Here is a 40,957-nt window from a genome sequence, read left to right as displayed (position 1 = left end):
GGCCGCGGCGGCGGTCCGGAAGGACGGCGCCGCGGCCGGTGGTACCGGTCCTCTCCGCCACGGCCGCCGGGGTCTGCCCGCCACCCGGGCGGACGCACGACGCGCCGCCGTACGCCACGGCCGCTAGTCCGGTCGGCGCACTCCGATCTGCACGCTCCGCGCCTCCTTCTTACGGTGGCTGAATGATCGTCACGTCAGCTGTCCGTCAAGCTGCCGCCGGTACCGCGGCGCTGCTGTTCGTGCTGCCCGTTCCGGCGGCCACGGCCTCCCCCGTCACCCTCGTCTCGCGCGTCGCGGCTTCGGTCGAGGAACCCACGCCCCCCGCGCGCCGGTTCGTCGACCCGGCCCGGCTCGACCGGAAGGGCGTACAGGTGCAGAGGTCACCGGGCGCCCCTGCCGTGCCCTCCGTCTCCGCCCTGTCCTGGGTGGTGGCGGACGCCTCCTCGGGCGATGTGCTCGCCGCGCGGAACGCCCATCGGAAGCTGCCGCCGGCCAGCACCCTGAAGGCACTGTTCGCCTTGACCGCGCTGCCCCACCACAAGCCCTCCGAGCAGCACACCGTGGCCGATTCCGAGCTGACCGGAATCGGTGCGGGCAGCAGCCTGGTCGGAGTGAAGGAGGGGTACACGTACAAGGTCTCGGACCTGTGGAACGGCGTCTTCCTCAGCTCGGGGAACGACGCCGTGCACGTGCTGGCCGCGATGAACGGCGGTTGGGATTCCATGGCCCGGCAGATGCAGGAGAAGGCCCGCGCGCTGGGCGCCGAGGACACCCACGTGGTCTCCCCGGACGGCTACGACGCCCCCGGCCAGGTGTCCTCGGCGTACGACCTGGCGGTCTTCGGACGTGCCGGGCTCCAGGACCCCGCGTTCGCGCGGTACTGCTCGACGCGGTACGCGGACTTCCCGGCGGGTTCCTGGTCGTACGGCATCGCCAACACCAACCGGCTCCTGACGGGAGAGAACGGCGTGACCCGTTACCCGGGGCTGCTCGGGATCAAGAACGGCTACACGAGCAACGCGGGCAACACCTTGATCTCAGCGGCCCGCCGGGGCGACCGGACCCTGGTCGTCTCGGTGATGAATCCCCAGGCGGGCGGTGGGTTCGCCGTGTACGAGGAGGCGCGGGCGCTGCTCGACTGGGGTTTCGAGGCGTCCGGGCAGGTGCAGCCGGTGGGCACGCTGGCTCCGGCACGGGCGAAGGCCGCGGCCGAATCGGAGGCCCGGGCCGTGGCGGTGGCGCGTGACGACCACGGGGTCCGGGCCGCGGGGCCGGTGCCCCGGGCCGGGGCGGAGCCGATGGCGGTCGTTTCTCCCCGGAAGACCTCCGGGGAGGCGGAGGAGCCCGGTCCGTCGGCCGGGCTTCCCCTGGCCCTGGTGGGCTCGGCCTGCGGGGCCGCGCTCGCCCTGTGGGGGTGGCGGCGCTGGGCGGGCCACCGGGCCTGACCCCTGTGCCATCGAGGACCGCCGGTCGTGCGGCGCCACTGGAGACATCGAACCGGGGTCGTGCCGGCGACGGTTCGGTGGGCGCCGCACGGTCCGGCTGCTGGCCCGCGGGAGGACCGATCGGGAACGGTGCGGTGACGGACACCGCACCCGTCGACGGGGCGGGGGGCGGGGCCCGGGGCCAGGAGGAGCGGGCGGTGCACACGAGCGTGCGGTGCGTCTGCCCGCGCTCCGTCACGCCGGCGAACGGCGGACGCCCGAGCCCCGGACGGCAGGCACGGTTCCGCTCAGGCGCCGACGTACTCCGCGAGGTGCTCTCCGGTGAGGGTGGACCGGGCTGCGACGAGGTCCGCGGGCGTGCCTTCGAACACGATCCGACCGCCGTCGTGGCCGGCGCCGGGGCCGAGGTCGATGATCCAGTCGGCATGGGCCATGACCGCCTGGTGGTGCTCCACGACGATGACGGACTTGCCGGAGTCGACGAGGCGGTCGAGCAGACCGAGGAGTTGTTCGACGTCCGCGAGGTGGAGGCCGGTGGTCGGCTCGTCGAGGACGTAGACCCCTCCCCCGTCGCCCAGGTGCGTGGCCAGCTTGAGCCGCTGCCGCTCGCCGCCGGAGAGCGTGGTGAGCGGCTGTCCGAGGCTCAGGTAGCCGAGGCCGACGTCGGCCAGCCGGGCGAGGATCCGCTGCGCGGCCGGGATGCGTGCCCCGCCGGGGCCGAAGAACTCCACGGCTTCGGTCACGGACATGGCGAGCACCTCGCTGATGTCCCGGCCGCCGAGGAGGTACCCGAGCACCGAGGGCTGGAACCGCTTGCCCTCGCAGTCCTCACAGGGCGAGGAGACGCCCGCCACCATGCCGAGGTCGGTGTAGATGACGCCCACGCCGTTGCACGTGGGACAGGCGCCCTCGGAGTTGGCGCTGAACAGCGCCGGCTTCACGCCGTTGGCCTTGGCGAAGGCCTTGCGGATCGGGTCCAGCAGCCCGGTGTAGGTGGCGGGGTTGCTCCGCCGGGAGCCGCGGATCGCCCCCTGGTCGACGGAGATCACGTCCTCGCCCGCGGGGAGGGAGCCCGTGGACGAGCGAGCTCTTGCCGGAACCGGCGACCCCGGTGACGACGGTGAGCACCCCGAGCGGGACGTCGACGTCGACGTCCCGGAGGTTGTGCGTCGAAGCGCCCCGGATCTCCAGGGCTCCGGTGGGCTTGCGCACCGTCTCCTTCAGGGCCGCCCGGTCGTCGAAGTGGCGGCCGGTGACGGTGTCGGCGGCGCGCAGTTCTTCCACGGTGCCCTCAAAGCAGACGGTGCCGCCGTCCGTGCCGGCACCGGGACCGAGGTCCACGACGTGGTCGGCGATCGCGATCGCCTCCGGTTTGTGCTCCACGACGAGCACCGTGTTGCCCTTGTCGCGGAGTTGGCGGAGGAGGCCGTTCATCCGTCGGATGTCGTGCGGGTGCAGTCCGATGGTGGGCTCGTCGAAGACGTAGGTGACGTCGGTGAGCGCGGAGCCGAGGTGGCGGATCATCTTGACGCGCTGGGCCTCGCCGCCCGACAGCGTGCCCGAGGGCCGGTCCAGGGAGAGGTAGCCGAGGCCGATCTCCACGAACGAGTCGAGGGTCGACTGGAGTGCGGTGAGCAGTGGCGCCACGGAGGGTTCGTCGAGCTCGCGGACCCAGGCGGCGAGGTCGTTGATCTGCAGGGCGCAGGCATCGGCGATGCTGGTCCCCTTGATCTTGGAGGCCCGGGCGCCCTCGCTGAGGCGGGTGCCGTCGCAGTCGGGGCAGGTGGTGAAGGTGACCGCCCGCTCGACGAACGCCCGGACGTGGGGCTGCATTCCTTCCTTCTCCTTGGCCAGGAAGGACTTCCGGATGCGCGGGATCAGACCCTCGTAGGTCATGTTGATGCCGGCGATCTTCATCCGGACCGGCTCGTGGTGGAGGAAGTCGCGGAGTTCCTCCGCGGTGTACTCGCGGATCGGCTTGTCCCGGTCCACGAGGCCCGACTCGCTGTAGAGCCGGTGGTTCCAGCCGCCCGCGGTGTAGCCGGGAACGGTGAGCGCTCCCCCGGCGAGCGACTTGGCGTCGTCGTAGAGTCGGGAGGGGTCGATGTCCGAGACCGTGCCCCGCCCCTCGCACCCCGGGCACATGCCGCCGGTCCGCTCGAAGGTCGCCCGCTCCGTCCTCTGGTTGCCGCGCTCGACGGTGATCGCACCGCTGGCCCGGACCGAGGGGACGTTGAAGGCGTACGCGCTGGGCGGGCCGATGTGCGGCTCCCCGAGGCGGCTGAAGAGGATGCGGAGCATGGCGTGGGCATCGGTGGCGGTGCCGACCGTGGAACGGGGGTCGGCACCGAGGCGCTGTTGGTCGACGACGATCGCGGTCGTCAGGCCTTCGAGCACGTCGACCTCGGGGCGGGCGAGGCTCGGCATGAAGCCCTGGACGAAGGCGCTGTAGGTCTCGTTGATCAGACGCTGCGACTCGGCGGCGATCGTGTCGAACACGAGGGAGCTCTTGCCCGATCCGGAGACGCCGGTGAACACCGTGAGGCGGCGCTTCGGGATCTCGATGCTGACGTCCTTGAGGTTGTTCTCCCGGGCTCCGTGCACACGGATCAGGTCGTGCCGGTCGGCAGCACGGGGAACGGACGTGGGCACGTCCGTCCGCAAGGCCTTGCTCATTCGTGGTCTCCAGCTCTCGCGCGGTCCCTGGCAGCGGGTCCCCCGCGTCGGCCCGTGGACCCGTCGTGCACCGGGGCGGAGGCCCTGCGGTCACGCTAGTGGCGGCACCGGGGCCACGCTTCTCGATTTCTGATCTCCGCCCGCCGTCACATAGCGCTCGGCAGCGAGGACGGCCTGGCGGGCGGTGCGTTCTCCCATGAGGACGCACAGGGTGTACGCCGTGTCCTCGAAGCGCCGACGGGCCGACGGGTCGCACGGCCTGCTCAACACCGTCCGCTCCTGGTCGCGGAAGTGCCGCAGCAACCGGTCGACCGCGTTCCTGTCGGGCAGCAGCATGGGGGCCTCCTGTCTCCTGGTGCGATCCATCGTCGCGGTCGGCGGCCACGCCCGCGACCCATGCGAACACGCTGGGTGACCGAAGTCCCGTCACGGGCCGCCGGCGTGCGCTCCGGCTGCTCATGGCGGAGGGTCGGAACCATGAACCCGAGCACGATTTCGCGCGTGGTCGTCACGGGCGCCACCGGCAACGTGGGGACGAGCCTGGTCCGGCTCTTGGCGCGCGAGCCGGCCGTCGACTCGGTCCTCGGAATCGCCCGACGCCGCCCGGACCTGACCCTCCCGGGCGTGGAGTGGGCCGAACTGGACCTCTCCCGCGAGGGGGACGAGCCCCGGCTCGCCCAGTACGTGGCGGACGCGGATGCGGTCGTACACCTGGCCTGGCGGTTCGGTCCGACCCACGATCCGGTGGAGACCTGGCGGACCAACGTCCTGGGCTCGGTCCGCCTCTTCGAGGCGGTGGCGGCGGCACGGGTGCCCGTCCTGGTGCACGCCTCGTCGGTGGGCGCCTACTCCCCCGGCCCCGAGGGCGGCGCCCCGGTGTCCGAGGCCTGGCCGACGCACGGTTGGCCGGGGGCCGCGTACACCCGGGAGAAGGCCTATCTGGAACGGGTGCTCGACACGTTCGAGCGGGACCACCCGTTGACCCGGGTGGTCCGGATGCGCCCGGCGTTCCTGTTCAAGGAAGAGGCGGCGAGCGGACAGCGGCGGATCTTCGCGGGCCGGTTCTTCCCCGGACAGCTGGTGCGCCCCGATCTGTTGCCGCTGCTCCCGGAGTTCACGGGCCTCCGCTTCCAGGTCCTGCACACCGAGGATGCGGCCGACGCCTATCTCAGGGCGCTCCTCCGGGACGTCCGGGGGGCGTTCAACCTCGCCGCGGAACCGGTGGTCGACGCGGCGGTGCTGGGGGACCTCCTCCACGCCCGAACGGTCAAGGTGCCCGCAGCGGCGGTACGGGGGGCCCTGTCCGCGGCCTGGCGGCTGCGGCTGGCCCCGGCCTCACCGGGCCTCTTCGACGCGCTGCGCCACCTCCCGCTGCTCGCCACCGAGCGGGCCCGGCGGGAACTGGAGTGGGAACCCTCGACCAGCTCCCTGGAAGCCCTGGAGGCGTTCCTGCGCGGGGTGCGTGCGGGCACGGGCGACGAAACGGCCCCTCTGACGGGCCACCGCATCGGTTGACGGCCGTGGTCTCCCCCGACGGGGGACGGTCCCGGTCGAGCGCCCCCGGGAAGGTCCCCGCGCGGTGCCCGCGGGCCCGGCACACCGCACGGGCGGGATCCCGGTACGCCGCTCTCCACCCGAACCACCGGCCCCTCCACTACGGGGACGGGGCCGGACGGACCGGTGGATCGGGACGTCCGGCCCTCTCCCCACACCGCCGTTGGACCCAGAATGGGGTGCAGGAGGGCCAGCCGGTGGGCGGGCCCGTCATCGCACCGACGGAGGCAGCCCGATGAGTCGTGAGATCGTCGCAGGAGTCGACGGTTCCCCGGAGAGCCTGGCCGCGGCGGACTGGGCCGCCCGCGAGGCCGAGCACCGGGGGCTCGCGCTGCGACTCGCGCACGCGTGGCGCTGGGAGCCCCTCGACCTGCCCCTCGTCCAGGACCCCGAGACCCAGCAGCGTGCGGCCCGCGCCGTCCTGCACGAGGCCGAGGCCACGATCGCGCAGCGCCACCCGGGTCTCACCCTCACCGCGGAACTGCTCCCCGACGTCCCGGTCTCCGCGCTGCTCGGCATCGAAGAGCGGGCCGAGATGCTGGTCATCGGCTCGCGCGGGCACGGAGCCGTCGCCGGCTTCCTGCTGGGCTCGTACGGGCAGCAGATCATCGCCGCCGCCTCCCGTCCCGTCGTCGCCGTCCGGTCCCGCGACGGCGAGCCGGCCGAGCCTCCCTCGGGGTACGTGCTCGTCGGCCAGCTCGGCAGCCCGGAGGACAGTGCTGCAGCGCTCGGCTTCGCCTTCGAGGCCGCCGCTGCGCGCGGGGCGTCGGTGCGGGCCGTGCGCGCGTGGAGCCTGCCGCCGCTGTACGCGTACAGCCCGGCGTCGATGCGGCTCGCGGACGAGGCCGGCGGGCTCGTCCCGTACGAGGAGAAGGAACTGCGCGAGGCGCTGGCACCCTGGCGGGAGCGGTTCCCCGACGTGCCGGTGATCGAGCACGTCGAGCTGGGCAGCGCCGGCCAGGTCCTGCTCTCCGCCTCGGGCGGTGCCCAACTGCTGGTGGTCGGTCGGCGGGCTCGCCGAGGAGCCATCGGCCCCCGGATCGGTTCCGTGGCGCACGCGGCGCTCCACCTCGCGCCCTGCCCGGTGGCGGTCGTCCCGCAGGGCTGACGGCCTCGGGAGGTCGTTGACGCGCCGCGTTGACGAGGAGTGTCGGACCGGTCGGGGACGGAAAGTGTTACCGCCGTCGCCCCGGTGGCTGCCCCAGCACCGGTCCGTCCGGCGACCTCGGCGAGAGAGCGGAGCTCCATGCAGCACCACGACCGGCCCGACCGTCCCGAACGCCCCGAGAACCGCGTGCGCCCCGAGCCCCCCGACCGGATCCGAGCGGTGGGGCGCTCCGGCGGCCGGCACCGCAGGGGCGGTGGGGTGCGACGGCAGGCGCCGCACCGCCCGTCGTTCCGCACTGCGGTCCTGGCCGTCGGCAGTGCGGCCGCGGTGCTCACCGTGGCGACCGGGATGTACGTGGCCGCCCCGGCGACCGGCACGACGGCGGTCGCCGCTTCCGCCCCGGAACGACCGACGGCGGTCGGGACCACCGCCCGGTACGTCCAGGACGTCGTCGCCCTGGCCAATGCCGAGCGGAAGAAGGCCGGTTGCAGCCCGCTCCGGTCCGAAGGACGGCTCCGGAGGGCCGCCCAGGAGCACTCCGACGACATGTCCGCCCGCGGATACTACGAGCACCACAGCCCGGAGGGCCGGGACGCGGGTGACCGGATGAGCAGCGCCGGTTACGCCTGGTCGTCCTGGGGGGAGAACATCCATCGCGGGCCGAAGACCCCGGCCCGGGCCATGAAGGACTGGATGGACAGTCCCGGCCACCGGGCGAACATCCTCAACTGTGCGTTCAAGGACATCGGCGTCGGGGTGACCCTCAGCGCCAACGGGCCCTGGTGGGTACAGGACTTCGGCACCAGACGCTGAGCCCGCGCCCCGGTTCGGCCGGGTCCCCGACCCGGCTCAGGAGGCGGGGGCGGCCAGCTTCTGCACCCAGATCGTGCCGCCGGGACCGGGCACCGACGCCACACCGGTGTCCCGGTAGCGGCAGTTCAGCATGTTCTCCTCGTGCATCGCACCGTCCCGCCAGTCCTCGACCACGGTCGACGGGTCCTTCGCCCCCCGTGCCAGGTTCTCGGCCCAGGCGCTCCACTCGTACCCGACCGCAGTGATCCGGGCGTCCGCGAAGTCGCCCTCGGGGCTGCTGTGGCCGTAGTAGCCGCGCACGACCATGTCACGGGCGTAGTCACGGGCGGCCCGGACCAACCGGGGGTCGGTTCGCAGCGACGGGCAACCGGCCTTCGCGCGCAACTGGTTGACCAGCGCGGTCACCTGCTCCCCCGGTCCGGGTGCGGGCGGGGGCGGCGTGGTGGTCCGGGGGGCCGGAGGGGTGGTCGTCGGTGCGGGAGGGGTGGTGGTGGCCACCGGGCTCGGCGGGACCGGGGCCGGGGTGGTCGTGGGCGGAGGGGCTGCGACCGGCCGCTCGGGCTCGAGGCGCGCCTCCGGTTCTGGCGGTGCGAGGAGGACGACCGCTCCGAGGACGGCGACGGCCGCGGCCCCGGCCGCGGTCGCGCGCCGCATCGGGGTCCACCGGCCGTCCCGGGCGGGGGCGCGGTGGGTGGGGCCGGTCTGCCCGGAGGGTCCGTGCGGGGAGGAGGGGGCCGCGGGTCCGCCGTCCGGGGAGACGGCGGGTGCGGAGTGGTCCGGAGGGGGAACCTGCATGTGCGCCGCGTACTCCGTCACCGGCCCGTGCGTGGATGCGGCAGCCGCCAGCGGCGGCACCAGGCCGATCCCGACGAGCAGGCCCTCGACGGGAGCGAGGCCCCGGCGGCCGGTCGCGCGGGAGGTGCAGGCCGTGCAGGCCCGCAGATGGCGGGCGATCCTCTTGCGCCAGAGCGGCGAGGGGCTGCCGTCCCAGGGCTCCAGGATCGTCGCCAGCTCCGGGCACTGCGGGACGGCGTCCAGGGCCCGCACCACGGCGCGTCCGGTGTCGAGGCGCTCCTTCATCCGCTGCACGCGGACGGCAGCGTGTCGCGGGGGGACGCCGAGGCCCTCGGCGAGCTCGGCACGGGTGAGTTCACCGGCGGCCTCCAACCACCACAGGGCGAGGAGTTCGGTGTCGTCCCCGTCGAGCCAGCGGGTGGCGCGGGCCACGTCGCGGCGCTGCCCGGAGAGGCCGAGGCGGAGGATCGTGAGCTCGGTGAAGTCACCGGCCGGATCGGCGAGGTCCGCGGCCCGGTCGAGACCGGGCACGGGCGCCTGTCGCTTCTCCCGCCAGCGGCGCCGTATGCCGTTCATGGCGATGGCGACCAGCCAGGACCGGAAGCGGGAGGGATCGCGGAGACCGCCGAGGCCGTCAAGGGCACGGACCATCGTCTCCTGGACGATGTCGTCCGTGTCGGCGTGGCCGTCGAGGGCGCGGCCGACGATGTTGTGGACGAGCGGGAAGTGGGCACGCACCAGCTCGTCCCTGGCGCGCGCGTCACCGGCCCTGGCCGCCTCCACGAGCACGGTGGTGCGTCGCTCGTCGCTGTGCATGGCTCTGCTCCCTCATCCCTGGGTCCGAGTCCCCCTTCCTGTGGAGACCCGTGGGCTCGGGAGGAATAACACTTTCTTCCGGTGCGTCTCGCGTCCGGTGCTCCAGTGCTCCGGTGCCCGGCGCGGGACCCTACACCGGTGGTGCGGCGGGCAGGGTCGGGACGGTGGCCCGGTTCCCCTCCCGAACGGCTGCCACGACGGCGTCGTGCAGGTCGCGGCTCTCCTCCTCCGATGCGCACGGAACGGGACTGCCCGACATGGTGAACCAGTCGGACGCGCCGCTGTACTGCACGGCCACGCGTGCTTCGCGCTCGGCCCACGTCGTGTGCACGGTCAAATCGCCCGTGACGACGCCGGCCTCGTCGGTCAGCACCCCACCTCGCCCGGTGTAAACACCGGCGGTCGTCCAAGATGCCCAACTCATCCATCCAGGTTCACACCCGGAATCCATCTGCGCCACTGACGGGACCGCCCCGGCCGGAGGAGTTCCGGCCGGGGCGGTGCGGGTCTCGCGCCGGATCAGGCGAGGGATCCGAGGGCCTCGTTGAAGGTGGTGGACGGGCGCATCACGGCCGCGGCCTTGGCCGGGTCGGGCTGGTAGTAGCCACCGATCTCGGCCGGGGAGCCCTGGACGGCGATCAGCTCGTCGACGATCTTCTGCTCGTTCGCGGTCAGGGTCTCCGCGAGCGGACCGAAGGCCTTGGCCAGCTCGGCGTCGTCGGTCTGCTTGGCCAGCTCCTGGGCCCAGTAGAGGGCCAGGTAGAAGTGGCTGCCGCGGTTGTCGATGCCGCCGAGGCGACGGGTCGGCGACTTGTCCTCGTTGAGGAAGGTGCCGGTGGCGCGGTCGAGGGTGTCGGCCAGGACCTGGGCGCGGGTGTTGCCCGTGCTCGTCGCGAGGTGCTCGAAGGAGGCGGCCAGGGCGAAGAACTCACCGAGGCTGTCCCAGCGGAGGTAGTTCTCCTTGACGAGCTGCTGGACGTGCTTGGGGGCGGAACCACCGGCGCCGGTCTCGAAGAGGCCGCCACCAGCCATCAGCGGGACGACCGACAGCATCTTGGCGCTGGTGCCCAGCTCCAGGATCGGGAAGAGGTCGGTCAGGTAGTCGCGGAGGACGTTTCCGGTGACGGAGATGGCGTCCTCACCGCGACGGATGCGCTCCAGGGAGAACGCGGTGGCCTCGACCGGGGAGAGGATCTTGATGTCCAGGCCCTCGGTGTCGTGCTCCGGCAGGTACTGCTTCACCTTGGCGATGAGCTGCGCGTCGTGGGCGCGGTTCTCGTCCAGCCAGAAGACGGCCGGGGCGCCGGTGGCGCGGGCGCGGGTGACGGCGAGCTTGACCCAGTCCTGGATGGGCAGGTCCTTGGTCTGGCAGGCGCGGAAGATGTCGCCCTCGGCGACCTCCTGCTCCAGGACGGCGTTGCCCTCGGAGTCGACCAGGCGGACGGTGCCGGCCTGCGCCACCTCGAAGGTCTTGTCGTGGGAGCCGTACTCCTCGGCCTTCTGCGCCATGAGGCCGACGTTCGGGACGGAACCCATGGTCGCCGGGTCGAAGGCGCCGTGGGCACGGCAGTCCTCGATGACGGCCTGGTAGACGCCGGAGTAGCTGTGGTCCGGGAGGACCGCGAGGGTGTCGGCCTCCTGGCCGTCGGGGCCCCACATGTGGCCGGAGGTGCGGATCATGGCCGGCATCGAGGCGTCGACGATGACGTCGGACGGCACGTGCAGGTTGGTGATGCCCTTGTCGGAGTCGACCATCGCGAGGGCGGGGCCCTCTGCGAGCTCGGCCTCGAAGGAGGCCTTGATCTCGGCGCCCAGGCCGTTCGGGAGGGCGTCCAGGCCGCCCAGGACGGTGCCGAGGCCGTCGTTCGGGGAGAGGCCCGCGGCAGCGAGCGCCTCGCCGTACTTGGCGAAGGTGTTCGGGAAGAAGGCGCGCACCACGTGGCCGAAGACGATCGGGTCGGAGACCTTCATCATCGTGGCCTTGAGGTGCACGGAGAAGAGCACGTCCTCGGCCTTGGCGCGGGCGACCTGCTCGCCGAGGAAGGTGCGCAGGGCGGCGACGCGCATGACGGCGGCGTCGACGACCTCGCCGGCGATGACCTTCAGCGGCGCGCGGAGCTCGCTGACGGTGCCGTCGGCGGCGGCGAACTCGAAGCGGAGGGTGTCGTCCTTCTCCATGACGACCGACTTCTCCGTGGAGGCGAAGTCGTTCTCGCTCATCGTGGCGACGTTGGTCTTGGACTCGGGGGTCCAGGCGCCCATGCGGTGCGGGTGGGCCTTGGCGTAGTTCTTGACCGAGCCCGGAGCGCGGCGGTCGGAGTTGCCCTCGCGCAGGACCGGGTTGACGGCCGAGCCCTTGATCTTGTCGTAACGGGCGCGGACGTCCTTGTCCTGGTCCGTCTGCGGGTCGTCCGGGTAGTCCGGGAGGGCGTAGCCCTGGGCCTGGAGCTCGGCGATCGCGGCCTTGAGCTGCGGGATGGACGCCGAGACGTTCGGCAGCTTGATGATGTTGGCGCCGGGCGTCTTGGCCAGGTCACCGAGCTCCGAGAGGGCGTCGGCGATGCGCTGGCCCTCCTCCAGGAACTCGGGGAAGACGGCGATGATGCGGCCCGCGAGGGAGATGTCACGCGTCTCGACCGTGACGCCGGCCTGCGAGGCATACGCCTGGATCACGGGCAGGAACGAGTACGTCGCCAGGGCAGGCGCCTCGTCAGTGTGGGTGTAGATGATGGTCGAGTCAGTCACCAGGTGCTCCGCTCCACGTCTGCGTATGCGAGATTGCTCGACATCAAGATATCTCGTGATCGCGGTCCTCGGTAAAGGGCCCCACGAGCTCCGCGTCGTGCGGGACTCCCGCGGCCTCCACGAAGGGACCGCCGAGCCGGTACGGGGCGGGGGCGCCGTCCACGTCGACGCGCCGCAGCACCATGAGCAGGGTCAGCCCGGCGGCGGCGACCACCCCCGCGGCGAGGGCCTGGCCGCAGCGGTGGGCGAGACGGAGCTCGACCGGGTCGTACGGGGCGGTGGCGGGAAGTGCGAGGGCGTCGCCGAGCAGCCAGAACCCGGCGCCGAGGCCGACCAGCGTGAGGAGGACGAGCGGGACGGTCACGGGAAGGCCGGGCAGGGCGGGGCCGCGCCGCGGGCCGGGGCGGACCCTGCCCTTCCGGGCGAGGAGGGCGAGGAGCCCGGAGGTGACGGCGAGGGCCACCAGGGCGGCGGCGATGACGTCCCCGGGCCGGTGCTGTCCGGCGGCGATGGTGTAGGCGCCGACTCCGACGGCCCAGAGCGTGGCCGCGCCGACGGCGAGCGTGCGCAGCCGGTACGGGACGACGAGGACCAGCGCGAGGGCGACGCCGAGGGCGAGGGTGGTCTGGATGCTGGGGAAGCCGCTCGGATCGAGGCCGCCGACGGTGTCGACGGGGCGGGGCCTGGGCGCGTACCGCTGGAGCAGCCCGGTGACGGCGAGGGCGGTGACGACCGCGCCGGTGGCGGCGGCGGTGAGGGCGTACCGCTTGCGCACGAGGCCGACGGCGAGCAGGAGGACGCAGCCGAGGACCAGGGACAGGGTGGTGAGGCCGGCGAGCGAGGGGTGGTCGCGGAGCACGGTGGCGGCGGTCCCGTCCGCGCGCCGGCCGGTGACGGCGGCGTCACCCCAGCGGCGGCCGGTCGCGGTGAGCACGAGTCCCGCGTAGACGATCGTGAGGAGGAGGACGGCCCCGAGGCAGGCACGGCGGGTCCGGGTGCGGACCCGCGTGCTGAACGAGCCGGCGGCCTCGCCGGCCACGGCGGCGTACCACCAGGTGTCACCGGTCTCCAGCGGTCTCGGGGAGCCGCCCGCACGGAGCCTGTCATAGGAAGCCATGCCCCGATTCGACCCCAGGCCCGCCCGCTGCGCCCGCTGGAGTCACCCGAACGACACGCCGAGGGGTCGTGGGGACCGCACCCGGCGGCGGCCGTACCGGGCCCGCGCGGTGCCGTCGGGTCGGAACGGCTCCGGAGCGCGGAGACCCTGACGCACTGGCCGTCGGACACCCCGCAGGCTCCGTGCCGGCGGGGGCGCGTTCACGCCACGGCGAGGGGGCGGGAGCGGTCACGATCGCGGCGGCGCGTGCCGTACAGGGTGAAAGCCGTGTTCACCAGGGCGACGTGGCTGAGCGCCTGGGGGGTGTTGCCGAGCTGCCGACCGGCCACCGGGTCCCATTCCTCGGCGAGGAGACCGACGTCGTTGCGGACCGCGAGGACCCGCTCGAAGACGACCCGCGCCTCGTCGGTGCGCCCGGTCATGGCGAGGGCGTCGGCGTACCAGAGGGTGCAGGCGACGAAGCTCCCCTCCGTGCCGCCGAGGCCGTCGAGGTCGTGCCTGCCCCCGTCGCGGACGTCGCCGTACCTGCGCAGGAACCCGTGGTCGTCGAGCCGTTCCATCGCCCGGACGGTGCCGAGGACGCGCGGGTCGCCGGCGGGGAGGAACCCGAGCCGGGGGATCAGCAGGGCGGTGGCATCGACCTGGCTGCTCCCGTAGGACTGGGTGAAGGAGTGCTGTTCCCCGCTCCAGCCGCGGGCGCAGACCTCGGCGTGCAGTTCGGCGCGCAGCGCCTGCCAGTGCGGGAGGGAACCGCGCAGTCCGGCGACGCGCGCCAGACGGACGGCCCGGTCGGCGGCGACCCAGGCCATGACCTTGGAGTGGACGAAGTGGCGTCGTGGCCCCCGGACCTCCCAGATGCCCTCGTCGGGTTCCCGCCAGCGCTGCCCGAGGTACTCCAGGAGCGAGGCGATCAGGGCCCAGGTCGGGCGGTCGAGGACGACACCGGCCCGGACCGCGGAGTAGACGGTGCTGAGCACCTCTCCGTAGACGTCGAGCTGGAACTGGTCGACGGCGGCGTTGCCGAACCTGACGGGCTGTGAACCCTCGTAGCCGGGAAGCCAGTCGGCGTGCGTCTCGGGGAGTCTGCGCTGTCCCTCGACCCCGTACAGCGGCTGGAGGTCGGCGGGATCTCCGGCGACGGCGCGCAGCAGCCACTCCGTCCAGGCCAGCGCCTCCCTCCGGTATCCGCTGCGGAGCAGGCAGGACAGGGTGAAGGTGGAGTCCCGCAACCAGCAGAAGCGGTAGTCCCAGTTGCGCCGGCCTCCGATGGATTCGGGGAGGGAGGTGGTGGCGGCGGCGACGATGCCGCCGCTGGGGGCGTAGGTGAGGGCCTTGAGGGTGAGCAGCGAGCGGATCACGACCTCGCGTGCGGGGCCCTCGTAGCGCAGGACGGAGGCCCAGTCTCCCCAGAAGGCGAGGGTGTGGGCGAGGGCTGCCGCGACGTCAGCGGGCGAGTAGGCCGGGGGCGCGGGGGCGTGTGAGGGGCGCCAACCGAGGACGAAGGCAACCCGTTGGCCGGCCGTGACGGTGAACTCGCAGGTCGTGCGGTCGGGGGTGACGGTGAGTTCGACGCCCGGCCCGCAGGAGAGGTGGGTGGCGTCGGGCCCGGCGACGGAGATGACGGTGCGTCGGTCCGTCGACCGGGTCCAGGGGACGATGCTGCCGTGGTGGAAGCGGACCCTCAACTCGCCGTGCACCGCGACCCGTCCGGCGATCCCCTCGACGATCCGGACGATCCTCGGACCCCCGCCGGACGGGAAGCAGGGCGCGCGGGGCGGCATGAAGTCGGTGATCCTCAGGGTGCCGGAGAGGGTCTCCCAGACGGTGTCGAGCACGAGCGTGTCACCGCGGTAACTCCGCCGCGTGCACAGGGGCGTTCCGACCGGGGCGAGGATCCAACGGCCGTGGTCCGGTGCCCCGAGGAGGGCTGCGAGACAGGCGGGCGAGTCGAAGCGGGGTGCGCACCACCAGTCGACGGACCCGTCGGTTCCGATGAGCGCGGCCGTCTCCAGGTCACCGACGAGGGCATAGTCTTCAATTCGCCCTGCCATGACGGGATTGTATTCCTTTAGGAGGTCATGTGCAGGTGTCCGGCAGTGAGCAGGGCACCGTCCGGCCCCGTGCCCGGGAGGAGCATCCCGTCCCGCGGCCTGGTGCACGACGGCGCGGACACCGTCCCCCACCGCCCCGCCGGGAAGCACACGGCGACCCCGCACCGTCCCCTCGGGGAGAGGCGCGGAGAGCCCTCGGGAGCGGGCTCGGGGCTGCCGCCCATCCCTTCCCGGGCTCCCGCATACCCTTGCACCCGCCTTGACGGCCTCGGTGCGCCCGCAGGACGCTGAAGAGCGCGGGCCGGCGTCCAGGGCCGGGCCGCCGAACAGGGCCGAAGGGCGGGGCCGTGCCGATGACTGGCGATCCCCGATGAGCAGCGACGGGCATCCGCTGCGCCGCCCGACCGCCCCCACGCCCCGTTCCGGCACCCGGACCGTGAGCCTCGTCCTCACCGTCCGCCCCGGCGACGGAGACCCGGGAGCAGCGCTCGACCGACTCCTGGAGCAGGTGCCGACGGGCGTGCAGGAGGTGGTCCTGATCGGGGCCCCCGCACCTCGGGGCGGGAAGCGCGAAGGGAACGGGAGGATGGACGTGCGCCGACTCGGCCCCTGGGACGCCACCCGGGGCGACATTCCACACGCCGCCCTGCTCGCGGCGACCGGGGACCTGATCGTCCTGATGAACGCCGACGGCAGCATGTCACCGCACGAGATCCCGCACTACCTGCACTGCCTGGACAGCGGTTACGACTTCGTGAAGGGTTCGCGCTTCATCGCGGGCGGGGACTGCGCCGACCATCCGCTGTCGCGGCGCCTCGGGCACCGTGCGCTGCTGCGCGTCGCCCGCCGCCTGTACGGCCAGCACCTCACGGACCTCTGGTACGGATTCTGCGCGTTCCGGCGCCCCTTCGTCGAACTCCTCGACCTGCACGAGGACGGCGTCGAGCTCGGTGCCGAACTCGTCGCGCACGCGCTGCACTACGGTCTGCGCGTCGCGGAGGTGCCGAGCCTCGAACTGCCCCGCCGTCACGGCCCGTCGCACATGCGCACGATCCGCGACGGCACCCGGATCCTCGGCACCCTGGTGGACGAGCGGCCGCACAACGCCCTGTCGCGACTGGCACACGGACCGTTCCGCGGCCCCCGCGGCCCCCGTGCCTCCCGCGGTTGACGAAAGCATCAGAAGGATGCTAACGCTGAGAGGAGCAACATTTCAGCACAGATCGGACCCTGAGCACACACCAGCGGCAGGGTCGGTTGCAGAAAGAGGCTCGTCGTGACCTCCGTTCCCCTCCGTCGAACGCAGGTGGCACCCGCGCCGCACCCCCTGCGGCGGATGACCGACTGGCCCCTCTCCGACGCCCGCCGCCGTGCCCCCGGCCGTCCCCCGAACCCCCACCCTGCGCGCCGGGCATCCGACCGGATCGCCCGCGCCGCCCCCACGCCCCGAAGCCGAGCGTGCAGGCCGCGCGGCACCGCACGGCGGCGCCGCTCCCGCACCACCCACACCCGCACCGCGCGACGCGGTCGCCGCTCGGGCCGGTCGGCCGGACCGGCCGGGGGTCACGGCTCGGCCGGGTCCTGCCCCGCACCCGGGCCGGCGTCACCGTGCGGCCCTGACCGCTCCGTCCGCCACGGGTCCTCCCACGCCCCGACCCCCGCGCGACCGCGCGCCCCGCGCCCCGCGCCTTCCTCCCGAGGAGGCGAGGCGTGATGGCCCTCGCGCGCACCCACGCACCGCTCCCCCGCCGGCTCGTCCGCCCGCCGGTGGAACTGGAACTGCTGATCCCCGCGTTCAACGAGCAGCGACGACTGCCCTCGACCGTGGCCGCCACCATCGACTACCTGGCCTCGCGGCCCTGGTCCTCGGCGGTCGTCGTCGTCGACAACAACAGCGCCGACGGCACCCTCGACGTCCTCCGACGCTTCACCGGCTCCCCCGTCCCGGTGCACGCCATCGGTTGCAGCGACCAGGGCAAGGGCGCGGCGGTCCGACGCGGGATCGCGACCTCTTCGGCCCGGTACGTCGGCTTCGCCGACGCCGACAACGCGACACCGGTGGAGACCCTGGACCGGGTCATGCGACTGCTGCGGGCGGGCCACGGCGCCGTGATCGCCTCGCGCCACGCGCCCGGTGCGCGCCTCGACGTGGAGCAGCCGCTGCTGCGACGGGGCGGCGGTCTGCTCTTCCGTACGCTCGCCCACCTGTCGCTGCCCGGCGTGGCCGACACCCAGTGCGGCTTCAAGTTCTTCTCCGGCCCGCTGGCCCGGTCGGTCGTGCGGGACTGCCGCGTCGACGGCTTCGCCTTCGACGTGGAACTGCTGGCCCGGGTCGTACGGGCCGGGCAGGACGTCGTGGAGGTGCCGGTGGTCTGGCACGACGTCCCCGGTTCGACCTTCTCGGCCCGGCGCGACGGACTGCGCTCGATGGCCGACCTCCTACGGATCTCGCTGGCCCGGTGATTCCCGTGACCGCACTCGACCGGCTCGCCCGGACCGACATCGCCTTCCTCAACTGGCGCGACCCCGCCCACCCCGACGCGGGCGGCGCCGAAGCCTACTGCTGGGAGATCGCCCGACGGTTCGCGGCGGCCGGCGCCCGTCTCACCCTCGTCTCGTCGCGGTACCCCGGCTCGCGCGCCCGGGAGTGCCGCGACGGGATCCGCATCGTACGGAGCGGCGGCACCTTCGGCGTGTACGCCGCAGCCGCCGCGCACCTGCTGCGGAACCGTCACGGCTACGACGCGGTGGTCGACTTCCAGAACGGCATCCCGTTCTTCTCCCCGCTCTTCACCCCCCGCTGGACCGCTGACATCTGCGTCATCCACCACGTCCACCAGCAGCAGTTCGACACCCGGTTCCGGTGGCCCGTGAACTCCGTGGGACGACTGCTGGAGAAGCAGGTCAGCCGACGCGTCTACCGGGGCCGTCCGGTGGTGGTGGTCTCGCCCTCGACCCGCGAGGGCGCCCGGCGCGAACTCGGCTTCGGCAATCCGATCCACATCGTTCCCAACGGACGTCCCGTCCCTCCGTCCACGGCACCGGCCGGACAGCGGTCCGCCACCCCCGCGCTGACCGTCGTCAGCCGGCTCGTCCCGCAGAAGCGGGTCGACCTGATCCTCCGGTCCGTTCCCGCGCTGCTGCGCCGTCACCCCGAGCTGCGGGTCGACCTGTGCGGGGACGGCCCGGAGGCGGACCGGCTGCGGAAGACCGCCGCCGAACTCGGGGTGGGTTCCGCCGTCGTGTTCCACGGACGCGTCAGCGAAACGCGCAAGCAGGAGCTCTTCGCACGCGCCTGGCTGACCGTCGTGCCCTCCGTCGCCGAGGGCTGGGGACTCGCCGTCATCGAGGCGAACACCATGGGCACCCCCGCCCTGGCCTTCGACGTGCCCGGGCTGCGGGACGCGATCCGGCCCGGGGTCAACGGATGGCTCCTGGACCCCGACGGGGACCTCGCGGGCGGGGTCTCCGCGGCCCTCGACGCGCTGTCCGCACCGGGGGCGCGGCAGCTCACCGCGCAGCGGTGCCGGGCCTGGGCCGCCGCCTTCTCGTGGGACGACAGCGCCGAACGGCTCGCCCGGGTCGTCCTGGAGGACCTCCAGCGCACCCACCGTCACCGGCGCTCCCGCCGCTCGGCGAGCGACCTGTCGGTGATCACCCGCTTCAGCTCGGACGATCCCGACACGACCGAACGGGCGGTGCGTCGCTCCCTGCGCCAGACCGACGCGTGGCGGCGGGAGGGCGACGCCTTCCGGCTGCTGCTCCACGGCTGTGACGAGGTGCGGGCGCTGAACGCCCTGCACCGCCTCGACGTCGCAGAGGCCGACGTCGCGCTGGCGGACGGCCACGACGTGCTGCTCGGTGCGACGGAACCCGACGACGGGTCCTCCGACGAGCGTCCGCCGGGACGGCGGCCATGAGCGCCGTGAGCTCCGTCGCCTCCCCGCGGTCCGTCCTCCAGGACGAGGCCAGGGCCGTGCACGGGGCGCGCTGGATCGCCACCGGGGCCGTACTGGTCGGCGGCCTCAACTACGCCTACGCACTGCTCCTCACCCGGCTCCTGGACGTCTCCGGGTACGCCACCTTCGCCGCCGGTCAGGGGCTCATCGTGTGCACCGCCGCCGTCGCCGTGGTCACCGTGCCGTGGATGCTGGCACAGGCCCTGGCCCGGGCCGGCTCCGACGCCGAGCGCGGCGACGCGGTCCGCTTCGCGGTGATCACCGCGTTCGCGGGCGGCACCGTGGCCGCCGTCGTGGTGGCTTGCGTCGCGCTGCAGTTCGCCGGCTCCGTCACGACGCTCGTCATCGCGGGCGGCACCCTGGCGGTCTTCCTCACCCGGGTCAGCGCGGGCTGGCTCCAGGGCACCGAGCGGCTGCGCACCCTGGCCTCGCTGACCGTCCTGGAGGCCTGCCTCAAGTTCGGCGTGGGCGTCTTCCTCGTCACCGCGCTCGGCCTCGGCGAGACCGGTGCGCTCGCGGCGTTCGGGATCGCCGTCCTCCCCTATGTGTTCGTCCGACCGCGCCGGTTCCTCGGCCCCGTGCGCCGCCCGTGGCGGGCGGTGAGCGCCGACCGGCGGCTGTGGCAACGGGCGATGGGCGTGGCCTCCCTCCAGGGCGTGGTGGCGGTGCTCGCCGCCGTGGACGTGGTGCTCGTCGCGATGTTGCCCACCGAGCGTTCCGCAGCGGCCAGTTACCAGGCCGCCGTGATGCTCGGCAGGGTCCCCCTCTTCCTCGCCGGTGCCGTCTCCATCGCCTTCCTGCCCGCGTTGTCACGGCGCCGGGCGGGCGATCCGCTGACCGCGCGGGCACTCCGGATGTACCTCGTGGTGGCCCTGCCCCTGACGGTGGTGGCCGCGACGGTGCCCGGCGCCCTGCTCCTGACGTTCTTCCCCCCGGGATACTCCATGGTCTCCACGCTGATGGCTTGTACGGCAGCCTCGGGCCTCGCGCTCGGCGCGCTCGCCCTCTTGGTGACGTTCGCCCAGGCAGTCAATGACTACGCGGTCCTGCGGACGCTGTTGGTGGGGCTCGTCGCGTACGTGACGGCCCTGGTGTCCGGCTGGGCCGCGGGCGGCGTGCTGGGCATGGCGGTGGGCGGACTGTGCGGAACGGCGACCGTCCTGGCCCTGCTCGCCGTGCGGCACGCCCGCCGGAACGGCTTCGGAGCGGTGGAACGGCCGCTCGTGCGCATGGTGGCACCGCTGCTCGCGCTCGCCGGGGCGATGCTGCTGCTCCGACCCCACACCCTCGCCTGGTTCGCCGCCGCCGTGGCCGTCGGGGGCGTCACCCTGTGGCGCTTCTTCGGCCGGCAGGGTGCGGCCGTACCGGCCGGGGGCGTCGAGCAGGACGGTGCGGGGCCCTCGTCTCCGGGCCCGCCCCCGGCGCCCGGTGCAAAACCGCGCCCGGCACGAGCGGCGGACCGCGCCGAGCGGTCGACGGAACTGCTGGTCGACGCCGTGTGGCGGGACCGGGTCCGGCCCGCCGGGGAGGAGGAGCTGCGCAAGGCGCTCGTCACGGCCCGGCACAACCAGGTCGAGGGCCGACTGGCCCGCGCGTACCCCCGCCAACTCGCGGGGACGCTGGGCGAGGTGGAGGGCGCGACGGCCCTCTTCCGACGCAATCTCGTGGCGGCCACCGAACGGCTGCGGGCGGTGGGGATACCGACCGTCCTGATCAAGGCCGACCTCTCGGGGGACTACGTGTACGGAAACTTCGACCTCGTGGTCCCCCCGGGGCGGCTGCGGGCGGCACAGCAGGCGTTGGAGGGCTGGTACGCGCACCGCGAGACGTACTGGCTGGAGCGGAGCAGCAAAGTGCTCCTGCAGCCCCCGAGCGGTCCGGCGGCCCATCTGCACGGCTCGGTCTCGTGGTTCGGCGTGCCGGTGGTGCCGACCGAGCGGTTGTTCGCGCGGGCCGTACCGCCGGAGGAGGACGGTTGCGCCTGGCTGACGCCGTGCCCGCCCGACCGACTGCGGATCTGGCTGGCGCACGCACTCTTCCAGAACCTGGCCCTGGACCTGTCGGAGCTCCTGGCGCTGCGGCCGTTGCTGCGGCCCGGTGTCCTCGCGGAGGCGCACCGGGAAGCGTCCCTGGAGGGCTGGGACGCGGGCGGCCGGGAGGCGCTCGCCACCGCCGTGGCGGCGATGGCACGGCTCGACCGGGGCGAGCCCGTTCCCCTGCCGCTGCCGCTGCCCGCACGGACCTCGCTCCGGGTCGGCGTCGAGCACGCACGGCATCTCCTGGGCAGCGGCCGGGTCGGCCCCCCGGGCCGCGAGGCGGCCCTGCGGGTCCCCCTGGTGACGGCCAAGAAGCTGCGGAGGCGAGTGCCATGACGACCTTTCGAGGACCGGACGGCCGCTCCTCGCGGGAGCGTGACCGTCCCGTCCTGGTGGCGGTGTCGGGACCGGACGGCGCGGGGAAGTCCTCCCTGGTCCGCAGGCTCCGGACGCTGCTCGGCCAGCGGGGCTTCAGCGTCGTCGCCCCGCACTGCTACGGCTGCGTGCTGTGTCGCCGGTTCCCGGTTCCGCCGCGGGCAGCGGAGGAACCGGACGGGGGCGGACGGGCGCGGCGCGCCACGGACCCCGAGCACCGGGACTCCCGGCTGCGCCGTGCCCATGCCTTCGTGGACGCGGGCGAGCTCGCGACACGGGTCGCCGCGGCCCGGATGCTGGCGCGGGCGCGCGGCGGGCGGGCGGTGGTCGTGACGGACCGCGGGCCGCTCGACGGCCTGGTGAAGTTCGACCTGTCGGCCGGCTCCGGTCCGGCGGCCGTCTTCCGCCGGACCGCCCGGCGCTACGACCTGACCCTGCTGCTGGAAACCGGCCCCGAGGTGCTCCGGGGCCGCGGTTGGGAGGAGGTCGCCGGCCCGCCGACCGTCTGGTGGGCCCGCTACCGCAGCTGGTCGCGGCGGTTGCCGGGGATCACACGGCTGGACGGCGAACGGGCTCCTTCGCTGGTGGCGGAGACGGCCCTGGAACACGTCCTCGGCGTCGTACGGGAACGGGAACGGGAACGGGTCGCACCGCCGGAGCACGGAGCCGCCCGGCAACGGCGGCACGTGGTGGTGTCGAGCTACGACGACGCCGACAACACCGCCTATCGGGGCGGCGGCGCCCTGGTGGTCGCGAAGATGGCCCGGCGGCTCTCGGAGGACTTCCGGGTGACCGTGGTGACGGCGGGCCGTCGCGGTGGCTCCGAGCAACGGGACGGCGTCCGGTACGTCCGGCTCCCGGTGGGCCGGGCGGGCCCGCGCGCCGGACAGGTGCTGTTCCTCGCGATGCTGCCGTTCGCGGCGCGTCGGATCCGACACGACCTCTGGCTGGAGAGCTTCACCCCTCCGTTCTCGACGGGCTTCCTCCCCCTGGCGACGGCCGCCCCCGTCGTCGGCATCGACCAGGGACGCAGCACGGAGGCGCTGTGGCGGCGCTACCACCTCCCGTTCTTCCTCGTCGAACGCCTCGGACTGCGCTTCTACCAACATCTCGTGGCGATGAACCCGGCGGACGGTTCGGCCCTCGGGCGCTTCAGCCCCCGGGCGGACGTCCAGGTCATCCCCAACGGTGTGGAGCAGCGCCCCCTCGACGAGTCGGCACTCGGCACCGGGCAGTTCGTCCTCTTCCTGGGGCGGATCGACACCTGGAGCAAGGGGCTGGACCTGCTGCTCGACGCGTACGACCGGGCCCGGGTCCCGCTCGACCTGTTGATCGCGGGCAGCGGCACGCCCGCCGAGGAACAGAGGCTCGCCGCGCTCGTCTCCGCACACGCCCACGGCGCTCGTCCCCGGATCCACTGGGTGGGCTACGCCGAGGAGGAACGCAAGCAGCAGCTCCTCCGCGACAGCGCCTTCCTGGCGATGCCCTCGCGGCACGAGACCTTCGGTCTGGTGGCCCTGGAGGCCATGTCGTACGGCAAGCCCGTGCTCCACTTCGACCTGCCCGCGCTGGGCTGGATGCGCGACGGAGGCGACGTGGCCGTGTCGCCCTTCGACGTGGACGCGTTCGGCGCCCGCATGAACGAGCTGGCCACCGACGCGGCGCTCCGGCGCCGTCTGGGGCGCCGCGCCGGACTCGCGGCACGGCACTACACGTGGGACGAGATGACGGGCCGCTACCTGGCCCTGGCCCACCGGCTTCTGGACTCACCCGCCGCCGCACGGCGGCCGAGGAGGAGGGGCGCGTCATGGCAGACGACCCGCTGACCGGTTTCGTCCGCACCGTACTCGGCTCCGACGTTCCGATCCTCGTGCTCTCGCCGCACCTGGACGACGCCGTGCTGTCCTGCGGCGCACTGCTCGGCTGGGTCGGACGGCGGGCGCCGGTGACGGTCGCGACCCTGTTCACGGAGGCCGCGCCGCCGCCCCACACCCTCTCGGCCCGGCAGTACCTGAAGCAGACCCGTGCCGGCGACGCCGAGGAACTCTTCGCCGAACGCCGCGAAGAGGACCGGCAGGTCCTGGAACGGCTCGGCGTCGACCGCCACCACGTCGGCCTGGTCGACGGGTTGTTCCGGCAGCTGCCGCGGGCCCGCCCGGGCACGGACCGACTGGCCCGGCTGCTGCCGGAACTGACCCATGTGTACCCGACGTACCGGCTGCACCTGTCCCGGGGCCGGATCTCCGCGCACGACGCCGAGACCCTGCGCACGGTCGGGGAAACCGTCGAGGCACTGCTGCCCGCCCGCTCCGGCGGTCTGGTCCTCGCACCCCTCGGGGTGGGCGGGCACGCCGACCACGTCCTGGTCCGCGCCGCCGCCGAGCGGAGCGGCCACCGGGTGGTGTACTACAGCGACTTCCCGTACAACCAGAGTTCCGGGGCCGACGCGGGGTTCACCGGCCGCCACCGACTGGTGGCGCGTTCCTGGGAACGGGGGCTCGACCGCAAGGCGGAGCTGGTCCGGGGCTACCGGACCCAGGTCGACGCCCTGTTCCCCGGGGGCGGCATACCGCACGTGCCCGAGGTGTACCTGCTGCCCGAGGACGAGCCCCGGGAAGCGAACGGGACGGGGACCGGGGCCGCCGACCGACTCCGCGGGGCCACCGGGGGCGCGCCGTGACCGTCCCGCGCACCCTGCCCTCCTCCACCGGGACCGCGCCGTTGGCGGAGGCGGCCCCGCGCCGTCCGCGCGGACGGCGCGGACCGGTGCCGACCTCGGTGTACGCGGCCGGGGCCGCCCTGCTCACGGTGACGCTGCGCCTGGTGCAGATCGGGCGGTCGGGCGACGTGTTCGTCGACGAGCCCATCTACCGGCTCCTCGGCGACAGTGCCGGCGCCGGCGGCTTCCCCCGCACCGACGAGGGCCTGTTCTTCCTCCACCCGCCGGGCTACTTCTACGTCGAGGCGGGCTGGGCGAAACTCGTCGGGGAACACCCGGACATCATCGCGGGCGTGCACTCCTCACGGGTGTTGAACGCCCTGCTCGCAGGGGTCACCGCGGCCCTCGTCGTCTTCCTCGTCGCCCGGGTGCGTTCACCCTGTGCGGGTGCGGTCGCCGGACTGCTCTTCGCCCTGGACCTGTTCTGCATCCGGCAGAACGACCGGGTGCTCCTGGAGACCGCGACGATGACGTGGGTGCTGGCCGGCTTCCTGGTCCTGGTGGGACTGGCCCGGCCCGATCCACCGGGACGCCCACGGACCCGGGCACTGCTGGCCGGCCTGTTCCTGGGGTGCGCGATCCTGACGAAGGACCACGCCGTGCTGATCACCGTGCTGCCGCTGTCGGCCGCCCTTCTCCTCGGCTGGGGACCGCCCCGCCGCCTGGTGGCGCTGACCCTCTCCATGGCCGTCCTCTCGTACGCCGCGTACGTCGCGCTCGTGGTCGCCTTCGGGCACTTCGACGCCTTCTGGGACGCCAAGACGGCCGGGGTGCGACGGCTCCTCGGGGTCGTCCAGGAGACCGGCTTCAACGCGGCGGGCACGCCCTCCCTCTCCGGCCGGCTGCTCGACGAACTCCCGGGCTACGCGGGCACCTACCTGTTGCTGGCGCTCACTCCGCTGGCCCTGGTGCTGCTGTGGCGCCGCAAGGAACCCGCGTACCGGCTCCTCACGCTCTTCCACGCCTCCGCGATCCTCACCCTGGGGTACGCGCTCGCCATCGGCACCCTGGAGGAGCAGGCCCTGTACCTGCTGTTCGTGCCGAACCTGGTGGCACTCGCCGTCACCGTCCCCGTGCCGTCCCGGAAACGGCGCGGAGCCCGCATGCTGGCGGGCGGCGTCCTGCTCGCCGTGCTCGCCGTGCCCGCCGCCACGTACGCGCAGGAACGGTGGACCCCCGACGACAGCTTCCCGCGCCTCCGGGCGTACCTGCTCGCGCACGTGCCGGCGGGCAGCGGCATCGTCACCGTCGACGGCGAACGGACCCGGGGCGTGACGACCTGGCTGCTCGACGACACCTACCGGCTCGGCAACTGGGTGGCGCCGGAGGAGCGAGCGGCGGCGGACGCCACGTACCTGATCGTGCCGTGGCGGGTCGTCGAGCAGGGGTACGGCCGTTCCTCCCCCGCCGAGGTGCGCCGGTTGACGGACGGGCTGCGACCGCTGTTCGCCCATCACGGCCCCACCTACGGCACCTTGGCCCTGTACCGGCTGCCGTCGCCCCTGCCCGGACCGCACCTCCCCGAGCTGGTCGTGCCCGGTTCCGCCGTGACCGGACCGCTGCTCCCGGCGCCCGGACCGATCGCCGCAGGGGCACCCGGTGCCCCGCGCTGAGCGGCGGCCCCGCGTCCTACTCCTGACCAGCAGCCCGCTGGACGGGGCGGAGGGCTGTGACGTGCGGCTGGCCACCGACATCCTCAAGGGGCTGGCCGACGTCGACTTCGTGTGGTTCACCCAGTGGCCGAGGCCGCGGCAGGCCCCGCCGGAACGCGGGCGCCGGGTGCGCGTCCTCTCCCGGGACGGCGTGCCGCACGTCCCCGAACGGTTGCAGTCCGCTTCCGCGGGAGCCGTGTTCGCCCGCCGGGTCGACCTCGTCCACGCCTTCCTGACCATCGGACGCACCTTCCCGGCGTTCTCCCGGTTGCGCCCGCTGCTGTTCGGCACACGACCAGTCGTGCACACCGTGCCCGGTGTGATGGACAACCGCCACCTGCGGCACGCCCGGCCGCTGGGGACGACGGTCGCCCTGTCCGAGTCGATGGCCCGGCGCTTGCGGGCGGCCGACTTCGGGGACGTCCGGATCGTCCCGCCCATGATCGACCTCGACGCCTGGCCGTACCTGCCGCGCCCCCAAGGGTTCCCCACGGTCCTCTTCGCCGGGCACCACGATCCGCACGGCGGGGCGGAGACCTCGATCGACGCGGCGGCGGAGGCGTACCGGGAAGGGGCCCGGTTCCGTCTGGTGCTCGCGATGCGGGGACGTCCGGGCCAGGACACCGGAGCCCTGGAGGAGGCGCTGCGGGAGCGGGCCGGCGCGGCCGGGCTGCCCGACGTCGAGGTGCGCGGATACGTCGACGACATGCCTGCGCTGCTGGCCTCGGTGCACGTGCTGCTCTTCCCCCCGGTGCTGCTCGGCGGGAAGGCGGACATCCCGCTCACCGTGCTCCAGGCGCTGGCTTCGGGGCGGCCCTCGATCCTCAGCGACCTCCCCCAGTTCGCGGACTTCGGCCACGCCGTGCTGCGGGCCCCGGCGGGCGACGCGCGCCGCACCGGGCAGCAGTTGGCGTGGTTGCTCGACCAGCCGCGCTCCTGGGACATGCTCGCGGAACGGGGGCACACCCTGGTGGAGGACCGCTTCGGCCCCGAGCGCTTCGCCGCCCGGTACGCGGCGCTCTACCGGGAGCTGCTGTCATGACGGGGCCGTGGTGGACATGGGCCCGCGGGGTACCGGCCGCTCTCGCGGTGCTCGCCGTACTGCTGCTGCTCGTGGGTGCGTTCGGGGGGCTGCGGCGCGGACCGGAGCCCGACCCCCGACCGGGCCCCCATTGGTACGGCACGCTGCAGACCGACCCCGCTCGGGCCCGCACCGAGTACGCGCACGGGGTCCGGGTGGCACACCTGCAGATCGACTGGGGCCGGTTCGAACCGGAACGGGGCGTGTACGACGAGGAGTACGTGCGCGGGGTGCGGGACCGGCTGACCGCCTTCCGGGACGCTGGGCTGAAGGTGGAGGCCGGGCTCGGCCTGAACCACCCGCCGTCCTGGCTGCCGGACGCCTTTCCCGAATCGGTGTTCGTGAACCAGTTCGGCGAGCGGTCGACGGGCACGCCGAACGTCGTGTTCAGCGATCCGGTGCGGGAACAGGTCGCCGACTACGTCGGCGCGGTGGACCGGCTCATCGGCCTCGACGACGTGTGGGCCGTCCGGATCGGCGTCAACGAGAGCGGTGAGTTCGCCTACCCGGCGCCGCTGTCAAAGGGCGGCGGCCTGGGCGAGTTCTGGGCCTACGACGGTCATGCCCAGGCCGACTCCCCCTTCCCGGGGTGGCGACCGGGCGAACGCACTTATCACGGAAGGCCGTTCACCCGGGAGGACGCCTCCCGTTGGTACCGGTGGTACGCCGGGGCGCTGGCCGGGGCGGTGAACTGGCAACTCGACCTGTACGCCTCGCTCGGCTACCGGGGACAGCTCAAGGTCCTGGTGCCGGGCGGCGGTTTCTACCCCTCCGACCTGCGGACCGCCCTCGATGCGCGGCTGGAAGGCTCGCCGTCGATCCGACTCGTCGGGCGCGGTGCGGGCTTCTTCCTGACCTTGGGCTTGGTCGAGCACCGGGACGCGGTACGGATCGTGACCACGGCCCTGGTGGACGGCACGGGCGAACCCGAGGACAACGGCTGTGCGCCCGGCGACGCCCGCGTCGACGTCTCGGCTCCGGACGACGCGACGGTCCGCGCCTGGTCCTCGGCACGCTGGGTGGCGGCCGTGGCCAGGGGCGCGGGGTTCACCCACCTGGCCGGGGAGAGCGCCGGTCCGCAAGTGGCCCCGTACCGTGCCGGGGTGACGGAGCGGGCGTACCGGCAGATGGCGTCCTGTGGGCTCGAAGGCATGATGTGGGCCTTCGACCGGCACCTGTACGACGGGACGCCGGGCTCCTCCCTCGCGGACTACGCGGAGACCATCCGGCGTCACCCGTGAACCGACGGCCGGGAAGCGGCCGGCCGTCGGGCCGTGAGCAGGAGGACCCCCGTGTCCCCGTACTCGGGCAGGGTGCGGTCCTTCGCCAGCCTGGCGACCCGGAGACCGGTGGTGCGGGGCGCGAAGACGGACCGCAGGGCGGCCTCGTCGACCGGGCAGGCGGGCCAGATCGGGCCGGTTCCGATGCGATAGCTCGGCATCCGTTCCATGAAGGCGGCGAGGAGCGTGCCGCCGGGGCGGACGGCCCGGACGAGGGCGTCGCAGAGGGAAGCGAACTCCCCGAAGTCCTCGGTGACGCTCTCGGCGACGAAGTTCATGGAGGCGAGGTCATAGGTGCCGGTGTCGAGGTCCCCGGCGTCTCCCCGGACCACCCGCACCCGGCCGAGCGCCTCGGCGCAGCTCGCCGGGAGGGCGGGGTCGAGCGAGCGGCACAGGGCGTAGAAGGGCTGCCAGCTGTCGTCGAGGCCGTCGGCGAGCTGCCCGCGCAGGTAGTCGACGTTGGCGGCGCTGGGTTCGAGGGCGTCGACGCGGCGGCTGGCGGCGCCCGCGAGCATCAACGGGTACAGGTTGGGGCCGGCACCGAGTTCCAGGGTGCGGGACAGGCTGCCCGGGGCGAAGCGCCGGTAGACGGCGGCGTGGTGGTGGATGACGCCGATGTCACAGGGGTGCAGCCTGCGGTAGTTCTCGGCGAGGTAGTCCGTGACCGGCCAGGCGTTCCAGTCGGCGTCCCGGTTGCGGCGGACCGGGGCCCCCTCGGAGGGGCGCGGCAGGGTCGCGTCCATCACTCCTCCGCGGGGCGGCCGGCTGCGACGGGACGGGAGGGCTCGGCGGGCTGGAGGGGGAAGCGCTTGGCGAGCTCCGTGAGGGCGGCGCACAGTTGGTCGACCTCCTCGTCGGTGTTGGCCGCGGTGACCTGGATGCGGAAGCCGACCCGGTCGCGCGGGACGAGCGGATAGGAGGCGAGCGTGACGTAGACGCCGTGTTCCCAGAGGAAGGCGGCGACGGCATCGAGGTCGCCGGCGTCGCCGAGCGGGATCTCCACGATCGGCAGGCCGTCGCTGTTGGGGGTGGCGATGCCCAGGGCCCGCACGTGGGCGAGCACGCGGGACGTCATCCGGTACAGGCGGGCCCTGATCTCGTCCCCTCGCTCGTCGTTGAGGTCGAGGCCGGCGAGGGCGGTGGCGAGCGAGGCGGTCGGGGACGGCCCGGAGTAGAGGTAGGGTGCCGCCGCCACCTTGAGGTGCTCCTTGAGCCACTTGGGAACCGCGAGGAAGGCGAGCAGGGAGGAAAAGGCCTTGGAGAAGCCGCCGACCAGGACCAGGTTGTCGTAGCTCTCGCCGAGGTGGCGGACGATGCTGTTGCCGCGCGAGCCGTACGGGCTGGTCTCGCCGGGGCGTCGCTCCCCGATGACGCCGAAGCCGTGGGCGTCGTCGACATAGAGCAGGGCGTCGTTCTCGCGGCAGATCCGGGCCAGGGTGGGCAGGTCCGGGAAGTTGCCGGTCATGCTGTTCACCCCGTCCATGCAGACGAGCCGGCCGGCGTCGGTGGGCGCGCCGCGCAGCAGCGCCGCCAGTTCGTCGGGTCGGTCGGCCCGGAAGCGGTGGATCTCGGCGCCCTGCCCGCGGGCACCGACGCAGCCGTCGTACACGGTGCGGTGGGCCTGTGCTTCGACGAAGACCTGTCCGGTGCCGGCGAGCAGCGGGATGACGGACTGGTGGATGAGGGTGATGGTGGGCAGCAGCAGGGTGTCGGGGGCGCCGAGGAGTTCCGTGAGCCGTTCCTCGATGCGGGGGTAGAGCCGGGGGCTACCGATGAGTCGGGACCAGCTGGGATGGGTGCCCCAGCGCCGGACCTCGGGTTCGATGGCCTCGATGACGGAGGGTTCGAGGTCGAAGCCGAGGTAGTTGCAGGAGGCGAAGTCGACGAGCCAGTCCTCGCCGACCCGGATGCGGCGGCCGTCGATCTCGTCGATGACGGCGTCGCACATGAGGGTCGCCCGTTGCAGGTGTTCCAGGTCCCGCCAGCGGGATTCGCGCGGGTGCCGGGTGGCCGAGAGGGCCGGGGCGGACGCCGGCCGGGCGGGCCCGGCGAGGCGGACCGCGGAGCGGTTGCCGGCCGGCTGGGCACGGTGCAGGTAGGACTCGGCCTGGTGGGCGGTCATGGGACGGGCGAAGAGGTAGCCCTGTCCGTACCGGCAGCCCATCTCGGCGAGCAGGGCCCGTTGCTCCTCGTGCTCGATCCCCTCCGCGACGACCTGGAGGCCGAGGACGTCGGCGATGCGCACGATGCCCTCGACGAGGGCCACCTGCTGCGGGTCCGTGGTGATGTCGTCGATGAAGGACTTGTCGACCTTGAGGATGTCGATGGGGAACTCGCGGAGGTAGCTGAGCGAGGAGAACCCGGTGCCGAAGTCGTCGATGGCGATGGCGACGCCCAGCTCCTTGAGGGCTGCCATCGTGGTGCGGATCTGGGCGTCCTGGCGCATCAGGACGGTCTCGGTGAGTTCCAGGACGAGGGAGCCGGGCGCGAGCCCGGAGGAGTGGAGCGCGTGCCGCACCTCGTCGAGGAAGCCGGGGTCGCGGAACTGCCGGGCCGAGACGTTCACGTTGGCCTGCAGGGGGGTGGGGCGCGGGCGGGCCCGCTGCCAGCGGGCGATGTCGAGGGCGGCGTGTTCGAGGACCCAGGCGCCCAGCGGCATGATGTGGCCGCTCTCCTCCGCCAGGGTGATGAACTGGTCGGGCGGCACCATGCCACGCCGGGCATGCGGCCAGCGGATGAGTGCTTCGAGCCCGGAGGTGGCTCCTCCGTCGACCTCGACGATCGGCTGGTAGCGCAGGGCGAAGGCGTGGTCGGCGATGGCCGTGTCCATGCCCGCCTGGAGTTCGTGACGGGCGACGAGCCGGGAGTGGAGCTCGGGGTGGAAGAGGCGCCAGCGCTTCTTGCCCGCGGCCTTCGCCGCGTACAGCGCGAGGTCGGCGTGGCCGAGGAGCTCTTCGGCGTGGGCGCTGTCGAGGACCGTTGCGATGCCGACGCTGGTCGAGACGGAAACGGAGCCGTCGGTGAGGTGGAAGGGCTGGCTGAGGGTGTGCACGATCTCGGCCGCGAGGGCCTCCGCGTCGCGGGGTTCGCGTGCTCCCTCGATGAGGACGGCGAACTCGTCGCCGCCGAGCCGGGCGGCGGTGTCGGTGAGTCGCAGGACCGAGGTGAGGCGACGGGCCACGGCGACGAGCAGTTCGTCGCCGACGGAGTGCCCCATGGTGTCGTTGACGACCTTGAAGTCATCGAGGTCGACGAAGAGCATGCAGGTCAGGGTCGACTCGCGGCGCCCCCGGAGCAGGGCGCGCTCGATGCGTTCGAGGAGCAGGACGCGGTTGGGGAGGCCGGTGAGGGAGTCGTGGAACGCCCGATGGGTGAGTTCCCGTTCCAGTTTCCGCTGCTCGGTCACGTCGCGGAGGGTGAGGACGAGGCCGTGCACGGTGTGCTCGTGGCGCAGGTTGCTGCACCGGGCCTCGACTTCCAGTTCACCGGAGCCCCCGTGGAGCAGCTTCCAGTCGTCGCGGGCGTCGGTGGCTCCGTGGGAACGTGCGTCGGCGAGGACGCGCAGGGCGCTCGCCGTGTCGGCGGGGGCGATGAGGTCGGTGAGCGGGGTGCCGGGCAGCAGGGAGCGGCCGAACATCGACTCCGCGGAGGGACTCGCGTACCGCACGGTGTCGTCGTCGTCGACGATCAGGATGACGTCCGAGGTGTTGTGGACGAGGGTGCGGAAGTAGGCCTCGCTGGTGCGGCGGTTGACCTCTTCGCTGAGCCCGAAGCGTTCCAGGGCCAGGGCCGCCTGGGAAGCGAGCGATTGGGCGGGGCCCATGATCTCGGCGAGCTTCTTCTCCGGTCCCGCGAGGACCAGTACGCCGAGCAGTGGCTGGTCTCCTGCGGGGGCCTGGAGCCGCAAGGGGCAGAGCAGGGCGTGCGGTTCGGGTGCGAGTTCGACGGCGACGGCCGGGTCGATCCGCGTCACGGGCAGCAGTCGGGCGCCTTCCGCGATGTGTTCGGGCCAGGACGTGCCGGAAGGCCGGATCAGCGTGTCGGTGTGACAGCTCCAGGGGTGTTCGGTGGTGGCCACCCCGTGGAGACCGCCCCTGCGGTCCCGGGTGAGGAGGAGGGCCCGGTGCGCGGTGCCGGGGCCGAACAGCGTGGCGGAGGCCGTCTCGACCGCGCCGGCGACTTCGCGGGGGCTGAGGGCGGCGACGAGGGAGGCGGCGGCGACCCTGAGGCTGCGTTCGCGCGCCTCGGCCTTGCCGTGGTCGTTCATCATTCCCCAGAGCCTGGCGAGGACCAGCAGGAACATGAGCGCCGAGAAGATCGCGATGACGGCGATGTCCTTGTCCTGGTCGTGGCGCAGCGACTGGAGGAGCAGGAGGGTGGGGGCGACGAGGGAGGCGACGGCGAGCAGCACGAGCCGCCGCTCGGCGATGCGCGGGGTCGGTTCGGGCGCCGGTTCGGTGAGGCCGGTCATGGAGGGGTGGAGGGCGGCGAGCCCCCAAGCCGTGAAGAAGACCACCCACCCCAGGTCCAGGGGGGTGCCGACCTGCCAGGTGCCCTTGAGCTGGAGCGTGCCGTAGATGACGTCGGAGGCGAGGATTCCGCAGGTGCCGAGGGTGAGCAGCTGCACGGACCGGGAACGCAGTCCGCCGGGGACCAGGAGCCGGGCGAGCATCGCGAGCATCAGGACGTCGCCGAGCGGGTACGCGATGGAGATGGCCTTCTCGGTCCAGCTCATGTCGTCGCTCTGGGCGAGCGGGGTGATGAGGTTGACCCAACAGAGCAGGGCGAGGCCGGAGGTGAGGATCAGTGCGTCGAGGGCGACGGCGAGGTCACGGCCGACCGCCCGGTAGCGGATGAATCCGAGCAGGCCGATCGCGAACAGCGGATAGGTGGTCAGGTAGAGGGCGTCCGCGATGGACGGGAAGGGTCTGGTCTGGCCGAAGAAGGCCTCCAGGGCGTTGTAGGCGGTGTCGCCGCCCACGAAGGTGAGGTTGGCTGCGGCGAGCACCAGCCAGGGCCAACGCTTGGCGGGCCGGTGCACCCGGACTCCGACGAGGATGGCGATGACGCCGCTGAGCCCGATCAGCGCCCACAGCGCGGTGTGCCGGGCCGGGAACAGGAGGTACGCCACGGTCAGCAGGGTCACGGCCAGCACGTACAGGAGGGTCCAGCGGCGCAGTGCCCCCGGCGTCGGGGGCGGCCCGTTCGGCTGGCGCAGCGGCATGGTCGACCGCCCCCTTGCCGGTCGGACGCCGTCGGAAGCGTCCTGGTCGCGGATACGGAGACCGTACGGAGTCCATTGTCCGGGGGTCCCGGGACGCTTGCATCTCGGCCGTGATCGGGCCGGCGCGGCCGGTCGGAACGGGGCGGCTCAGGAGGAGGCGCGGACCACGAGCTCGGTGGGCAGTACCCGATGGGGCTGTTCGTCGGCGTCGCCGGGTTCGGTGAGCTCCTGGAGGAGCATGCGCGCCATGGTGCGCCCCATCTCCTCGATGGGCTGGCGCACGCTCGTCAGCGGCGGGTCCATGTGACGGGCGACCACCGAATCGTCGACGCCGACGAGGGCCACGTCCTCGGGAACCCGGCGGCCTGCTTCGCGCAGGACGCTCCGCGCGCCGGCCGCCATCACGTCGGAGGCGGCGAAGACGGCGTCGAGGTCGGGTCTGCGGTCCAGGAGTTCGCGCATGGCGCGCCGACCTCCCTCCTCGGTGAAGTCGCCGTGGGCGACGAGCGTCGGGTCCGGTGCGAGCCCGGCCCCGGTGAGGCCCTCGCGGTAGCCGTCCAGACGGCACCGCGCCACGTACATGTCGAGCGGTCCGGTGATGGTGGCGATCGTGCGGCGGCCCCGGTCCGCGAGGTGTGCGACGGCGGCCCGGCCGGCCCCGGTGTTGTCGGAGTCGACGAAGGCGACGCGCTCGGCCTCGGTGCGGCGGCCGTTGAGCACGGCGGGCAGGCCGAGGGCGCGGACCTGGTCGGGGAGGGGGTCGTCACCGTGCACGGAAACGAGGAGGACGCCGTCGACGCGCTGCGCGGCGAGGTACTGCTCGAAGCGCTGCCGCTCCTGCTCGCTGCGGACGAGGGTCAACAGGAGTTGCTTGTCGGCGACGGCGAGTTCGGTGCTGACCCCGCGGATGATGTCGAGGAAGTAGGGCTCGGCGAAGAGACGGGTTTCGGTCTCGGGGATCACCAGGGCGACGGCGTCGGTACGGCTGCCGGCGAGGGCGCGGGCAGCCCGGTTGGGGACGTAGCCCAATTCGGCGACGGCCCGTTCGACGGCGTCCCTCGCCCGTTCGCTGACCTTCGGGGAGCCGTTGATGACCCGGGACACCGTGCCGCGGCCGACGCCGGCCCGGGCCGCGACCTCCTCCAGCGTGGGTCTGCCGGTCTGCCGCCCGCTCGCCGCCATGTGCCGCCCTCCCCCCCCCGGGGCGCCGCCCCGCACTCGTTCCACGGGAACCTATCAGGCGGGGCGGGGCGCACGGGGGCGCCGGCGGGGGCGGTTCAGGCGCCGGTCGGGGCCAACTCGGCCATGGCTCCCCAGCCCTGCTGCGGAACCTCGACGTTGATGATCTCGGGGGTGGTGGAGATGGCTCCGGCCATCGTCGCGAGCCCGGCCGTGAAGTGGGCGGAAGCGACATGGGCGGCACCCGCGTCGGCGTCGGCGAAGGCTTCCAGGAGGACGAAGACGTGCGGGTCGTCCACGCTGCGGGACCAGTCGAAGAAGAGGTTGCCGGGTTCCGCGCGGGTGGCGCGGGTGAAGTCGTCGACCAGGTCGAGCCAGCGGTCGGCGTGGTCGGGGCGGACGGTGAAGCGGACGGCGATGAAGATCATGGGCCCATCCTGTGGCGGTCGGGGCGGAGGGGCGAGCGGGGCGGCCCGTCTTTCCGACAGGGCCGGAAAGACGGACGCCTTGGGCACCGGGGGCATCCCTGGGGAGCGGGGGCATCCCTGGGGAGCGGCCGTGGCCCTGCAGTTCGGGCAGGGGACACGGCAGACGTCGGGGGAGCCCCTACGGCACGGCCGGGAATTCCGGAGCGGCGCGATGCAGGGCGGCCCTGATGTCGCTTCGGCGCCGCTCGAACTCCGCGGTGGGCAAGGAGACGGACAGTGCGTGGACGATGCCGTCGCCGCGTCCGGGCAGGGCGATGGCGAGGCAGGTGTGGGCGGGGTCCGCCTCGCCCACCGAGACGGCGAAGCCCCGGGCGCGCACCCGGTCCGCCTCGGCTTCGAACCGTTCGGCGTCGGTGATCGTCCGCTCGGTGAACCGCGCCATGCCGTGCTCCGCGAGGTAGCGGCGGCGCAGCGGGCGCGGCAGCGCGGCGAGCAGCGCCTTCCCGTGTGCGGTCGCATGCGCCCTGGCCTCGGGGCCGGGGATGAAGGGGTGGTCGACGTCGGTGACGGGGGCGGTGGTGTCGACGACGGTGATCAGGCCCTCGCGGTAGGTGGTGTGGTAGGCCTCCGCCCCCGTCTCCCGGCGCAGCCGGCCGAGGAGTTCCCCGGTGCCGGTGCCGAGCCCGTGGTGCCGCTGGTGGGAGCGGTACAGGGCCGGGACGCGAGGCCCGGGGGCGTACCCCTCACTGGTGCGGACGAGGTAGCCGCGGGCGAGCAGCGGGCCGGTGAGGTGGTAGACGGTCGAGAGGGCGCAGTCGAGCCGCCGGGCCAGCACCTTCGCCCCGACGGGTCGGTCGGCGGTGGCGACCGCGTCGAGGACGGCGAGGGCCCGGTCGACCGACTGTGGTCCCGGGCCGGGAGTCACGGGCATCGCCCCAGCTTAGGGCCGGTGCTCCCCCGGCCCGGACCGGGAAGCCCGAGGCGGGCGGCCCGCACTCCTTTGCGCCCGTCTCCCTCCCCCGGCGCAAGGCCGCTCCCGCGCCTCGTCACGCTCCGTCGCGCGGCGCACCCGTGACGTATCTTCGCAGGTCAAAACAGTTTTATGTGCATAAAACACTCTTTCGGCGTACCGTCGAGTGGACCCCCCATCCTCGACGCCACGGGAGAGCGTGTGCCCCGCTCCAGGACCGACCATGCCCCGACGCCCCGCGAGGGGCGCCGTCCGCACCTCAGGACGGCGGCCATCGCGACGGGCGTGGTCGCCGTCGCCGCGGGCGGCCTGTACGTGGCGGGGCTCCTCGCCACCGGCGACGACATATCCGCCGGCACCCGGGTCGACGGCGTGGACATCGGCGGCATGAGCCGCGCCGAGGCCGAGGCCGCGCTCACCGACGCGGCCCCTGCGTCCTGGAAGGCACCGATACCGGTGCGGGTCGGCGACCACGACGCCACCGTGGACCCTGCGTCCGCCGGTCTGACGGTGGACGTGGCGAAGACGGTCGACCTGGCGGCCGACCCGTCCCGCGCCCCGCTCACCGTCATCGGGCGGCTGTTCTCCTCAGGGAAGCGCGAGATCAGCCCGGTGCTCGCCCGTGACGCGGCGAAGACGCGGGCCGCGGTGGCCGAGCTCGCCAAGGCCAACGACCGGGCGGTCCGCGAGGGTTCCGTCGCCTTCCGGGCGGGCGAGGCCGTCGCGACCCAACCGGTGGTCGGCCGGAAGGTGGACACCGGGCGGGCCGCCGAGGCCCTGAGCGCCGCCTACCCGGTCGACACGGGCGCGGCCCCGGTGACGCTGCCGGTCAGCGTCACCGAGCCGAAGGTGCCCGCGACCGAGGTGAACCGCTTCCTCAACGCCTACGCGAAGCCCGCGGTCTCCGGCCCGGTGACGCTCACGGCAGGGGGCGAGCGGTTGCGGATCTCCGCCTCGACGCTCGGCGACCACCTCGCCGTGAAGAGCGAGGACGGACGCCTCACCGCTTCCCTCGACGAGCAGGCCCTGCTGCGCGATCCGGACGTGGCGCGACCGCTCTCCGCGCTGACCGGCGCACCGGTGGAGCCGTCCCTCGGAGTGCGGGACGGCAAGGTCGTGGTGGAGTCGGCGGGCCGACCCGGCCACCAGGTGACCGCGAAGGCCCTCGGCGATGCCGTCCGGCCCCTGCTCACCAGGTCGGGCGACGCGGCCCGCACGGCTCCGGTGACCACCAAGGCCACCGAACCCGAGTTGACGTCCGCCTCGCTGGCCCGCCTCGGCATCACCGAACAGATGTCGACGTTCACGGTGGACTTCCCCACCGCCCCGTACCGGACGACCAACATCGGCCGGGCGGCCGAGCTGATCGACGGCTCGATCGTGCAGCCCGGCGCGGTCTGGAGCTTCAACCAGACCGTGGGCGAGCGCACCGCGGAGAACGGCTTCGTCGACGGCACCATGATCCTCGACGGGCAGTACCGCTCCGCGCCCGGCGGCGGCGTGTCCGCCATGGCCACCACCGTCTTCAACGCCATGTTCTTCGCCGGGGTGAAGCCCGTCGAGTACGGCGCGCACTCCTTCTACATCGAGCGGTACCCGGCCGGGCGCGAGGCGACCGTCGCCTGGGGCTCGCTCGACCTGAAGTTCCGCAACGACACCGGCAAGCCGATCTACATCAAGGCGAGCGCCACCGACTCCTCGGTGACCGTCAGCTTCCTCGGGACGAAGAAGTACGACTCCGTGGAGGCGGTCGCCGGGCCGCACACCAACATCACGCAGCCCTCCAAGCGGGAGGGCACCGGCGAGGCCTGCGTGCCGCAGCCTCCGCTCGAAGGCTTCGACATCTCGGTGGATCGGGTCTTCAAGAACGGCGGCACCGAAGTCAAGCGGGAGACCTTCAAGACGCACTACACCCCGCGCGACGAGGTGACCTGCAAGCCGACCACCGGGGAGAACGGATAGAGCAGCGACCGGCATGGACGGAAGGGTGTCTTCCGGTACGGCCGGGGCATGACTTCGGAGTGCGGTCCGCCAGCCCTGCGGCGGGTGCGCACCGAACCGCCCCGAACCCCCCGTCGGAGGCAGGCCTTGGCACAGCTCAGCGACCCCTTCGAGCGGCTCCTGGACGGTGCCGCCCGCGCGGGCACGTACCCGGGCGCCGCATGGGCCGTGGGCGACGCCCGGGCCACCCTCTCCTCCGGGGCGGTCGGGCCGCTCGACCCGACGCGCCCCGACGAGCCGACCCGGACCGACACCCTCTTCGACGTCGCCAGCCTCACCAAGATCCTCGCGGTCTGGGCAGTGGTCGGGACGATCGTCGACGCCGGGAAGCTCGACCTGGCCGCCCCGCTCGGCTCCTACTGGCCCGAAGCCGCGGGACGGCCGCTCGCCGGTGCCACGGCGCACCACCTGCTCACCCACAGCGCCGGCCTGCCGCTCCGCGCCAACCTCCGGCACCTGTACGGCTCGGACCCCCAGGACGTCCGGGACGGCGTCCTCGCCGAGCCGCTGCGGCACCGCCCCGGCGAAGCCGTCGCGTACACCGACCGCGCGGCACTGGTCCTCGGCTACCTCACCGAGCACCTCACCCGGGAGCCGCTGCCCCGGCTCGCCCGGGACCGGGTCTGGGCGCCGCTCGCCATGTCGGACACCCGCTTCGGACCGCTGCCCGTCGAGACCAGGGCGCGGTGCGCGCCCACCGAACACGACGAGGAGAGCGGTGCCCCGCTCCGGGGGACGGTGCACGACTTCTCGGCGCGGCTCCTCGGTGGCGCCTGCGGGATCGCGGGGGTCTTCACCACCGTCGACGACATCGGCCGGTTCCTGAGGCAGCTGCTCGCCCCGGCACCCGGCACCTTCTCCGCCGACTGGACCACGGCGTCGCTGCGCGTCCGAACCGGTCGACTGCTCCCGCCGCGCGGACTGTTCTGGCACCCGGCGCCGGGCACGGAGCCGGCGGACGACGTCTGGGCGCACTTCGGCTTCACCGGCACCGCCCTCTGGGTCTCCCCCGCTCGGAGCCGCTGGGCCGTCCTGCTCACCAACCGGCTCCGCCTCACCCGTGACCCCGGTCCCCTGACCCGGGTCAGGGACGCCTTCCGGAGCCTCGCCTTCGGCTGATCCGCCGGAGGGTGCGCCGCGGTGTCGGCCCCGCAGGACAGGAATGGGGGCGGCCCCGCAAGGAGTGGGGGACGCCCCTCGCCGGAGCGGAGGCGAAGAGGAAGGGCTCGGGCGGGCACCGGCCGGCGCACCGGTCCGCCGCGGACGGGGCGAGCGAAGCGGCCCGAACGGGTCCGGCCGCCACCACGGCCCCGCGCCCGTCCCGAGGGTCTCCGGCACCGCCCCTCCGGGGTGGCTTTCCCGGCGTTCGGCACCCCTTGATGGGCCAAAGCAGCCGGGGGTTACCATATGAGCGCCGCCTAGCTCGAAAGATACTCTTGTGACTGTCAATGACGACTCGTTCACCAGTTGGAAGAACCGCGAGGAGATCGCGGAATCGATGATCCCGATCATCGGGAAGCTGCACCGGGAACAGGACGTCACCGTCCTGGTCCACAGCCGCTCCCTGGTGAACAAGTCGGTGGTCAGCATCCTCAAGACCCACCGCTTCGCCCGGCAGATCGACGGCGAGGAGCTCTCGGTCACCGAGACGCTGCCGTTCCTCCAGACGCTCACGACGCTGGACCTGGGCCCGTCGCAGATCGACATCGGCATGCTGGCCGCCGAGTACAAGAACGACGACCGCGGTCTGTCCGTGGCCGAGTTCACCGCCGAGGCCGTCGCCGGTGCCACCGGCGAGAACAAGATCGAGCGCCGCGACGGACGCGACGTCGTCCTCTACGGCTTCGGCCGGATCGGCCGCCTCGTCGCCCGTCTGCTCATCGAGAAGGCCGGCTCGGGCAACGGCCTGCGCCTGCGCGCGATCGTCGTCCGCGGCGGCGGTGAGCAGGACCTCGTGAAGCGCGCCTCGCTGCTGCGCCGCGACTCCATCCACGGCCAGTTCCAGGGCACGATCACGGTCGACGAGGCGAGCAGCACCATCGTCGCCAACGGCAACACCATCAAGGTGATCTACGCCAACGACCCCTCCGAGGTCGACTACACGGCGCACGGCATCGAGAACGCCATCCTCATCGACAACACCGGCAAGTGGCGGGACCGCGAGGGCCTCTCCAAGCACCTGCGCCCCGGCATCGACAAGGTCGTCCTCACCGCCCCCGGCAAGGGCGACGTGCCCAACATCGTGCACGGCGTGAACCACGACACGATCAAGCCGGACGAGAAGGTGCTCTCCTGCGCCTCCTGCACCACCAATGCGATCGTCCCGCCGCTGAAGGCCATGGACGACGAGTACGGCGTGCTGCGCGGCCACGTGGAGACGGTCCACTCGTTCACGAACGACCAGAACCTGCTGGACAACTACCACAAGGCCGACCGTCGCGGTCGTTCCGCGCCGCTCAACATGGTGATCACCGAGACCGGTGCCGCCTCGGCCGTCGCCAAGGCGCTGCCGGAGCTGAAGGCCCCGATCACCGGCAGCTCGATCCGCGTCCCCGTCCCGGACGTCTCGATCGCGATCCTGAGCCTGCGCCTGGGCCGCGAGACCACCCGCGAAGAGGTCCTGGAGTACCTCCGTGACGTCTCGCTGCACTCGCCGCTGAAGCGCCAGATCGACTTCACCACGGCCCCCGACGCCGTCTCGATGGACTTCGTCGGCTCGCGCCACGCGTCCATCGTCGACGCCGGTGCGACCAAGGTCGACGGCGACAACGCCATCCTGTACCTCTGGTACGACAACGAGTTCGGCTACTCGTGCCAGGTCATCCGGGTCGTCCAGCACGTCTCCGGCGTGGAGTACCCGACCTTCCCGGCCCCGGCGGCCTGATCCCCGGCACGCTCCACCAGCACGGCGGTGCTCCGCATCCCCTCGGGGG

General features: G+C 73.2%; 27 protein-coding genes and 1 pseudogene. 16 read left to right on the top strand and 12 right to left on the bottom strand.

Annotated elements, in window-relative coordinates; translation table 11 throughout:
• Window positions 1-182 precede the first annotated feature (182 nt).
• Window positions 183-1,445 (top strand): D-alanyl-D-alanine carboxypeptidase family protein, encoded by a 1,263-nt coding sequence (locus tag ACFW2Y_RS15430; RefSeq protein WP_384878370.1) that lies wholly within the window; start codon window positions 183-185, stop codon window positions 1,443-1,445.
• Between the two features lie 287 nt (window positions 1,446-1,732).
• On the opposite strand, the pseudogene ACFW2Y_RS15425 reads toward ACFW2Y_RS15430, so the two are convergent.
• Window positions 1,733-4,121 (bottom strand): annotated as a pseudogene (locus ACFW2Y_RS15425) (excinuclease ABC subunit UvrA).
• 90 nt (window positions 4,122-4,211) lie between these two features.
• A complete protein-coding gene (locus ACFW2Y_RS15420; RefSeq protein WP_384878367.1) occupies window positions 4,212-4,457 on the bottom strand; it encodes a DUF5133 domain-containing protein in 246 nt (81 codons plus the stop codon).
• 141 nt (window positions 4,458-4,598) lie between these two features.
• On the opposite strand from ACFW2Y_RS15420, the gene ACFW2Y_RS15415 reads away from it, so the two are divergent.
• From ACFW2Y_RS15415 to ACFW2Y_RS15405, 3 genes are all read left to right on the top strand, one after another.
• A complete protein-coding gene (locus tag ACFW2Y_RS15415; RefSeq protein WP_384878365.1) occupies window positions 4,599-5,636 on the top strand; it encodes an NAD-dependent epimerase/dehydratase family protein in 1,038 nt (345 codons plus the stop codon).
• 274 nt (window positions 5,637-5,910) lie between these two features.
• On the top strand, window positions 5,911-6,783 hold the full coding sequence (locus ACFW2Y_RS15410) for a universal stress protein (RefSeq protein WP_384878362.1): 873 nt from the start codon (window positions 5,911-5,913) through the stop codon (window positions 6,781-6,783).
• Between the two features lie 138 nt (window positions 6,784-6,921).
• The gene (locus ACFW2Y_RS15405) at window positions 6,922-7,596 is read left to right on the top strand and encodes a CAP domain-containing protein (RefSeq protein WP_384878359.1); all 675 of its coding nucleotides are present in this window, start codon (window positions 6,922-6,924) and stop codon (window positions 7,594-7,596) included.
• Window positions 7,597-7,632: 36 nt separating this feature from the next.
• On the opposite strand, the gene ACFW2Y_RS15400 is transcribed toward ACFW2Y_RS15405, so the two are convergent.
• The 5 genes from ACFW2Y_RS15400 to ACFW2Y_RS15380 form a co-directional block, all read right to left on the bottom strand.
• A complete protein-coding gene (locus ACFW2Y_RS15400) occupies window positions 7,633-9,207 on the bottom strand; it encodes a sigma-70 family RNA polymerase sigma factor (RefSeq protein WP_384878357.1) in 1,575 nt (524 codons plus the stop codon).
• Between the two features lie 130 nt (window positions 9,208-9,337).
• Window positions 9,338-9,631 carry a hypothetical protein gene (locus tag ACFW2Y_RS15395; RefSeq protein ID WP_384878354.1) on the bottom strand — a complete coding sequence of 98 codons (294 nt, stop codon included), beginning with the start codon at window positions 9,629-9,631 and terminating at the stop codon, window positions 9,338-9,340.
• 95 nt (window positions 9,632-9,726) lie between these two features.
• On the bottom strand, window positions 9,727-11,952 hold the full coding sequence (locus ACFW2Y_RS15390) for an NADP-dependent isocitrate dehydrogenase (RefSeq protein WP_384878351.1): 2,226 nt from the start codon (window positions 11,950-11,952) through the stop codon (window positions 9,727-9,729).
• A gap of 43 nt (window positions 11,953-11,995) precedes the next feature.
• Window positions 11,996-13,069: a phosphatase PAP2 family protein gene (locus tag ACFW2Y_RS15385; protein WP_384878348.1), complete on the bottom strand. Its 1,074-nt coding sequence runs from the start codon at window positions 13,067-13,069 to the stop codon at window positions 11,996-11,998.
• Window positions 13,070-13,269: 200 nt separating this feature from the next.
• On the bottom strand, window positions 13,270-15,120 hold the full coding sequence (locus ACFW2Y_RS15380; protein ID WP_384878345.1) for a glycoside hydrolase family 15 protein: 1,851 nt from the start codon (window positions 15,118-15,120) through the stop codon (window positions 13,270-13,272).
• 370 nt (window positions 15,121-15,490) lie between these two features.
• On the opposite strand from ACFW2Y_RS15380, the gene ACFW2Y_RS15375 reads away from it, so the two are divergent.
• The 9 genes from ACFW2Y_RS15375 (at window position 15,491) to ACFW2Y_RS15335 (ending at window position 28,183) form a co-directional block, all read left to right on the top strand.
• Window positions 15,491-16,291 carry a glycosyltransferase family 2 protein gene (locus ACFW2Y_RS15375; RefSeq protein WP_384878342.1) on the top strand — a complete coding sequence of 267 codons (801 nt, stop codon included), beginning with the start codon at window positions 15,491-15,493 and terminating at the stop codon, window positions 16,289-16,291.
• Between the two features lie 542 nt (window positions 16,292-16,833).
• Window positions 16,834-17,583, top strand: a complete 750-nt coding sequence (locus ACFW2Y_RS15370; protein WP_384878372.1) for a glycosyltransferase — start codon at window positions 16,834-16,836, stop codon at window positions 17,581-17,583.
• A gap of 5 nt (window positions 17,584-17,588) precedes the next feature.
• Window positions 17,589-19,040, top strand: a complete 1,452-nt coding sequence (locus ACFW2Y_RS15365) for a glycosyltransferase family 4 protein (protein WP_384878339.1) — start codon at window positions 17,589-17,591, stop codon at window positions 19,038-19,040.
• Window positions 19,037-21,451: a lipopolysaccharide biosynthesis protein gene (locus ACFW2Y_RS15360; RefSeq protein ID WP_384878336.1), complete on the top strand. Its 2,415-nt coding sequence runs from the start codon at window positions 19,037-19,039 to the stop codon at window positions 21,449-21,451. The genes ACFW2Y_RS15365 and ACFW2Y_RS15360 overlap by 4 nt, the downstream gene beginning before the upstream one ends.
• Window positions 21,448-23,316, top strand: coding sequence for a glycosyltransferase (locus tag ACFW2Y_RS15355; RefSeq protein ID WP_384878333.1), 1,869 nt, complete (start codon window positions 21,448-21,450; stop codon window positions 23,314-23,316). Before ACFW2Y_RS15360 ends, ACFW2Y_RS15355 begins: the two co-directional genes overlap by 4 nt.
• A complete protein-coding gene (locus ACFW2Y_RS15350) occupies window positions 23,298-24,170 on the top strand; it encodes a PIG-L deacetylase family protein (RefSeq protein WP_384878330.1) in 873 nt (290 codons plus the stop codon). Before ACFW2Y_RS15355 ends, ACFW2Y_RS15350 begins: the two co-directional genes overlap by 19 nt.
• Window positions 24,167-25,822, top strand: coding sequence for a phospholipid carrier-dependent glycosyltransferase (locus ACFW2Y_RS15345; RefSeq protein ID WP_384878327.1), 1,656 nt, complete (start codon window positions 24,167-24,169; stop codon window positions 25,820-25,822). Before ACFW2Y_RS15350 ends, ACFW2Y_RS15345 begins: the two co-directional genes overlap by 4 nt.
• Window positions 25,809-26,903, top strand: coding sequence for a glycosyltransferase family 4 protein (locus ACFW2Y_RS15340; protein ID WP_384878324.1), 1,095 nt, complete (start codon window positions 25,809-25,811; stop codon window positions 26,901-26,903). The genes ACFW2Y_RS15345 and ACFW2Y_RS15340 overlap by 14 nt, the downstream gene beginning before the upstream one ends.
• Entirely contained in the window at window positions 26,900-28,183 is a 1,284-nt protein-coding gene (locus ACFW2Y_RS15335) for a beta-galactosidase (RefSeq protein WP_384878321.1), read from the top strand. Before ACFW2Y_RS15340 ends, ACFW2Y_RS15335 begins: the two co-directional genes overlap by 4 nt.
• Here the strand turns inward: ACFW2Y_RS15335 and ACFW2Y_RS15330 are convergent.
• From ACFW2Y_RS15330 to ACFW2Y_RS15310, 5 genes are all read right to left on the bottom strand, one after another.
• Complete coding sequence (locus tag ACFW2Y_RS15330; protein WP_384878318.1) at window positions 28,174-28,965, bottom strand: class I SAM-dependent methyltransferase; 792 nt, start codon at window positions 28,963-28,965, stop codon at window positions 28,174-28,176. The two genes, ACFW2Y_RS15335 and ACFW2Y_RS15330, sit on opposite strands and share 10 nt — an antisense overlap.
• Window positions 28,965-33,446: an aminotransferase class I/II-fold pyridoxal phosphate-dependent enzyme gene (locus tag ACFW2Y_RS15325; protein WP_384878316.1), complete on the bottom strand. Its 4,482-nt coding sequence runs from the start codon at window positions 33,444-33,446 to the stop codon at window positions 28,965-28,967. Before ACFW2Y_RS15325 ends, ACFW2Y_RS15330 begins: the two co-directional genes overlap by 1 nt.
• 147 nt (window positions 33,447-33,593) lie before the next feature.
• The gene (locus tag ACFW2Y_RS15320; protein WP_384878313.1) at window positions 33,594-34,628 is read right to left on the bottom strand and encodes a LacI family DNA-binding transcriptional regulator; all 1,035 of its coding nucleotides are present in this window, start codon (window positions 34,626-34,628) and stop codon (window positions 33,594-33,596) included.
• A 95-nt stretch (window positions 34,629-34,723) separates the two neighbouring features.
• Window positions 34,724-35,053 (bottom strand): putative quinol monooxygenase, encoded by a 330-nt coding sequence (locus ACFW2Y_RS15315; protein ID WP_384878311.1) that lies wholly within the window; start codon window positions 35,051-35,053, stop codon window positions 34,724-34,726.
• 178 nt (window positions 35,054-35,231) lie between these two features.
• On the bottom strand, window positions 35,232-35,984 hold the full coding sequence (locus ACFW2Y_RS15310; RefSeq protein ID WP_384878309.1) for an IclR family transcriptional regulator: 753 nt from the start codon (window positions 35,982-35,984) through the stop codon (window positions 35,232-35,234).
• Between the two features lie 240 nt (window positions 35,985-36,224).
• Here ACFW2Y_RS15310 and ACFW2Y_RS15305 point away from each other — a divergent pair, with 240 nt between their 5' ends.
• The 3 genes from ACFW2Y_RS15305 to ACFW2Y_RS15295 all read left to right on the top strand — a co-directional run bounded on the left by ACFW2Y_RS15305 (window position 36,225) and on the right by ACFW2Y_RS15295 (window position 40,908).
• Window positions 36,225-37,985 (top strand): VanW family protein, encoded by a 1,761-nt coding sequence (locus tag ACFW2Y_RS15305; RefSeq protein ID WP_384878306.1) that lies wholly within the window; start codon window positions 36,225-36,227, stop codon window positions 37,983-37,985.
• 126 nt (window positions 37,986-38,111) lie between these two features.
• Entirely contained in the window at window positions 38,112-39,143 is a 1,032-nt protein-coding gene (locus ACFW2Y_RS15300) for a serine hydrolase domain-containing protein (protein ID WP_384878304.1), read from the top strand.
• Between the two features lie 319 nt (window positions 39,144-39,462).
• Complete coding sequence (locus tag ACFW2Y_RS15295) at window positions 39,463-40,908, top strand: glyceraldehyde-3-phosphate dehydrogenase (RefSeq protein WP_384878302.1); 1,446 nt, start codon at window positions 39,463-39,465, stop codon at window positions 40,906-40,908.
• The last annotated feature ends 49 nt before the right edge of the window (window positions 40,909-40,957 follow it).

The sequence above is a fragment of the Streptomyces sp. NPDC058877 genome (assembly GCF_042742855.1).
Classification (GTDB): domain Bacteria; phylum Actinomycetota; class Actinomycetes; order Streptomycetales; family Streptomycetaceae; genus Streptomyces.
This window is presented reverse-complemented; position numbering and strand designations above follow the sequence as displayed.

Bases quoted from the DNA above. Each gene is read 5' to 3' on its own strand.
- ACFW2Y_RS15430 (WP_384878370.1), top strand. From the start codon at position 183: ATGATCGTCACGTCAGCTGTCCGTCAAGCTGCCGCCGGTACCGCGGCG.
- ACFW2Y_RS15420 (WP_384878367.1), bottom strand. From the start codon at position 4,457: ATGCTGCTGCCCGACAGGAACGCGGTCGACCGGTTGCTGCGGCACTTC.
- ACFW2Y_RS15415 (WP_384878365.1), top strand. From the start codon at position 4,599: ATGAACCCGAGCACGATTTCGCGCGTGGTCGTCACGGGCGCCACCGGC.
- ACFW2Y_RS15410 (WP_384878362.1), top strand. From the start codon at position 5,911: ATGAGTCGTGAGATCGTCGCAGGAGTCGACGGTTCCCCGGAGAGCCTG.
- ACFW2Y_RS15405 (WP_384878359.1), top strand. From the start codon at position 6,922: ATGCAGCACCACGACCGGCCCGACCGTCCCGAACGCCCCGAGAACCGC.
- ACFW2Y_RS15400 (WP_384878357.1), bottom strand. From the start codon at position 9,207: ATGCACAGCGACGAGCGACGCACCACCGTGCTCGTGGAGGCGGCCAGG.
- ACFW2Y_RS15395 (WP_384878354.1), bottom strand. From the start codon at position 9,631: ATGAGTTGGGCATCTTGGACGACCGCCGGTGTTTACACCGGGCGAGGT.
- ACFW2Y_RS15385 (WP_384878348.1), bottom strand. From the start codon at position 13,069: ATGGCTTCCTATGACAGGCTCCGTGCGGGCGGCTCCCCGAGACCGCTG.
- ACFW2Y_RS15380 (WP_384878345.1), bottom strand. From the start codon at position 15,120: ATGGCAGGGCGAATTGAAGACTATGCCCTCGTCGGTGACCTGGAGACG.
- ACFW2Y_RS15375 (WP_384878342.1), top strand. From the start codon at position 15,491: ATGAGCAGCGACGGGCATCCGCTGCGCCGCCCGACCGCCCCCACGCCC.
- ACFW2Y_RS15370 (WP_384878372.1), top strand. From the start codon at position 16,834: ATGGCCCTCGCGCGCACCCACGCACCGCTCCCCCGCCGGCTCGTCCGC.
- ACFW2Y_RS15360 (WP_384878336.1), top strand. From the start codon at position 19,037: ATGAGCGCCGTGAGCTCCGTCGCCTCCCCGCGGTCCGTCCTCCAGGAC.
- ACFW2Y_RS15355 (WP_384878333.1), top strand. From the start codon at position 21,448: ATGACGACCTTTCGAGGACCGGACGGCCGCTCCTCGCGGGAGCGTGAC.
- ACFW2Y_RS15350 (WP_384878330.1), top strand. From the start codon at position 23,298: ATGGCAGACGACCCGCTGACCGGTTTCGTCCGCACCGTACTCGGCTCC.
- ACFW2Y_RS15335 (WP_384878321.1), top strand. From the start codon at position 26,900: ATGACGGGGCCGTGGTGGACATGGGCCCGCGGGGTACCGGCCGCTCTC.
- ACFW2Y_RS15330 (WP_384878318.1), bottom strand. From the start codon at position 28,965: ATGGACGCGACCCTGCCGCGCCCCTCCGAGGGGGCCCCGGTCCGCCGC.
- ACFW2Y_RS15325 (WP_384878316.1), bottom strand. From the start codon at position 33,446: ATGCCGCTGCGCCAGCCGAACGGGCCGCCCCCGACGCCGGGGGCACTG.
- ACFW2Y_RS15320 (WP_384878313.1), bottom strand. From the start codon at position 34,628: ATGGCGGCGAGCGGGCGGCAGACCGGCAGACCCACGCTGGAGGAGGTC.
- ACFW2Y_RS15315 (WP_384878311.1), bottom strand. From the start codon at position 35,053: ATGATCTTCATCGCCGTCCGCTTCACCGTCCGCCCCGACCACGCCGAC.
- ACFW2Y_RS15310 (WP_384878309.1), bottom strand. From the start codon at position 35,984: ATGCCCGTGACTCCCGGCCCGGGACCACAGTCGGTCGACCGGGCCCTC.